Genomic DNA, 56,471 nt, shown 5'->3' with positions numbered 1-56,471 from the left:
GACTTCCCGGTCGGCACCGGCACCCCGGTGAAGGCCATCACCGACGGTGAGGTCGTCACGGCCGGCTCCGGCGGCGCGTACGGCAACGAGGTCGTCATCCGCCACGCCGACGGGCACTACAGCCAGTACGCCCACCTGTCGTCGATCTCCGTCAGCGTCGGCCAGACCGTGGGCACCGGCGACCAGATCGGCCTGTCCGGCTCCACCGGCAACAGCACCGGCCCGCACCTGCACTTCGAGGTGCGCACCGGTCCCGACTACGGCTCGGACGTGGACCCGCTGGCCTACCTGCGGGCCAACGGCGTCACCATCTGACCCGTCCCCACGAGACGACCGGGCCCCGCGCACACCGCGCGGGGCCCGGCCGCGTTCCGCCGCGCGGTGCCTCAGCGGCTGAGCCGCTGGTAGTGCCGCACCGACAGCGGCGCGAAGACCGCCGTCAGCACCACCGGCCAGAGCACGGCCAGCAGCAGGGCGTGGTCGGTGGCCCAGGTCCCGCTCTCCAGGCCCGGGTTGCCGAACAGCTCGCGGATCGCCGCCACGGTGGCGGACAGCGGGTTCCACTCGGCGATCGTCCCCAGCCAGCCCGGCATCAGCCCGGGCGCGGTGAAGACGTTGGACACGGCGGTCAGGGGGAAGGCCAGCGGGAAGACGATCGTGCCGACCGTGTCCGGGTTCTTCACGACGAGGCCCAGATAGATCCCGATCCAGGTGATCGCCACCCGCAGCGCCAGCACCAGCGCCACCGCGATCAGCGCCCGGCCGAGCCCCCGGTGCCACTCCCAGCCGACCAGCAGCCCGCACACCACGAGCACCGACATCTCCAGCGCCGCCCGCAGCAGGTCCGCCGCGCTGCGCCCGGTGAGCAGCGCGGAACGGGCCACCGGCATCGAACGGAACCGGTCCACCACGCCGCGCCCCGCGTCCATGGCGACGGCGGTGCCGGTGGCGCCCATGCCGTAGAGCATGGTCATCGCGAAAACGCCGGGCAGCAGGAACTCCCGGTACTCGCCCCCGCCCGGAACCGCCATGCCGCTGCCGAAGACATAGCCGAAGACCAGCACGAACATGATCGGCAGCGTGAAGTAGAGGGCCATCTCCTCGGGGGTGCGGACGAGATGGGACATGTTCCGCCTGGTCATGACCCAGCCGTCCGCCAGGGCCCAGCGCGCGCGCCTCATGCCGCCACCTCCGGCGCCGCGCGCCGCTCGTCCGCCCCGGCCCGGTGGCCGGTGAGATACAGGAACGCCTCGTCCAGCGTGGGCCGCCGGGTGCCGATGTCCTCCACGCCGATCCCGGCGTCGTGCAGCGCGCGGACCACCTCGGTCAGCGCGGTGACCCGGTCGGCCACCGGCGCGCCCACCCGCCGGGTGTCCCGGTCGGTCTCCGGCGCGCTGCCGCACACGCGGCCGACGATGGCGGCCACCGCGTCCAGCTCGGCGGTGTGCCGGACGACGACCTCGACCCGGTCGCCGCCGATCAGCGCCTTCAGCTCGTCGGCGGTGCCCTCGGCGACCACCCGCCCGGCGTCCATGACCGAGATGCGGCCGGCGAGCTGGTCGGCCTCCTCCAGGTACTGGGTGGTCAGCAGCACGGTGGTGCCCGCCGCGACGAGTGAACGGACCGCGTCCCAGACCTGGTTGCGGCTGCGCGGGTCCAGCCCGGTGGTCGGCTCGTCCAGGAACAGCACGCGCGGGACGCGGATCATGCTGGCCGCCAGGTCCAGCCGGCGGCGCATGCCGCCCGAGTACTGCCCGGCGTTCCGCCCGGCGGCCTCGGTCAGCCCGAACCGCTCCAGCAGCTCGTCGGCCCGGCGCCGGGCGGCGCGCGGCCGGAGCTTGTAGAGCCGGCCGAACATCACCAGGTTCTGCCGGCCGCTGAGCTGCTCGTCGACGGCCGCGTACTGGCCGGTCAGGCCGATCACCGACCGCACCTGGGCGGGCTGCCGCGCCACGTCGTGCCCGCAGATTTCGGCGCGTCCGGCGTCGTAGCGCACGAGCGTGGTCAGCGCCCGCACCGCCGTCGTCTTCCCCGCGCCGTTGGGTCCCAGCAGCCCGTGCACCGTGCCGGCGGGCACGGCCAGGTCGAACCCGTCGAGCGCCTGCTTGTCGCCGTATCGCTTGCGCAGCGCCTCGGCCGTTATCGCGTGGTCAGCCATCTCCGCATCCGTTCCCCGAAAAACTGTGTACACCGTAGACTTGGGTATACACCATACACAGTTTTAAGATTCGGTCAATCGGTGATCGGATCGGACGAGGAGCGGGATGGCTGCCGAACGCGGCGGACTGCGGGACCTGGAGGTCATGGTCGACCTGCTGTGGCGCACCCATCGGCCGGGCACCCGGGGCCCGCGCGGCAGCCTCAGCGTGGACCGCATCGTGGCGGCGGCCATCGAGATCGCCGACGCCGAGGGCCTGGGCGGGGTGTCGATGCGCAAGGTCGCCGAGCGGCTGGGCGTCACCACGATGTCCCTGTACCGCTACGTCCCCCGCAAGGACGATCTGCTCGACCTGATGTTCGAGGCGGCGTCGGGCCAGCCGGACACCACCGACTGGCCGGACGACTGGCGCGGCCGGCTCACCGCCTACGCCAGCGGCTGCCGGAAGCTGTTCCTGCGGCGCCCCTGGATGCTGGACATCGGCATCAGCGGCCCGCCGATGGGGCCCAACAACCTGATGTGGATGGAGGTCGTGCTCGCCTCGCTCGTCGACACGGGGCTGGACGAGGGCGACATGGTGGGGGTGCTGATGATCCTCAGCGGCTACGCCATGAACGAGGCGCGCCAGGAGGTGTCCATGCGGCGGGCCGCCCCGCTCACCGGCGTCACCTACGAGGAGTGGGGCGAGGTGTACGGCAAGATGCTGGCCCGCGTGGTGGACGACGGCCGTTACCCCACGGTGGCGCGCGTCGTCCGCTCCGGGGCCTTCGACGCCGGGAGCGGCAACGCGGACGAGGACTTCGCCTACGGCGTCGGCTTCATCCTCGACGGCGTGGCGGCCCTCATCCGCGAGCGCGGCGGATCAGACACTGCTCAGGCGGTCAGAGATCCTCAGGGAGCAGGCGAAAGGCCGGCTGGCCGGTGAGCGGCCGCATCATGCGGAAGTGACCGTCCGTGGTCAACAGGTCGGCCGTCCGGAAGGCCGCCGCGAGGGCCACGTTCATGGCGTCCGTGAGCCCCACCCCAGTGCCGCCGTCGGCATCGGCGTAGCCGCGCATCACCGCCATGGCGCTCCTGAGGTGTGGTGTGGTGTCGGGGATCTCGAAACGGCGGGCCTCCGTCTGCGCGGCGATGAAGTCGAGGGCGTTCATCGCCGCTGACGAACCGACCTTGGACGTGAGCAGGTAGTCCAACTCGGTGAGGACCATGGGCGACACCACGACGTGGCCCGTCCGCGCGAGCGCTTTCCGGTGGGCCGAGTGGCGAGGATCTTTCGGGGAGAACAGCCGGTACAGCGCGTTGGTGCCGGCGATCGCGACCGGGATGTCAGCCATCGGCGTCCCTGCTTGCGGCGGCGTCGCCCATGCCTCGCAGTGTCGCCTCGATCTCGTCGTCGTCGAGAGCGGGGCCACCCAGGTCCGGAAGATCCAAATCCCCCATGGGATCCGTACGGAACGGATACGCGGGCCGACCCGACAGTGCACCCCGGGGCACGATGTCCCCTATGGGAACGCCGTCCTTGGTGATGGTCACCGTCTCTCCGGCAGCCACCCGGGCCAGGACACGGGATGTCTGTTGATTCAGCTCCCTCAGCGGGACCTCTGTGCCGTCACTCATATCAGCAGCGTACTACTTGTTCTACGTCGCCGCGGGTGCTGATTGGCCAATGGGTGTACGCCCCGGTAGGGAATTCGACACCAGTCGGAAACGGCAACGTCTTCCGCTACGCCGTCGCCCAGGACATCGGCGACGCCGACAGTTCCAACCAGTTCCTCTCCGGCACCAACGGCTCCCGCTGCTCCACCCACGGCTGTCACGACCTGCCCGATCGTCGCCACGCCGGAAGCCGGGCCGCTCCACCACTCCTCCGATGTCGTCCGGTGGTCCCAGCGGAGCGTTTCCCAGGCCGCGTTGGCCAGGTACGCGCCCAGACAGTGACCGCGATCCGCCCGCCGGGATGGGTGACCCGGCGCAACTCCGTCAGGGCGGCCCGGGGGCGACCGGCGTGGTTGAGTACGAAATTGGCGAGCACGGCGTCGAACTTCCCATCGGCGAAGGGAAGACCCGGCAGGGCCGCGAGCCGGACCTCGGCCGCGGGTCCGCCCGCGCGGCGAGCGCCACCATGCCGGGCTCCGGGTCCACCGCGGTCACCCTCGCGCCCCGTTCGCACGCGGCCACGGTGGCGGCCCTGGTCCCCTCAGCGATTCGCGGAGCGGCTGACAGACGCGAATCCGCTCTCCGCGTTGAGTCGTGAGCTCGTGATCATGAACGCCATCGGTTGGACCAAACACCGGCGTGTGCCACAGTCTCTGATTCTGGCCATGGCCGGTGGCATGCTGGTGGCCGCCGTGGCGTTGGGATGAGTGCCGGACGGGAAGAAGGTGCTTCATGGCTGCCGGGCGCGTTCACCGCGAGGCCCTCCCGCAGTCGCCGTACCGCGTGTGCGGCCGACCCGTATGCGGTCATCAGTCATCACGAACGGCACCACCGCCAGGCACGGACGCAGCGTTATGACGACGAAGACCGTGCGGCACGGTCCCACGCGAAAGCGTTCGGGCAGGCCTGAACAGAAGCGTTCAGGCCTGCCCGAACAGTGTTCGGCGCCGCTGCGCCCCGGGAGCTACTTGGCGTACATCAGGGTGCCGAAGCCCAGTTGGTCGTAGCCTCCGCTGGTCGAGCCGTAGTCGCCGCCGCCGCCCTCGGGGCGGACGCTCTCCGCCATGGCGGTGATGTACGGGACCGAGAGGCGGCGCCGGCGGGCGTAGTGGTAGTGGATCAGGTCCCACACCGGCCGGACCTGTCCGCGGCTGGCCGAGGAGATCGCCGTGTGCTCCCGGTACGCGCAGTTCTGTCCGGTGCCCCAGGAGTACGTGGTGAAGGGGACGGACTGGCCCAGGTTGTACTTGGCGACGTACTGGGCGGCCTTCATGAACCGGTTGCCGTCGTGGCCGTACAGGTCGTCGCCCTGGTTCCACGCCATCTCGCAGAAGGCGCCCATCTGGCCCATGCCCATCATGGTGTGGCCCTGGTCGCGGCCCGACTCCTGCCACTGGCCGAGGTCGTGGCCGTCGACGTTGGTGTGGATGAACGGGACGGCGTGCCGGATCGAGCCGTTGCCCGCGCCGTTCTTGAAGTAGTTGACGGCCTGGTCGTACTTGGCGCCGTCGTCGCACAGGATGGCGATGGCCAGGATCGAGTTCATGTTGCACAGATCCCAGTTCGCCCAGTAGTTGGTGACGCAGGCGTCGTTGTGCTCGTTGAGGAACCGGTTGTTGAGCGGGTAGAAGACGTTGAGCATCATCGTGCGGAAGCGGTCCAGGTCGAACCCGCTGTAGCCGCGCATCAGTTCACCGACGTTCGCGAACTGATAGCCGTAGAGCCCGGCGGCCAGGTACCGGTCGGCGTTGCCGGTGATCGTGGTGAGCGTCGCCGACCAGGCGTTGAGGATCTCCACGGCCTTGTCGCCGTTGGCCCTCGTCCCGGCGATCTGCCAGCGCAGGGCGTTCTGGTACGCGGCGTGGATGTCGTTGTAGAGCTGCGGGTAGTTCTGGCCGTCGCCGCCGCGGATGATCGTGTCGGTCGGGCGGGGGGTCCAGGTGCTGGCGGAGTGCGGGTTGGCGGTCAGGCGGTTCCAGCCCGACAGCCACGGCTCGTCGCCCGCGGCGACCCGCACCTTGGCGCGGTTGAGCTCGCCATAGGCGTGCAGCGCGCCGGGGTGGGTGAACGTCGCGGGCGCGGCGGCGGCGCTGCCGCCGCCGGTGAGCCCGGCCGTCGCGGCGGCGACGGCGCCGGCGGCCGCCACGCCGCCGGCGGACCGCAGGAGGTTCCGGCGGGTCAGTGTCGCTCGATGGTTGCCCTTCTCGGTGTCGCGGCTCATGGAGTGCATGTGGGGGGTGTCTCCATTTCTGTGAGTGGGGGCTTACATTTCGACGAGCGTCACCTCGTCGAAGTCGGCGGTGGTGAGCCGGCCCGGGTCGCGGGAGCAGACGACGAGCCCGGCGTAGCAGGGCGCGTCGCCGAAGCCCGGGACCGTGTCCTGGGCGACGTCGGTCCACGTGGTGCCGTCGGTGGAGACGGCCGCGGTGAAGGTGGTGCCGGTGCGGGTCAGCCGCAGCCAGACGGGGAGTCGCACGGCGGCGCCGCCGGTGAACCGGCTGACGCCGGCCACCACGGTGCGCCGCATGAGCTGCGCCGTGGTCCCGCCGGTCACGATCACGCTGGCCGCCTGGTCGAACGGGGACAGGGACTTGGCGATCAGCAGGCCGACCCGGTCGGCGGCCGTCGCACCCGCGCGGGAGACCAGGCGGGCCGTCAACCGGCAGTCCCCGCTCACCGGCAGGCGCGCGAACTGGCCGGTCATGCCCTGGTTGTTGACGTTCAGGTCGGTCCCGGCGCCGCGCACCGTGAAGCGTTCCGCCGCGGCGTCGTGCGAGGTGCTGCCGGGCGTGCGCACCGCGACCACGCCGTAGGTGCCGAGCTGCCGTTCGTCGAGGACGACGTCGCCGAGGTCGCCGTGCGTCCAGGGCGCGGGCGGCGGGGCGCCGACGGTGAGCGTGAGCGGGGCGTCGGCGGTCGCGGTCGCGTTGGCCGCCGCGATGGTCACCGTGAACTCGCCCGTATCGGTGGGCGTTCCGGAGATCAGGCCGGTGCGGCTGTCGAGCCGCAGCCCCTCGGGCAGCCCGTCGGCGCGGAACCGCACCGGCTCGTGCGAGGCCATGATCAGGTGCCGGAACGGCACGCCGCGGTTGGCGTACGCGACGCCGGGGCCGGTGATCCCGGGGGCCGCCGGCGTCGGCATCTCCGCGCTCGCCGGGTCCGAACGGGGGCCGCGGCCGGTGGAGTTGGTCTTCTCGACGGCGTAGTGGTACGTCCTGCCGGGCGTCCCGGTCGCGTCCGTGTACCGGATGCGGGCGCCGAAGCCGACGGGCCCGACGTCCGTGGCGATTTCCCGGTATCTGCCGTCCGCCCGGTCGGCGCGCAGCACCGCGTACCGCGCGGACAGGTCCGGGTCGCTCCAGGTGAGTTCGACCGCGTCGGCCCCGGCCGCGGCCACCAGGCCGGTGGCGGTGGGCGCGGGAACGGGCGCGCGCCACAGGGTGCCCGCGGCGCGGCTGGTGACGCTGACGTTGTCGAACGCGGCCGTCCCGGTCTCGGCGTAGAACTCCTCGACTCCCAGGCAGGAGCTCAGGACGAGCCCGGCATGCACGGTGCCGCCCAGTTCGAGGTCGGCCGAGCCGACCTCGGTCCACTCGGCGCCGTCCGGGGAGATCCAGCCGGTGAACCGGTTCTGCCGCCGCTCCAGGCGCACCCAGTACGGCATCCGCATCCGGTAGCCGTCGCCCGCCGCCTCCACGTGGGGCGCGGTCAGCGGCGTCGCGGACTCGGGGAGGGTGCCCAGGTCGGAGATGGGGAACCCGGCGGCCGTCGTGATCGCCTGCTGCTGGGTCGGCGGCACCGCCGTGCTCCCGGTGCCGGAGGTGGGGGAGCCGGCCGCCGCGCGCGTGGTCCACACCCCGCTCCAGGTGTGCAGGGGGAGGCCCTGGATCAGCATCGAGGCGTGCGGCGCGTCGGCGTCCAGCGAACCGCGCATGCCGATGCCGACCTTGGCGTACTGGGAGCTGAGCGGGTGGACCACGCGCGCGGTGATCTCTCCGTCGCCGCGCAGCGGCAGGTGGACGAAGTGGCACGCGTCGGCCGTGCCGCCGATGTCCGCGCCGCCCGCCTCCACGACGAACCGTTCACCGTCGAACGCGGCGGCCCCGGCGGTGCGCACCTCGCCGATGTCCCGTGCCGCCCACGGGCCGGGGAGTCCGGCGGTGGCGGCGACGGCGGTGGAGTCGGGGCCGGTGCCGGAGGCGTTGGTGGCGGCGGCCGCGTAGTAGTAGGTGCGGCCCGCGCGGGCGGTCGTGTCGGTGTACGTGGGCTCGGCGAGGGCGTCGGCGAGGGTTTCGTACGGTCCGTCGGGGGCGGTGGCGCGGTGCAGCGCGTAGGTGTCCGCCCCGGCGGCGGGGAGCCAGGAGATGGTGACCGCCCGGCCCTCGGCGGGGGCGGCGTGGAGCCCGGCGGGGGCCGCGGGCGGGGCGGTCACCGGCAGGGGCCCGGCACCGGCGTAGGCGAGGGTTCCCCAGGAGGGCAGGTCGTCGTTGCTGCCCTCGACCGCGCGGGCACCGTCGGTGCCGCGGAACACGACCCGTTCGGTGTACGGCGCGGGCAGGCCCCGCACGCCGGCGTAGTGGGCGAGGACCATCTCGTAGATGGGCGGGAGGTTGCCGCGGGCCCGGTCGGAGACGGTGAGCTTGATGTACTTGCCGGTCCGGTCCAGGTCGGGGGTGAAGGGCACGTCGGAGCCGAGGTTGTAGCGGGCGGCGTACTCGGCGTTGGCCAGGATCCGGCTGTCGAGGTGGCCCCACAGGTCCACGCCCTGGTTCCACGCGACCTGGGCGGCGTCGGCCAGCAGCCCCACGGCGAGCTGTTCGTGGCCCTGGTCCCGGCCGGACTCCTGGCCCTGGCCCGCGTCGGTGACGATGCGGTGCGCCACGCTGCCGTTGCCGGCTCCGGCGGCGGCGAAGCGCAGCGCGTCCTCGAACAGGGTGCGGTCCTCGCAGAAGACGGCGATGGCGAGGATGGTCTGGACGGCGGTGAGGTCCCAGTTGCCGTTGGCGTAGAGCATGTAGCCGGAGACGGCCGGGTACCACACGCGCAGGAACGAGTCCTCGCACCGGGCGATGTCCGCGTCGGTCCAGCCGTCGTAGCCGGTGTGGCGCAGCAGTTCGGCCGCGTTGGCGAACTTGAAGCCCTGGAGGCCGGCGCCGAGCGGCCCGTCGGCTCCGGTGACCGCCGTCAGCGAGGCGGACCAGGCGCCCAGGATGTCGCGCGCCTTGTCGGCGTGTTCGCGCCGTCCGGTGACGCACCACATGAGGGCGTTCTGGTAGGCGGCGGCCGAGTCGGCGACGGCCTGGCCCATGTAGTTGCTCGGGCCGCGGCCCCAGGAGGTGATCTGGCCGGTGTTGGCCACCGGGTAGGTGGCCGAGGAGCGCGGGTGCGCGGCCAGCGCCAGGTAGCCGTCGTACTGCGGGGCGGCCTGGGCGGCGACCGCGTCCCGCATCCGGGCGAGGTCGTCCGCGCTGTGCAGCAGGCCCGGGTGGGCGAAGCGGAAGCCGTCGTCGGCGGGCCCGGCGGATGCCCGGGCCCGCGCGGCGGCGGGCGACGGCAGGACGCCGGCGCCCGACGCGAGCAGCAGCGAGGTCGCGCCGAGGAAGCCCCGGCGGCTGGGTGCGAAGCGTCCCTCGGTCACTGGGCCGCTGCCTCTTCGGTGGTGAGGAACCGCAGGTTGTGGACGTGGTCGTTGGCGAACATCGGCACACCGTCGGAGGCCAGGTACCAGTTGGGCTTGCCTCCGCTGTCGCGGATCACCCTGCCGTTGATGACGAGGTTCTCGAAGGTGATGTCCTTGATGAGGTGGTCCGCGTCGTAGCCGATGAGGAGCGAGGTGTCGGCGTGGGTGCCGGCGTAGGTGAGGTCCTTGATGTAGATGTCCTCGATGCCGCGCCCGGCCGAGGTGTTCCACTTCGGGTTGAAGGTGACCCGCATGTGGATGAGCTGGCCCCAGCGGAAGTCCTCCACGCGCATGCCGTCGACCTTGACGTTCCGCACGAGGTTGCCGTCGCCCGGGTTGATGGCGATGCAGCCCTGATAGAGCATCTGCGGCTCGCGGTGGTCGAGGATGTCGATGTTGGTGAAGTTCAGGTTCTCCAGCACCTCGGGGTTGTCGGGGTCCGGGTTGCCGTGGGTGCCGATGTTGATCGGGTGGGCGACGTCGGCCCAGAGGGTGGAGTTCTTGACGGTGATGTTGCGGGTGTCGCCGTAGTAGTCCCAGCGGTGGGTGTAGATGGCGATGCAGTCGTCGGAGTTGCGCATGAAGACGCCGTCGATGGTGACGTTCTCGGAGCAGAAGATGTCGATGCCGTCGCCCCAGCCCAGGTGGCTGAAGGAGCGCATGCCGCGAATGGTGACGTTCTCCGACTCGGCCACCGTGATCGAGTTGTACCGCGGGTTGAGCACCGTGACGTTCTCGACCTCGACGTTCTGGGAGTCGTGGACGTAGATCGCGCCGCCGGTGGCGTTGTAGATCACGCCGCGGCCGACCAGCCGGCTGTTCTCCACACCCTCGAAGATCACGTTGGAGGTGAGCACGGCGCCGGCGGCGAGGTAGACGGTGGTGTTGCTGGGGACGGTCAGCGTGCGGTCGGGGTGGGTGTGCAGGCCGGGCCCGAAGTACATGACGTTCCGGTCGCCCTCGGCGGGCGGGTTCTGCTCGATCGGGCCGGCCAGCAGGTGCAGGCAGTCGAAGATCTTGTCGTCGACCTGGACGACGACGTTGCGGGGCCGGTCCAGGGTGAAGCGCGTGGTGCTGCCCAGCACCTCGGGGGTGATGCCATAGGAGTCGGGGCGGACGCGGACCTTCTCGAAGCCGCCCGGGTTGTAGGTGACCTCCACCTCGACGGTGCCGGAGAAGTCGAAGGCGGCCACGGAGGAGTTCTGGGCCCGGTTGCTGCCGCTGGCGGGGTCGATGAGGGGGAGCCTCGCCAGGTGGACGGACAGGGTCTGCCAGTTTCCGCCGGCGGGGCGGACCTTGACGGTGAAGGAGTTGTTCGCGGGCACGCTCGGCAGGGCCGGGTGGACGACCACTCTGTCCACCGGTTCCTCCTCCGCGCTCGCGGTGGCGTGCGCGCTGCTGCCGGCGAGTCCGGTGACATAGGCGCCGGCCACGGCGGCGCCGGCGGCCTGGAGGGTGGTGCGACGGGTCGGGGACGGGCTCATCGTTACTCCTTGGCGATGCGGCGAACGCGCGGGGTGGGCGGTCACTTGAGTCCGGAGGTGGAGATGCCGGCGACGAAGCCGCGCTGCGCCACCAGGAAGAGGAGGAGGGGCGGCAGGACGTACATGACGGCGCCGGCGGCGACGAGGTTGTTGAGCGGGTTGCCGGCCGCGTCGCGGTAGGCGGTGGTCAGGATGACGGCCAGCGTGGTCTTGTCCTGGCTCAGCAGCAGGGTCGGCGCGATGAAGTCGCCCCAGGTCCAGCCGAAGGAGATCACCAGGCTCGCGGCGATGGCCGGCCAGGACTGCGGCAGGAAGATCCTGAAGAAGATGCCGGTGTAGGAGCAGCCGTCGACGATCGCCGCCTCCTCGAGCTCGCGGGGCATGCCGACGAAGAACTGCCGGAACAGGAAGATCAGGAACGGCGCGCCGCTCAGGCCCCACAGCACCCAGGGCCAGTAGGTGTTGACCATGCCCAGCCGGGCGAACACCAGGTAGGTGGGGATGAGCGTGATGATCTGCGGGAGCATCATCGTGCTCAGCAGCAGCCCGAACATCGGGCGCTTGCCGGGGGCGGACAGCCGGGCGAAGCCGAAGCCCACCCAGGCCGAGGCGATGGTGACCGTGACCGCGTAGATGGTGGCGATGATCAGTGAGTTGCGGGCGTAGCCGAGGTAGTTGATGAAGTCCCAGGCGTCGCCGAAGTTGTGCCACTGGAAGTTCTCGGGCAGCCAGCGGATGGGGAGGGCGGCCAGTTCGTCGGGCGCCTTGAGCGCGGTGAGAATCAGCCAGCCGAAGGGGCCGAGCAGCAGTCCGGTGATGAGGACCAGGGCGGTGTACAGGGCGAGTCGGGGGGTGTTGATCTTCACTTCTTCGCCTCCGGGTCGACGTTGTAGAACACCGCGCCGCTGGTGGCCTTGAAGATCAGGGCGGTGAAGGCGATGATCACCGCGAAGAGGATCCACAGCAGGGCGGAGGCGTATCCGAAGCGCCCGTACGCGAAGTACTGCGCGAACACGTTGATCATGTACATGTAGTTGTCTTGCGGAACGGACGTGGTCCCGGCCGGGCTGCTGTCGGCCGCGAGCAGCAGCGGCATGAACGTCTGGAGCGCGCCGATGACGCCGGTCACGCCCTGGAACAGCAGCACCGGGGAGAGCAGCGGCAGGGTGATGCTGCGGAACGACCGCCAGGCGCTGGCGCCGTCGATGCGGGAGGCTTCCTGGAGTTCGCGCGGGATGTCCTGGAGGCCCGCCAGCGAGATGATCATGGTGTTGCCGAGCGCCCACAGGACACTCATCAGGATCACGTAACGGGCGTACGGGTCGGCCAGCCAGGTCACGGCGTTCATGCCGAAGGCGTCCAGAACGCCGTTGGCCGCGCCCGCGTTGGTGTCGAAGACCAGCTTGAACGTGAGCGCCGTCCCCACCGGCGGGACGACCGCGGGCAGGTACAGCAGGGTGCGGAACAGGCCCCGGGCGCGCAGCGGGCGGTTGACGAGGACCGCGAGTATGAGGCCGCCGATCATCGTCATGGGCACGGAGATCAGCGTGAACAGCAGGGTGCGCCCCAGAGACTGACGGGTCAGCGGGTCGCTGAGCGCCTCGCGGTAGTTCTCCAGGCCGACGAAGTGCCAGTGCGGCGAGACGGCGTCGAAGTTGGTGAAGCTCAGCCACAGGGCGTAGCCCATCGGGAACGCCGTCAGCAGGACGAAGCCCACCAGCCAGGGGGCGGTGAACATGTAGAACGCCCGGTGCCGCTTGGTGGTCATCCTGCTGGTGCGCGGGGCCGCCGCCGCGCCGGACGCTCGCCGCGCCCGCGCGGGGCGGTCGGAGGCCACCCGTATCTCTTCGACGGTCATGGCACGAGCTCCTTGCCGAGGTCCATCTGGTGGTTCATGTCGTCGTTCAGCCGGCCGATCGCGGCGTCCAGGGACATGTCGCCGCGCATCGCGGCGGGCATCACCTGGTTGAACACGGCGTCGAGGGCGGTGGAGCGGACGTAGGGGGTGAACGAGAGGACCGAGAAGTACTCAAGCTCCGCGTTCTGCACCCGCAGCGACTGCTCCTGGAAGGGCTGTTCGCCGGGCATCAGCGAGCGCAGGGACTTCAGGGTGGGGATGCCCCAGCCGCCCGAGGCGCGGCCCTGGGCGGGGCCTTCGCCCATGTACCACTCGAACAGGCGCCACGCGGTGTCCTTGTGCGGCGCCTTCCTCGGCATCCAGAAACCGGTCCCCGCCTGGCAGGTGCTGACCCGCGGCTTGCCGGCGAACACCGGGGCCGGGGCGAGCCGCGAGGCGGTGGCGATCTCCGGGGACGAGCCGCCGACCATGCCGCCGAACCAGTAGCCGTTGCCCGACATCGCCATCCGGTTCGCCTGGTACGTCGGGCCGTCCCAGACGTTGGGGTCGGGGTCGATGAGGCTGGGGCCGACGCGGGCCTGGACGTACTCGAGATACCAGCTCAGGGCCTGCCGGGCCTCCGGGGTGGAGAAGTCCACCCGGCCCAGGTCCTCGCTGAACAGCGATCCGCCCGCGGCCGCGGTGATGGCCATGAGGTTGCCGACCGGGCTCAGGCCGTTGCAGCTCATGCCGTACACGGTGGTGCGGCCGCCGTCCTGCTGGACCACTCGCTTGCCCAGGTCCAGCCACTCCTCGTAGGTCAGCGGCTCGTCGTCCGGCGGGTAGTCGTCGACCCCCGCCTGCTCGAACAGCGCGCGATTGTACCAGAACATGGAGTCCTGGGAGAAGTCCTTGGCCATGCCGTAACGCGGTCCCGCGCCCTGCCGTTGGCCGTCGAACCGCCAGAGGTCGTTGACCGGGTCCAGGTCGTCGGCCTTGAGGATCGAACTGCCGGCGAAGTACGGGTCCAGATCCTCCGCGACATCGCGTGCGACCAGGTAGGGGGTGTCCAGCGCCCCCAGGCCCCGGACCAGGTCCGGCGGTTGCCCGCTGGCCAGCATCGCCGTCAACCGGGTCGGGTCGTACTTGACGAGGTCGATCCGGATGTCCAGTTCCTCGGCGGCCTGCTGGACCATCTCCGGCGGGAAGTCGCCGTCCGAGGCCATCACCGTGACCGGATCGCGGCCGGCGCCGTTGGCGACCGACAGCGCGCAGCCGGAGACGGCCGCGGCGCCCAGGGCGCCGGCCGAGAGCCCGAGGAACCGGCGGCGGTCCATCGGGGCGAGGGAGCGTGCGTGCATGAGCACATCACCTTTTTCTCAGGAGTGTGCGACTTGAGTGGGGCAGAGCTTGAACCGTGGAGGAGAAGTTCGTCAAGAGTCTTGACGTGCTTTCGAAATACATGGGTAATCTGAGCGCCATGAGCCAGAAGTCCGGAGGATCACTGCGTGAGTTGCGGCGTTCCAATCAGCAGCAGGTGCTGGCCCTCCTGCTCGCCGACGGGCCGCTGCACCGCGCCGCGCTGGCCCGGCGGGCCGGGGTCTCCCGCACCACGGTCTCGACGATCGTCAGCGATCTGATGGACCGCGGCCTGGTGGTCCAGTCCGACGAGGAGCCCGCGGACGGCCACGACGGCCGGGCCCGCGACCTGCTGTCGGTCAACCCGGGCGCGGCCGTCGTGGTGGGCATGAACCACACTTTCGATGGCGTCTGGGTCCACCTCGCCGACCTCTCCGGACGCGAGGTCGCCGCCCGGGGCGTTCCCCTGGACCCGGCCTGCGGCCCCGGCGAACGCATCGCGGTGGCCCGCGACATCCTGCGGCGGCTGCTCGACGCGCACTGGCCGGACGGTGACCCGGTCATCGGCGTCGGCGCCGGCGTGCCGGGGCCCATCGACCACACCACCGGGGTCGTCGGCGTGTCGCTGCCGGGCCAGCCCTGGTCGCATGTGCACGCCGCCGAGGAGTTCGAGCGCGCGTTCAATCTGCCGGTCGCCGTCGAGAACAACACCCGTCTGGAGGCCGTCGCTGAGGCCCGCTGGGGCGCCGGCCGCGGCGTGCGGGACCTGTTGTACGTCGGCCTGTCCAGCGGCATCGCCTCGGGACTGATCCTCGACGGCCGGCTCCACCGCGGCACGGTCGGCGCCGCGGGCGAGCTCGGGCACGTGTCGGTGAGCATGGACGGACCCACCTGCCGCTGCGGCAACCGCGGCTGCCTCGTCCTGCACGCCGGGATCCCGGCCGTCCTGGCCCAGTTGCGCCCGGCGTTCGGGACCGAGGTGGGGCTGGAGGAGATGCTGGCCCGCACCGCGGCGGGGGACCGGGCCGGCGAGAGCGTGTTCGCCGACGTCGGCACCGTGGTCGGCCAGGTGCTGGCCAACCTGTGCAATCTGCTCAACCCCGAACGCATCGTCGTCGGCGGCGAACTCGCCCTGGCCGGCGAGGTACTGTTCGCTCCGCTGCGGACGGCCATCCGCCGGTACGCGCTGTCCCTGGTCCGCGACGTGGACGTGGTGCCGGCCGAACTGGGCGTGGGCGGCCGGGTCGGCGCGCTCGGCGGCGCCGCGCTCGTCCTCGGCGAAACCACGGCCCTGCCCGCGGCGCTCAACCGCATCACCGCGCGGCAGGCCACGGCATGAGGTGGCTGCCCACGGCGCGCGGCCGGGCCGTCGCGGCGGACCGTGGCGTGACAGGGCGGGCGTGCCGTCCCCGGCCGGTCGTTCCCGACTCCCAGGAGACCGCATGACCGACGACCGTACGATCCAAGCCCCCGCGCGCCGCTTCACCGGCAAAGTCGCGGTCGTCACCGGCGGCGGCAGCGGGATCGGCGCCGCCTGCGCCCGCCGTCTCGCCGCGGAGGGCGCGGCCGTCGTCATCGCCGACATCGCCGCCGAGGCCGGCGAACAGGTCGCCGAGGCACTGCGCGCCGACGGCCACCAGGCCGCCCACATCCCCTGCGACGTGGCCCTGGCCGCCGACTGGCAGCGGCTGGCCGACACCGTGCGCGCCACCCACGGCCGGGTCGACGTCGTGGTCTCGAACGCCTACGCGATGGCCATCGCGCCCACGCACGAGCTGGCCGAGCCGGACTGGCACCGCGTCCTCGATGTCATCCTCAAGGCCGCCTACCTCGCGGTCCGCCACCTGCACGGGCTCCTTCCCGCCGCCGGTGGCAGCCTCGTCGCGGTGTCCTCGGTACACGCCCTCCGGGGCCGGGCGGGCTTTGCCCCCTACGCCGCCGCCAAGGGCGGACTCGAAGCGCTGGTACGGCAGTTGGCCGTGGAGTACGGCCCGGCGCTGCGCGTCAACGCCGTCACCCCGGGACCGATCGCCACCCCGCAGTGGCGGTTCACCTCCGAGCCGGACCTGCGCGCCGAGGCCGAACGCACCGTCCTGGGCCGCTTCGGCACCCCGGAGGAGGTCGCCGCCGCCGTGGCGTTCCTCGCCTCCGGGGAAGCCGCGTTCATCACCGGCGCCACCCTGCCCATCGACGGCGGCATGACCATCCGGCTGTAGCCACGCGCCCCGTGCCCCACCTACTCCGAGAGACGCAGAGATTCCCATGAAGATCGTCAGGATCGAGACCTTCCTCGTACCGCCGCGCTGGCTCTTCCTGCGTGTCGAGACCGACGACGGCGTCGTCGGCTGGGGCGAGCCCATCGTCGAGGGCCGCGCAGAGACGGTCGCCACCGCCATCGACGAACTCTCCGGCCTGCTGATCGGCGCCGATCCCCGGCCGATCGAGGACCACTGGCAGGTCCTGGCCAAGGGCGGGTTCTACCGCGGCGGCCCGGTGCTCTCCAGCGCGCTGGCCGGCATCGACCAGGCGCTGTGGGACATCAAGGGCAGATACCTCGGCGTTCCCGTGCACGAACTGCTCGGCGGACCGGTCCGGGACAAGGCCCGCGTCTACCGCTGGATCGGCGGTGCCAGCGGCGCCGAACTGGCCGAGGCGGGGCTGCGGGCCGTCGCCGAGGGCTACGACGCCGTCAAGTACAACGCGACCGAGCAGTTGCGGCACATCGACTCGCCCGCGGTGGTGCGCGGCGTGGTGGAACGGCTGACCGCGCTGCGCGAGGCGGTCGGCTGGGGCGTGGACATCGCCGTCGACCTCCACGGCCGCTTCTCCGTCGCGATGGCCCGCCGGGTCCTGCCGCTTCTCGAACCGCTGCTGCCGATGTTCGTCGAGGAGCCGGTCCTGCCCGAGTTCTCCCGCGACTTGGCCCCCGTAGCGGCGGGCACCGCCGTTCCGCTGGCCGTGGGCGAACGGCTCTACTCCCGCTGGGACTTCCGCGACGTGCTGCCCACCGGGATCGCCGTGGCGCAGCCGGACCTGTGCCACGCGGGCGGCATCTCCGAGGTGCGGCGCATCGCGGCGATGGCCGAGGCGCACGACGTGGCGCTCGCGCCGCACTGCCCGCTCGGCCCGATAGCCCTGGCCGCCAGCCTCCAGATCGACTTCGCCACGCCCAACTTCCTCATCCAGGAGCAGAGCCTGGGCATCCACGCGCCCGAGGACAACGACCTGCTCGCCTACCTCGCCGACCCCGGCTGCTTCCGCTTCGCCGAGGGCCACGTGGCGCGGCCGACCGGCCCCGGACTCGGGATCGAGATCGACGAGGCCGCGGTGCGCCGCGCCGCGGCCGACGGCCACCGGTGGCGCAACCAGATCTGGCGGCACCGGGACGGCTCGTTCGCCGAGTGGTGAGCGCCGCCGGCCGGCAGGGGAACGGCCCTCCCCTCGTTGCGAAAGGGAGGGCCGCGCGAAAACCCCGCTAGGGAAGGTTCCTTGCCATCACGATCCGCTGCACCTGATTCGTACCCTCATAAATCTGCGTGATCTTGGCGTCCCGCATCATCCGCTCCACCGGGTAGTCCCGCGTGTAGCCGTAGCCGCCCAGGAGCTGGACCGCGTCCGTGGTGATCTCCATCGCCGCGTCCGACGCGTAGCACTTGGCCGCCGCGCCGAAGAACGTCAGATCGCCGTCGTTCCGCTGGGACTTGGCCGCCGCCGCGTAGGTCAACTGCCGGGCCGCCTCCAGCTTCATCGCCATGTCGGCCAGCATGAACTGCACGCCCTGGAAGTCGCCCACCGGCTTGCCGAACTGCTTGCGCTCCCGGACATACCCCTTGGCGTAGTCCAGCGCGCCCTGCGCGATCCCCAGCGCCTGGGCGGCGATGGTGATGCGCGTGTGGTCCAGCGTCCGCATCGCGGTCGCGAAACCGGTGCCCTCCTCGCCGATCATCCGCGAGGCCGGGATCCGCACGTTGTCCAGGTAGACCTCGCGCGTCGGCGACCCCTTGATGCCGAGCTTCTTCTCCGGCGCCCCGAACGACACGCCCTCGTCGTCCTTTTCCACCACGAACGCCGAGATCCCGCCGCGCGTCCGCTTCTCCGGGTCGGTCACGGCCATCACCGTGTAGTACTCGCTGACCCCGGCGTTGGTGATCCACCGCTTCACGCCGTTGAGCACATAGGAGTCGCCGTCCCGCACCGCGCGGGTCTTCATGCCGCCCGCGTCCGAGCCCGCGTCGGGCTCCGACAGGCAGTAGGAGAACATCGCCTCGCCCCGGGCCAGCGGCGCCAGGTACCGCGCCTGCAACTCCTTGGACCCGGACAGCATCACGGGCAGCGAACCGAGCTTGTTCACCGCGGGGATCAGCGACGAGGACGCGCACACCCGCGCGACCTCCTCGATCACGATCACCGTCGCCAGCGCGTCCGCGCCCGCCCCGCCGAACTCCTCGGGCACGTGCACGGCGTGCAGGTCGTTGCTCACGAGCGCGTCCAGGGCCTCCTGCGGGAAACGGCCCTCCTCGTCCACCTCGGCCGCGTGCGGGGCGATCTTCGCCTCGGCCAGCGCGCGTACCGACTCCCGGAGCATGTCGTGCTCCTCCGCCGGGCGGTAGAGGTCGAAGTCTGCGGCTCCTGCCACGTGTCTCACTCCCTGCGAGCGACGATGCTAACGACTGTTAAGTAACACGTAATCCTAGGCCGGTGAACGGGTTACGGGTACGTGAGCTTCCCGACAGGCCCCGGGTTTATGCTCGGAGGCATGTCCCCGAAGATCACGGTGATCGGCCTCGGCTACCTCGGCGCCACCCACGCGGCGGCCATGGCGGAGCTCGGCTTCGAGGTGCTCGGCCTCGATGTGCTCCCCGAGAAGACCGAGCTGCTGGCCCGCGGCGAGACGCCCATGTACGAGCCCGGCCTGGAGGACATCCTCCGCCGGCACGTCGCCGGCCTGCCCGGCTCCTCCGGCCGTCTGTCCTTCACCACGTCCTACGCCGAGGCCGCCGAGTTCGGCGACATCCACTTCATCTGCGTCAACACCCCGCAGAAGCCGGGCGAGTACGCCTGCGACATGTCCTATGTGGACAGCGCGATCGAGTCCCTCGCCCCGCACCTCACCCGCCCCGCCCTCATCGCGGGCAAGTCGACCGTCCCCGTCGGCTCCGCCGCCCGCCTCGCCCGCCGCGTTGCCGAGCTCGCCCCCGCGGGCGATGCCGCCGAGCTCGCGTGGAACCCGGAGTTCCTCCGCGAGGGCTTCGCCGTCGAGGACACCCTCCACCCCGACCGCATCGTCGTCGGCGTCACCAGCGAGCGCGCCGAGACCCTGCTCCGCGAGGTCTACGCGACCCCGCTCGCCGAGGGCACGCCGTTCATCGCCACCGACCTGCCCACCGCCGAGCTGGTGAAGACCGCGGCCAACGCGTTCCTGTCCACCAAGATCTCCTTCATCAACGCCATGGCCGAGATCTGCGAGGCCAGCGGCGGCGACGTCGTGCGGCTGGCCGAGGCCCTGGGCCACGACGACCGCATCGGCCGCAAGTTCCTGCGGGCCGGCATTGGCTTCGGCGGCGGCTGCCTGCCCAAGGACATCCGCGCCTTCATGGCCCGCGCCGGCGAGCTGGGCGCCGCCGAGGCCGTGGCGTTCCTGCGCGAGATCGACGCCATCAACATGCGCCGCCGCGTCGACATGGTCGAGCTGACCCGGGAGACCCTGGACGGCTCCCTCCTCGGCAAGCGCGTCGCCGTCCTGGGCGCCGCGTTCAAGCCGGACTCCGACGACGTGCGCGACTCGCCCGCCCTCAACATCGCGGGCCAGCTCCACCTCCAGGGCGCCGAGGTCACCGTCTACGACCCCAAGGCCATGGAGAACGCCAAGCGCGTCTTCCCCACTCTCCGCTACGCCGACTCCGCCGTCGAGGCCGTGCAGGGCGCGCACGCCGTGCTCCACCTCACCGAATGGCGCGAGTTCCGCGAGCTCGACCCCGCCGCGCTGGCCGAGACCGTCTCCACCCGCCACATCCTCGACGGGCGGAACACCCTGGACCCCGCCCTGTGGCGGAAGGCCGGCTGGACCTACCGCGCGCTGGGCCGTCCCACGGCCTGAACGGACGTACGCCGGTTTTGATCGTTCGCTTTCCGGTAACCGTTCTCGCATGCCGGACAGCACACGCTCCGAGGAAAACCGCGCGCACAGTGCCCAGCCCACCGAGCTCAAACGGGTCATCGGGCCGGGGCTGCTCCTGCTGTTCATCGTGGGAGACATCCTCGGCACCGGTGTCTACGCGCTGACCGGCAAGGTCGCCGCCGATGTGGGCGGCGCCGTCTGGCTGCCCTTCCTGCTCGCCTTCGTCGTGGCGATGCTGACCGCGACCAGCTATCTGGAACTGGTCACCAAATATCCCCGGGCCGGCGGCGCCGCCGCCTACACGAACCGGGCCTTCGGCATCCACTTCCTGACCTTCCTCGTCACCTTCGCGGTGATGTGCTCCGGCCTCACCTCCGCGTCCAGCGCCTCCAAGGCGTTCGCCGCCAACCTGCTGTCCGCCCTCGACGCCGACGGCGACCACGGCCGGGCGGCCATGGCCATCGCCCTGGGCTTCATGGCGCTCATCAGTCTGATCAACCTGCGCGGCGTCGGCGAGAGCGTCAAGGCCAACGTCGTGCTCACCATCGTCGAGCTGTCCGGCCTGCTCATCGTCATCGGCATCGGCGCCTGGGCCCTGCTCCAGGGCGAGGGCACGTTCTCCCGGGTCACCGAGTTCAACACCCCCGGCGACGAGACCGCGTTCTCCGCCGTCACCGCCGCCACCGCGCTGGCGTTCTTCGCCATGGTCGGCTTCGAGGACTCGGTGAACATGGCCGAGGAGACCAAGGACCCCGTCCGCATCTTCCCCAGGATCATGCTGACCGGCCTGTGCATCACCGGCGTCATCTACGTCCTCGTCGCCATCGCCAGCGTCACCCTGGTGGCCCCGGCCGATCTGGGCGAGGGCGAGACGCCGCTGCTGAAGGTCGTGGAGGCCGGCGCCCCCGGCTTCCCGCTCGACCTCTTCGCCTGGATCACGATGTTCGCGGTGTCGAACTCCGCGCTGATCAACATGCTCATGGCCAGCCGGCTGCTCTACGGCATGTCGCGCGAACGGGCCCTGCCCGCCCCGCTGTCCCGGCTGCTGCCCCACCGCCGCACCCCCTGGGTCGCCATCGTCTTCACCACGCTGCTGGCGTTCCTGCTCATCGGCTACGCCGACCTCGGCTCGCTCGGCGGCACCACCTCGCTGCTCCTGCTCTGCGTCTTCGCCATCGTGAACATCGCGGTGCTGGTGCTGCGCCGCCATCCGGTCGAGCACCGGCACTTCCGCGCCCCCACCGCGCTGCCCGTTCTCGGCGCGATCCTGTGCGCCTACCTCGCCGGCCCGCTGGCCGGCCGCCCCGGCGACGACTACCGCATCGCGGGCTGGCTGATGCTCATCGGCGTCGTCCTGTGGGCCTGCGTCTGGCTCGTCAACCGCCTCCTGGCCCGGCGCCAGTCTGTCGAATGAGCGTCGAATACGAGTCGAACGCAAGCCTTGCCAGCGGTTCCGGATGCCCCTAGAGTCCGCCGAGGCAGAGTCATGGGAGCGCTCCCCTCATCCCCACATCTGAGAGGAGCAGCATGAAAACGCGGCTTCGCGCGATCCTGACCGCGCTGGCGGTCGCCGTGGGCTCGGTGACCGCCCTGGTCACCACCGGCCCGGCGGCGCAGGCGGACGTGCAGATCTGCGATCAGTACGGCAGCACGACGCAGGGACCGTACGTGGTGCAGAACAACCGCTGGGGCACCAGCGCCACTCAGTGCATCAGCGTCGGCGGCTCCGGCTTCCGGATCACCCAGGCGGACGGCAGCGTTCCGACGAACGGCGCGCCCAAGTCGTACCCCTCGATCTTCATCGGGTGTCACTACAGCAACTGTTCACCGGGCACCAATCTGCCCCGCCAGATCAGCTCGATCGGCAGCGCGCAGAGCAGCATCTCGTACACCTATGTGTCCAACGCGGTGTACAACGCGTCTTACGACATCTGGCTCGACCCGACGCCCAAGACCAACGGGGTGAACCAGACCGAGATCATGATCTGGTTCAACCGGGTCGGCCCCATCCAGCCCATCGGCTCCCGCGTCGGCACCGCCACCGTCGGCGGCCGGAGCTGGGAGGTGTGGACGGGCAACAACGGGTCCAACAACGTCATCTCGTTCGTCGCGCCCTCCGCCATCAGCGGTTGGGGCTTCGACGTCATGGACTTCGTCGATGAGACGGTCCGCCGCGGCATGGCCGGCAACAACTGGTATCTGACCAGTGTCCAGGCCGGCTTCGAACCGTGGCAGGGAGGTGCCGGCCTCGGCGTCGGCTCGTTCTCCGCGAGCGTGAACTGACGCCCCTCCACCCGGCCCCGGCCGGGTGCCGCGCGGTCGCGGCGCGCCGAAAACGAGATGCCGCGACCGCGCGTCCGACGGAAAATTACGCATGCTGCTCGACCACTGGCCCCTCGCGGGCCTGCGCGTGACCACTCCCCGTCTCGAACTGCGCCTGCCGGACGGCGAGGAGCTCGCCGCCCTCGCCGACGAGGCGGCCGGAGGCATCCATCCGCCGGAGGAGATGCCGTTCTTCGTCCCCTGGACGGACGTCGCCCCGGCCGAGCGCGCCCGCTCCGTGGTGCAGCACCACTGGCTGCGCCTGGGCGACTGGACCCCGGGGGACTGGTCGCTCAACCTGACCGTGTTCCACGCCGGCCGGCCCGTCGGCGTCCAGTCGGTCGGCGCGCGCGACTTCGCCGTGCTGCGCGAGGTCGTTTCCGGCTCGTGGCTCGGCGCCGGGCGCCAGGGCCAGGGCATCGGCACCGAGATGCGGGCGGCGATGCTGCATCTGGCGTTCGCGGGGCTGGGCGCCACCCACGCGGTCTCGGGCGCGTTCGACCACAACGCCGCGTCGCTGCGCGTCTCCGAGAAGCTGGGCTATGAGCGGGACGGCGTCCGGCGGCACGTCATCCGGGGCCGCGCGACGACCGAGATCCGCGTCCGGCTGCCCCGCGCCCGCTGGGAGGCGGTCACCGCGGGCCGCGTGCCGGTGACGGTCACCGGGCTGGAGCCGTGCCTGCCGCTGTTCGGGGCGTCGGCTCCGGCGGTCTGACCACGGGTTCTGTGCGACTGGTCGGTGGGCTCCCGGCGTTGACGGGCGGACGGACCGGCGTCTACGGTGCGACGCATCGAGGCCGCGCGCCTCGCAGACAACGGGGAGTACGGCTCCCGGGTGGGAGGGCTGCCTTCGGAAGGCTGCCGTGGTTCCACCGTTTTGTCCCCATGGGCCCGGGCGCTTCGGGCCGCGGGGGCGGTGCCGGGGGCGGGGCGGCGTTCCGGCGGCGGCTCAGCGCGGTGCTGCCGCGGGCGGCCGGGGCCGTGCCTGTGGTGGGGGGCCGGTGATGACCGCGGTGACGCGGGTGCCGCGGGGGAGGGCGCCGCCGGTGGCGAGGTCGTGGACGCAGTGCAGCATCTTCGCGACGTAGCGGCGCTCTATCGGGATGCCGTGGCGCGCCTCGAAGGCCGTGGCGAACGCGGTGAGCGCGGCGGGCAGCTTGGCGTAGCCGCCGCCGTGGTGCGTGTGGGCTATGTGCCAGTTGTCGAACGTCCGGTCCCAGCCCTCCCGGTGGAGGCGGCCGACCTCCTCCTCCAGATAGCCGGCGGCCCCCTTGAGCACGGCGACGCCCAGGGCGCGCGCGCCCGGCGGGAGCGCGGCGGCGATGCCGGCCAGGGTGCCGCCGGTGCCGACGGGGCAGCAGACGACGTCGTGGGCGCCCAGGTCGGCCAGCTCGGCCGCGGTCCTCGCCGAGCCCCGGGCGGCCAGGGCGTTGCTGCCGCCCTCGGGCAGCACATAGCAACGGCCGAAGCGCCGTTCGAGGTCGCGCCGCGTGGCCGGGGTGGCGAGGGTGCGCAGCGTCTCGCGGTAGGTGGCGCGGTCCACGAAGGCCAGCCGCATGCCGTTGCCCTCGGCCTCGGCGAGCGACCAGTTGCGCGGGGCGCGGGCCAGCTCCTCGCCGCGGATGACGCCGACGCTGGCCAGGCCGGCGGCCGCCGCGGCGGCGGCCACGGCGTGGATGTGGTGGGAGTAGGCCCCGCCGAACGTGAGCAGCCGGGTGTGGCCCGCCCCGGTGGCGGCGCGCAGGTTCGGGGTGAGCTTCCGCCACTTGTTGCCGGGGACGACGGGGTGGATCAGGTCGTCGCGCTTCAGCCGCAGCTCGACGCCCGCCCGGGCCAGGTCGGGGTCGGACACGGGCATGACGGGGGAGGGCAGGGCCACCGGGAGCAACATCAGCACAAGTGTATGAATGCGGCCCGGTTCGCGCCCTTACTCCGCCTGGCGCTTGGCGCGGTAGGCACGCATCTTCGCGCGCGCCCCGCACGTCTGCATCGAGCACCAGCGGCGGCGCCCGGCCGGGCTGTGGTCGTAGTACGCCCAGTGGCAGGTCTCCGCCTCGCAGGCCTTGAGCCGCCGCCAGGTGCCGTTCGCCTCGGCGGTGGCGACGACGGCGGCGACACGTGCGGTGAACGCGGGCAGCCCGGGGCGCGCGCCCGGCGCGGGCCGCAGCTCGGTGGCGCCGGTGACGCCGTCGAGGTGCAGCACCAGCGGGGCGTCGGCGAACAGGCCGGCCAGGACCTCCGCCCGGTCGGGTGGCAGCGGGCGGTGCCCGGCGTGGGCGAGGCAGACGGCGCGCAGCGCCTCGCGCAGCCGCCGCAGCCCGGGCACATCGGCGGCCGTCAGGGGTGCGCCGGCCCGGCGGGAGAGCGCGGCCAGTTCGTCGGGCCGGGCCAGGGAGTCGCGCCCGGCCTCCACATCAAGGGTGTTGATCAGCTCCTCGATGAGGGCCAGCCCATCGGGCGCCCTTCGCTCTCCCACGTTGCAACGTTACCGGTGCTCCGCCATCATGAGGTAACCGTTACCGGTTGTCGCGTTGCACGGGTAACGCGCCTCGGAGGGAGATGACGCGCCATGGCCATTGCCACGATGGGGGTAACCGTTCTCGACTGCCCCAATCCCCGGGAGCTCGCCGCGTTCTACGCGGCCGTGCTGGACTGGCGGATCGACAGCGGCTACGACGAGGGCGACGGGGACTGGGTCGAGCTCATCGGCCCCCATGGGCGGCAGCTCGCGTTCCAGCGGTCCCCGGGATATCAGCCGCCGCGCTGGCCCGGCACGGAGATGCCGCAGCAGTTCCACCTGGACCTGAACGTCCCCAGGGACCAGCTCGACGCGGCCGAGCGGGAGGTGCTGCGGCTGGGCGCCACGCTGCTGGAGGGCGACAACGGCGGCAAGCGCGACTGGCGCGTCTACGCCGACCCCGCGGGGCACCCTTTCTGTTTCTGCGCCTGCTGAGGGCGTATCCCAAACGCCGCCGCCTGCTCCTCGTCCCACAGCACCGCCGAGCCGGCCGGCGTGGAGTAGCCGGGGTCGGCGACCGGGATGTTCATGCGCTCCGCGCCGCGCATCGCCCAGAACATGCCGCGCAGGTCCCACAGCGTCATGTCCTTGTCGACGATCAGCGCGTCCAGGCTGGCGTTCATCACCGGGAACAGCCGGAACGGGTTCAGCAGGGTGGACGGCGAGGCGGCCTGGTCGGCCAGCGTGCCAAGGAACTCCTGCTGGTTCTTCGTCCGGCCCAGGTCGCCCTCGGCCTCCTGGTAGCGCTGCCGGTTGAACGCCAGCGCCTCCGCGCCGTCGAGCTGCTGGCAGCCCGCCTCGAAGTCGGCGCCCGAGTTCTCGTCCTGGATCGGCTCGTCGAAGCACATCTCGACGCCGCCCAGCGCGTCCACCACATTGGCGAAGCCGCCGAAGCCGATCTCGACGTAGTGGTCGATGCGCAGCCCGGTGTTGTGCTCGACCGTGCGCACCAGCAGCTCGGGGCCCTCGATCGAGAACGCCGCGTTGAGCTTCTGCTCCTGCGCCGGGATGCGGTTGCCGGAGACCGAGCCGGTGAACTCGGGGATCGTCACCCACGAGTCGCGCGGCAGGCTGACCATCGTGCTGCCGTTGTCGCCGACGTGCAGGATCATGATCGTGTCGGTGCGGTGGCCCTCGACGCTGCCGGTGTGCAGCTCCTGCTGCTCCTCCTCGGACAAGCCCTCGCGGCTGTCCGAGCCGACTATCAGGTAGTTCGTTCCCCGGCCGGCCTCCGGGCGGCTCTCGACCGAGGCCAGGTCCACGTCGCGGTTGAGCTTGCTGTCCGCCCAGAAGTAGGTGGCCACGGAGGTGATCAGCAGGAGCACGACGAGGGACAGCGCGGTCCAGCCGACGCGGCGGCGCCAGTTGCGTGGGCGGCACGGGCGGTCGTCGTCGTGCCGGAAGCCGTCGTCCGGCGGCGGGGGCGGCGGCTGGACGGGCCGCCGGCCGACGGCGTTGCCCCGGTAAATCTGGCCCTCGTTGTAGCCTGAGTCGTACCCGGCGCCCGGACCGGGAGGCGCGCCGTCGTGGTGGGGCGCCCGGGGGCGCGGCGGTCTCTGGACGTGCGGCATGACCCGGGCGCCTTCCGGGCGGGGGCTGCCGCTGCCCTGTCCGTAGCGGTCCCGGTTCCGGGCCTGGTCGTCGTCGGTCCAACCGTCGGGCCAGTCGCTCATAACACGCCAGTGTGCCTGCCGGGGGGCGGCGGCGGGTCGGCGGGTCCGCGACTGTGGCAGACCTGATGCAATCCGCCGGCGCGCGCGACCACGCTTACGCTGGCCCCATGGCCGAAGCCCCCGATGCCCGCGATGCCACCGAGACCGCAGCCGCCGACGGGTCCCGTGATGTGCCCCACACCACCGATGACCTCGAACTGCCCGGCAAGCCGACCGCCGCGTCCCGCACGACGCTGTCGCACATCATGACCCAGCAGGACGTCAACCTGCTGGGCACCGTGCACGGCGGCGTGATCATGAAGCTGGTCGACGACGCGGCGGGCGCGGTGGCCGGCCGGCACTCGGGCGGGCCCGCGGTGACGGCCTCCATGGACGAGATGGTGTTCCTGGAGCCGGTCAAGGTCGGCGATCTGGTCCACGTCCGCGCGCAGGTCAACTGGACCGGCCGCACCTCCATGGAGATCGGCGCCAAGGTGCTGGCCGAGCGGTGGAACGAGTCGACGCCGCCGACCCGCGTCGGCACCGCCTACCTCGTCTTCGCCGCGGTGGACGAGCACGGCAAGCCCCGCCGGGTGCCGCCGGTCATCCCGGGCAGCGAACGGGACCGCCGCCGTTTCCAGGAGGCGCAGATCCGCCGCACGCACCGGCTGGCCCGCCGCCGGGAGATCCTGGAGCTGCGGAAACGCGCCCTGTGACGGGCCGGGACAGAGTTACTCGCGCGCGTCGCGCCGCGCCTGCTCGGCCCGCCGCGCCCGCTCGTCCCGCCGGTCGGCCAGCACCTGGTCGATGTCGAAGGGCGCCAGGTTCAGCGGGGGGCCCTCGAGCGGGTGGCGGATCGCCTCGCGGATCTTCTCGTTGACGCCGGTGAGGATGCGCCGGGCCGCGGCCTCGCTCGGCGCCGCCTTCGCCGCGGCGAGCGCGTCCTCGGCCTCCTTGCGCAGGGCCAGGGACGGCGGCAGGTACGACAACTGCTCGCGCTCCATCTTCTCCCGGACCCACCACAGCTCGTCATAGGGCCCGTCGAGGCCCCGCAGCGGCTTCCCGGCCCCCGGCAGCTTGGCGAATTCGCCGCGCTCCTCGGCCTCCCGGATCTGCTTGTCGACCCACGACTCGAAGTTCACGCCGGGCGGCTTGCGTTCGGTCATCGTCCTGGACTCCCCTCGGGCGACGGCACGGCCTCGGTGTCCAGGGTACGGAAGAGGCCGGACGGGCCGGGGAGCAGGCCCTGTCCGGCCGGTCTGGCCGGGCCCACGACGCCATACACGGCACCTCGCTGCTCCCCCAGCTAACGCTGGGAGGTGCCCCCATTCGTACGAGCTGCGATACTCCGTTTTGTTGGGGGTACCTCCCAGGCCCCCGAGGGCCTGGGGGAGCCAAGGGCTGATCCTCCCCCAGACTTCGTCCGGGGGGACCCCCATCGACCGACCGGACAGGACCTAAAGGCGGGCGATGTTGGCGTGCCGCTGGCGCGGCGCCCGGCGCGCGGGGGCGACGCCGGTGAGCAGGATCAGCCGGGCGGCGCGGTACCGCTGCCCGGCGTAGGGGGCGAGCAGCTCCAGCATCCGTTCGTCGTCCGCGCCGCGCACGCCGCCCAGCGCGTAGCCGATGATGCCCGGCAGGTGCAGGTCCCCCACGGTGATCGCGTCGGCGGCGCCGTTGGTCCGCTGCAGCGTCTCGGCCGCGGTCCACGGCCCGATGCCGGGCACGGCCCGCAACCGGGCCAGGGCGTCCGGCAGTTCCATCCCGGCCGCCTCCTCCATGCGCCGGGCGAGCCGGACCGCGCGCACCACGGCCGCCGAGCGCTTGCCGTCCACGCCCGCCCGGTGCCAGTCCCAGGAGGGGATGCGGGCGAACGTCACCGCGTCCGGCATCACATACATGCCGAGCTCGGCGCCGGGCCCGGGCGCGGGCTCGCCGAACCACTTCAGCAGCCGCCGCCAGGCGCGGTAGGCGTCCTCCGTGGTGACCCGCTGTTCGAGGATCGAGGGGATCAGGGACTCCAGCACCAGACCGGTGCGGATCAGGCGCAGCCCGCGGTGGCGGCGCAGCGACTCGGCGACCAGCCGGTGGTGCGGCACGAACGCCTCCGGCTCGTCGTCCGCGCCGAGCAGCGCGGGCAGCCGGTCCAGCGCCCAGTCGGCGCCGGGCCCCCACGCGGTGGCCAGCACGCGCGGCCCCGGGACGAAGCGCAGCGTCGCCGGGCCCTCGGGGGTGCGGGTGGCGCGCCAGATCACGCCGTCGTGGCCCGCGCGGAACGCGGGGTCGTACGGCCCGCGCCGCAGCACGAGCAGGCTGCGGCGCAGGTCGTAGGGGTCGGGCGGGGCCCAGCTCCGTTCCGGCATGACCGGCAGGCTACTGGCCGGGCCGGTGCCGTCCGCCACCCGGCCCGGCGGGCGGCGGTCACCTGCCCTGGAGCTTCGCGGCGGTGCTGCGCACGGTCGGCAGGTCGGCGTACAGCTCGTCGCCGGGGCAGGCGGTGGCATAACCGTCGCGGTGGCCCGAGATGTTGTTCAGCTTCACCGTGGTGCCGGCGGGCCACTTGCCGCCGCCGGAGGTGCGGTTGCTGGAGGCCGCCGGGTCGCGGCCGTGCAGGCCGAGCTTCCAGGCCGTCAGCAGCGAGAGGGCGTCGCGCACGTCGCGGCCGGGGTCGGTGCTCGTGTAGGTGCCGAGGACGGCCACGCCCGTGCTGTTGTGGTTGAAGCCGTACGTGTGGGCGCCCTGGACCGGCTCGGCGACGCCCCCGGCCCGGCCCTCGTAGATCGTGCCGCACTTGTCGACGAAGAAGTTGTAGCCGACGTCCCGCCAGCCCTGGCTCTCCACGTGGTACCGGTAGATGCCGCGCAGCAGGGCGGGCGCCTCCTCGCATTCGTAGGCGTTGGTGCCCGCGGTGTGGTGCACGAAGGCGGTCCTGATGGTGTCGGTGTAGACGAAGCCGCTCTCCCGCAGGCTCTCGTCGGCGCCCCAGCCGGAGCGGATGACGATGGGCGGGCGGGGGCCCTCGTGCTCGCCGGCCGTCACTCCCGCGCGGGGCTCGGTCGCGACGGCGGGGGCCGTCTCGCCGGTGCCGTTCTCCTCGCCGGGGTCGACGAGTTCGAGGCTGAGGCCCTCGGGCAGGCCGGGCGCCGGCGGGCCCTCGTCGGGGACCACGCGGACGCGCACCCCGTCCGAGGGGCCGACCCACAGCGGAACGGTGCCGCCGCGCGCCTCGCTCCGGCCCGCCTCGGCAGTGCCGGGGTCGGGGGCGTGCGCGTCCTGCGCGTCGAGTTCCACCCACTCCGACCACTCGTCGGTGCCGGCGGCGCGGGTGGTGACCTGGACCTGGCCGTGGAGCTCGGCCGCGGGGTCGGTCCACACGACGCCGAGGAGGGAGAACGGGCCGGTGTCGGTGGACGGCAGGCCCTGGGTGCCGGCCGGCTCGGCGGGTTCGGCCGGTTCGCCGCCCGCGCGGGGGCCGGCGTCCAGTGGCTGCAACGGCAGGGACTGGACACCGCCGGTCCGCCGGGCCTCGGCCGCGGTGGTGCCGTCGTTGGGCGGTCCGGCGGCCCGGGCCGCCGCGGGATGGGCGAGGAGCAGAGGGGCGACGAGCACCGCGGTGGCGACGGCGCCGAGCCTGGTGGCGAGAAATGAACGCATGTCAGGATCTTGGGCATATCGTCACACATGTGTCTATTCGTGCTGTGACTCCCGGGTGACGATCCGTGAGGCCGGGTGTCCGCCGGCCGGTCCCGCTCCCCGGCGTACCCTGACGGCGATGAACATCCATGACCGCATCCCCGCCGACCTGCTGCGTTCCGAGCTGGCCGCGGACGGCACCCGACCGCTGGTGACGTTCTACGACGACGCCACGGGGGAACGGGTCGAGCTCTCCGTCGCCACCCTCGCCAACTGGGTGGCGAAGACGGCCAACCTGCTCCAGGACGAGCTGGCCGCCCAGCGGGGCGACCGGGCCGCGCTGCTGCTGCCCGCCCACTGGCAGACCGCGGTATGGCTGCTGGCCTGCTCCGCCACCGGGGTGGTCGCCGACCTCGGCGGCGACCCGGGCGACGCGGATCTCGTCGTCAGCGGCCCGGACGGGCTGGAGGCGGCGCGCGCCTGCGCGGGGGAGCGCGTCGCGCTCAGCCTGCGCCCGCTGGGCGCGCGTTTCCCCGAGCCGCCGGAGGGGTTCACCGACTACGCGGTGGCCGTGCCCGGCCAGCCCGACACGTTCGCGGCCTATGACCCGCCCGGCCCGGACGACGCGGCGCTCGTTGTGGAGGGTGCCACCCTGACCGGCGCCGACGTGCTGGAACGGGCCCGCGCCGACGCCGCCGCGCGCGGTCTTGGCCCCGGCTGTCGGCTCATGTCCCTGGTGGGATACGACAGTTGGGCCGGGGTCTCGGCCGGCCTGTTCGCGCCGCTGGCCGTCGGCGCCTCGGTCGTGCTGTGCCCCGGCGCGCGCGGCCTGGCCGCCGCCGACCTCGCCGCGCGCCGGGAGAGTGAGCGCGTCACCCACTTCGCCGACTGACGGTGGCCGGGGCCGCGCGGCGGCCCCAGGATCGTGTCCATGAGGGTGCCGCGACAGCCCGCCTATCACCTGCTCATCGCCCCGCCGGAGCCGGCCCCGGCGGCCCGCCGCCGCTGGCCGCGCTGGGTGGCGCTCGCCGCGGCGACGGCCGTGCTGGCGACCGCCGCGGTCGGCTGGACGCTGACGCGCCGGGCCGACGCCCCGGGCCCCGGCCGCGGCGTCGGCGTGCTGACGCCGGGCGCCGCCCCGTACTCCGGCGCCCCGGTCTGACGCCGCGCCCGCCGCTGGCGGAAGAGCTCCCACCGGCGCGTTCCCCGCTCCGGAGTCCGCCGGGAAAACCCATGGGTAAGTAAAGAGCAACGCGCGGAAAACCCCAGAAAGGGGTACGACCCGGAGGATTGGTCCCGGAGCCGGGGGTGGAATGCGTCACCGCGATCGCGACCCGAGGAACCTGGCAGCTAGTGTGTGCCGTCTGATCCTCTAGTAGGCACACGGAGGGCGCACGGTTACGTGGAAGCACAGGGACGCGGGGGCGGTATGGATCCCGCGGATCAGTGGGTGTTGAACCCGGAGACCGGTCAATACGAGCTCCGGCTGCCCGGCTCGCGACGGCCCGCACCGGGCGAGCGGCCCGGACAGGCGCCGTCCCCCCAGCAGCCGCCCACCGCCCGTAACAGACCGCCACGGCGGCGTAGCGCCCCGTCGCCCACGCCCGACGGCCCGGCGGCCCCGCCGGACGGCGACCGCGCGAGCTCGCCGGACGGGCCGGTGCCGCCGCAGCGCGACCGCCGCGCCAGGGGCGGCGGCCGCAGCCGCCGCAAGGCCAGGAAGAAGAGCCGGGCCAAGAAGGCGTTCATGTGGATAGGCGGCTCGCTCGCCATGCTGCTGATCGTCGGCTGCGCCGGCGCCTGGTATCTCTACAACCGGCTGAACAACAACATCGAGAAGGTCGATGTCGGCATAGAGAACAACTATCAGTCGGACGAGGCCATCAACATCCTCATCATCGGCACCGACACCCGGGACGGCGAGGGCAACGACTCCTACGGCGGCGAGGCCAGCGAGGGCGCGGACACCACGGTCCTGATGCATGTCTCCCAGGACCGCACCCACGCCACCGGGCTGTCCATCCCGCGTGACCTCATCACCGACATCCCCGACTGCGAGGTCACCCAGGAGGACGGCAGCACCGAGATCATCCCCGGCTCCGAGGGCGTCCGCTTCAACCAGAGCATGGGCGCCAACGGCCGCGACCCGGGCTGCGTCTGGCGGACGGTGGAGGAGCTGACCGGCGTGAAGATCAACCACTTCATGATGGCCGACTTCAACGCCGTGAAGGACCTGTCCACCGCCGTCGGCGGCGTCGAGGTCTGCCTGGAGGAGCCCATCGACGACCCCAAGTCCGGGCTTCAGCTCCCGGCCGGCCGGCAGGAGATCCAGGGCGAGGACGCCCTGGCCTTCGTCCGCACCCGCAGCACGGTCGGCACCGGCAGCGACCTGAGCCGGATCGAGCTCCAGCAGCAGTTCCTCGCGTCCATGGCCCGGACGATCACCGAAGGGAACATGCTCACCAGCCTCGACAACTTCTGGAACCTGGCGGACACCGCCACCAAGGCCCTGACCGTCGACACCGGCATCGGCAGCATCGACAAGCTCTACGGGCTGGCCTCCGAGGTCCGGGAGGTCCCGATGGAGGACCTGAGCTTCGTCACCCTGCCCGTTCTGGACAACCCGGACGAGCCCGAGGACGCCAAGGCCACCGTCATCGTCGACGAGGCCAAGGCCGAGCCGATATTCCGGATGCTCCAGGAGGACATCTCCATGACGGAGTCCGAGGAGGAGTCCGGAGCCGAGGACGCGGGGAACGGCGAGGAGGCACCGGAGATGGCCCCGGCCGAGGAGGTCCGGGTCGACATCTACAACGGCGGCCAGGTGTTCGGCGCCGCCCAGGACACCCTGGACTGGCTCCAGAACGACCAGGGCGTCCTCCTCTCGACCAACAAGGGCAACGCGCCGCAGCCGCAGGAGACCACCACGCTGGAGTACGGCCCCGACCAGGCCGGCCAGGCGGCGCGGCTGGCCGAGATGATGGGACTGCCGGACTCGGCCCTGAAGGAGCAGTCGGCGGACGCCGGCGAGGAGCCCATGGTCCTCGTCCTCGGCGACGACTTCGAGGCCGCGGGCGAGCCGATCGAGGTCCCGGCGGAGCGGCCCGCGGACGTGGACAGCATCACGGCGGATGACGAAGACGTCTGCGCCTCGTGACCGGGACCGCCCCGCGCGGGCGGATGAGCGGAAGTAACGAGTGGGGGGTTCCCGTGCGGAGGACCGGCATACGCGGTGAGGACGATGGCGGTCCCCCGCGCGGTGACACCAGAGCCGAGCAGTTGGGCTGGGACGACAGCCTGTACGACGACGGCTCCGGCCGGGGCCCCGGCGTCCCCGCTCCCCGCCGGGCCGGCGACGGACCCCCGGGCGAGCCGCCGAGGCGGCAGCGTGCCCGGAAGAAACCGAAGCCGCGGTGGCGCCGCATCCTCGTCTGGAGCGCCGGCTCGCTCGCCGTCCTCATCGCCGGCGTCGCCGTCGCCGGCTGGCTCTACATCGAGCACCTGAACGACAACATCACCAAGCGGGACCGGAGCAACGGCGGCAGCGACCTCCAGCCGCCGGAGCCCAACGCCAACGGCGAGACCCCGTTGAACATCCTGCTGCTCGGCTCCGACTCCCGGGAGGGCGAGGAGAACCAGGAGCTCGGCGGCGCCACCGACCTCGCCGGCGGCCCGGTGCGCGCGGATGTGCAGATGCTGCTCCACGCGTCCGCCGACCGCAGCAACATGACCCTCATCTCGATCCCGCGTGACACCCAGGTCGCGATCCCGGAGTGCACCGACCCCGAGACCGGCGAGGTCTACCCGGCCGACGACTCCGACTCCATCAACAACGCTCTCTCGCACGGCGGCCCCGGCTGCGTGGTGGACACCTGGCAGAACCTGACCGGCGTCTACATCGACCACTTCATGATGGTCGACTTCGCCGGCGTGGTGGACATGGCCGACGCGGTGGGCGGCGTTCCCGTCTGCGTCGAGGACAACATCCACGACCCCAAGTCCGGGCTGCGGCTCGAGGCGGGCGAGAGCGTCGTCGAGGGCGAGGAGGCCCTCCAGTGGCTGCGCACCCGCAAGGCGTTCGGTAACGGAAGCGACGTCGGCCGCACCCGCGCCCAGCAGATGTATCTGAGCAACATGGTCGACGAGCTCCAGAACAGCACCTCGCTGACCAACACCTCCGAGCTGATGAACCTGGCCGAGGCCGCCACCAACGCCCTCACCGTGAACCACGAGATCGGCACCGTCCAGGACCTCTACAACCTCGGCGGCGACCTGCGGCAGGTCCCCAACGACCGCATCAACATGGTCACCCTGCCCTGGCTGCCCGACCCGGCGAACCCGGACGTCACGATCATCCCGGACCCGGAGAAGTCCGAGGACCTGTTCTCCATGGTCCGCGACGACATCCCGCTGGACGACCCGGACGCCCGGCCCGCCGATCCGGAGGAGAGCGAGGACGGGGCATCCGCCTCCCCCGAGGAGACCGCCGACCCCGCCGACCAGATCGGCATCGCCGTCCGCAACGGCACGGACGACGGCATCCAGGGACCCGTCGAGGGCCGGGCCGGCGACATCACCGACGAGCTGCACCGTCTCGGCTTCACCGCCGCCGCCACCGACACCACGCCGGCGGCCGAGCAATCCACGATCCTGTACTACTCGGACATAGCGGACCAGGCCAACGCGGAGGCCGTCGCCGAGGCCCTCGGCCTGCCGCACAGCGCCATCCGTACCTCGTCGGACGTGGAGGGCCTCACTCTGGTCATCGGCGCCGACTGGCGCGAGGGCACCGCCTACCCGGAGGCGGCGCCCGACGAGTCCGGCTCGCCGGAGGAGGACGAGCCCGCCGTGGACAGCGAGGACATCATCTCCGGCTCGAACGGCGACGACTGTATGCCGGTCAATCCCGACTACGTGTGGTGACCGGCTCCCGGCGGCTGGCGATGACCTTCCTCGCCAGCCGCCGCGGGCTGGTCAGGAAGCCCCAGCCCCACGACAGGTGCATCGTCGCCAGGGCCAGCGGTATCCGCACGCGCGCCCCGGCCGTCAGCCCCTTGCCCGCGGGCAGCGAGCCGAGCGTGATCGCGGCCAGATAGCCGCCCGGCACGATCAGCCCCCACGGCGTGAGCACCGCGCCCACCACGGTCCCCGCGGCGATGGCCAGCAGCGCCACGGGCGGCGCCAGATAGCGCGGGTTGATCGAGCCGGAGTGGTAACGGGCCACCACGTGCCGCCAACGCCCGTAGTTCCGGTACTGCTTGGCCAGCTCCCGCACCGAGGGCCGGGGCCGGTAGGACACCAGCAGCTCCGGCGAGAACCAGATGAGCCCGCCGGCCTGCCGGATGCGGTAGTTCAGCTCCCAGTCCTGCGCCCGGATGAACTCCTCGTTGTAGCCGCCCTGCTGCTCCAGCACCTCCCGGCGGAACACCCCGAGATAGACGGTCTCGGCCTCGCCCGCCTCGCCCCCGGTGTGGAAGGCGGCGTTCCCCACGCCGATGCGCGAGGTCATCGCGGCGGCCACGGCCCGTTCCCAGTCGTTCTCGCCCTCGGCGTGCATGATGCCGCCCACGTTCGCCGCGCCCTTCTCGTGCAGCAGGCGCACCGCGGTGGCGATGTAGTCCGGCGAGAGCATGCCGTGCCCGTCCACCCGCACGACCACGGGGTGCCGGGACGCCTTGATCGCGGCGTTGAGCCCGGCCGGGGTCCGGCCGGTCGGGTTCGGCACGGTCTTCACGCGGGCGTCGGCCGCCACCAGCTCGGCCGCGATCTCGTCCGTCCGGTCGGTGGACGGGCCGAGCGCGATCACCACTTCGAGCTCGCCGGGGTAGTCCTGCTCCAGGATGTGCCGTACCGCGCTGCGCAGATGCCGCTCCTCGTTGAGCACCGGCATGATCACGGACACGGCGGGGGTCGGGATGCTGGTCACCGGCTCACGTTACCGCGATCGGGGGACCCGGGCGCGCGCCACCCCAGGCCGTAGATCGTATGGCCATACGTTGATCTCGGGAGGTGCCCGATGCCTGTCCGACGCGCCCGCCGCCGCTGGGGTCTGCGAATCGCCGCCGTCCTGGCCGCCGTTGTCCTGATCACCAGCGGAGCCGGCCACGCGCTGGTCGCCACCGCCGAGCACGGCGTGCGCCGCGTCGATCCGTTCGCCGGCCTGCGCGACCGCCCGGAGGCCGGCCGGGGCCTCAACATCCTGATGATCGGCACCGATTCGCGCGACGGCCTGACCGCCGCCGAGCGCGACCGCTACCACGTGGGCGACGCCTCCTGCCGCTGCGCGGACGCGGTGCTGCTGCTGCACGTCTCGGCGAACCGCGACCGCGCCACCGTCGTCAGCCTGCCCCGCGACTCCTACGCCGAGCTGCCCGCGCACGACTTCGCCGCCGGCGGCGGCCGCCACGACGCCCACCCCGACAAGCTCAACGCGGCCCTCTCGCACGGCGGTCCGTCCCTCATGGTGCGCACCGTGGAGGACCTGACCGGCCTGCGCGTCGACCACTACCTGGAGGTCAGCTTCACCGGCTTCATGCGCGCGGTGGACGGCATCGGCGGCGTCGAGGTGTGCACCCCCCGCCCGTTGACCGACAGCTACTCCGGGCTCGACCTGCCCGCCGGCACCAGCCTGCTGGACGGCCCCACGGCCCTGTCCTACGTCCGCGCCCGCCACCTGGAGGGCAGCTCCGACTTCGCCCGCATGGAACGCCAGCAGCGTTTCCTCGCGGCGTTCCTCGACCAGGCGGTCAGCAGCGGCGTGCTGCTGGACCCGGGCAAGATCCGGATCACGGCGGAGGCGTTGCTCGACTCGGTCCGCGCCGACCCCGGCTTCGGCGCCGAGGAAATGCTCGAACTGGCCGGGCTGCTGCGCCACTTCACGACCTCGGCGGCCCAGTTCACCTCGGTCCCCGTCGACGACACGGCCCGCGACGTGCCCGGCCTGGGCTCCACCGTGACCTGGGACCGCGCCGGGGCCGAGCGCCTCTTTGCGGCCCTGCGCGAGGACGCGGCCCTGCCGAAGCCGGCGAAGACCCCGTCCCCCGCCGGCGCCACGGCCCCGGCGACCGAGCGGGCGGACGAGATCACCTGCTAGTCCGGGTCAGCGCACCTCGATGAACGCCGCCGCGTCGCGGGGCGGGCGGGGGCGGGGCGGGGCCGCCGCGTGGCCGACGGCGACCGTTCCCATGGGGTCCCAGTTCGCCGGGAGGTCCAGCTCGGCGCGCACCACGTCACGGCAGAACATCGTGGACGACACCCAGGCCGAGCCCAGGCCCTCGCCGGCCAGGGCCACCAGCAGGTTCTGCACGCCGGCGCCCGTCGCGACCACGAACATCTCCCGTTCGGCCGTCGCGCGCCGCTCGTCGGGGTAGGCGTGCGCGCCGTCCGCGACCAGGCAGGGCACGACCAGATACGGCGCCGCGCGCAGGACGTCGCCGCGCCGCAGCCGGCGCGCGATGCTCTCCTCGGACTTGCCGTCCCGCCGCAGGTCGGCCGTCCACGCCTCGCGCATCGCGTCCAGCAGCCGGGTCCGGGCCCCCGCCGACTCCAGCAGCACGAACCGCCAGGGCGTCGTGTGGTGCGGGGCCGGAGCGGTCACGGCGGCGGCCACCGCGCGGCGAACCGCCTCGGGGTCCACGGGCGCGTCGGTGAACTCGCGGACCGTGCGGCGCAGCGTCACGGCCTCGCGAACGGCCTCGGACGTGCCCAGCCGGAACATGTCGTTGGCGGCGTCCCGGATCAGGTCCCGGGCGGTGCCGCGACCCGGGCCGACGCGGTGGCCCAGACCCCGGACGACGGCGACCGGCAGGCCGTCGGTCTTCCCCTTGACCAGCTCGCCCGCCCCGGCCAGCTCGTCGGCCACGGCGGTGACGGTCACGCCCAGCGGGTTGCCGTAGGGGTCGGTGGTGCCGCGGAAGTCGTCCAGCACCTCGATCCCGGCCGCGCCGATCGCCACGTCCGTCTGGCCCTCCCGCCAGGGGCGGCCGAAGGTGTCGGTGACGACCACGCCGACGTTCACGGAGAGCAGGTCGCGCAGCGCGCGCCGGATGCGCTCGGCCGAGGCGTCCGGGTCCTCGGGCAGCAACAGCACGGTGCCGGGCGGGGTGTTGGAGGCGTCCACGCCCGCCGCCGCCATCACGAAGCCGTGCCGGGACTCGACGATCCGGGCCGGACCGCGGCGCGCGACGACGCGGACGGTCTCCTCCTCGATGGCGTCCTGCCGGTCGTCGGCCTGCCGCACGCGGCCCTCGGCCTTGCTGACGATCTTGGAGGTGACGACGAGGATGTCGCCGTCCGCCAGCCCGGGCAGCCCGGGCGCGGTGGCCGACTCGGCGATGAGCTTGGCGAGCTCGTCCCCGGGCTTCACCTCGGGGATGCCCGGCACCGCCCACACCTGGTACGCGGAGGAGTCCGTCATGCGGCCCTGACCTCCTCGGCGAGCGCCAGCGCCTCGCGCGCCATCGCGGCGGTGGTGTCGAGGTCGGTCATCAGCAGCGGCACGGCCAGGCAGCGAATGCCGTCCGCCTCCACGGACTTGACCGCGTCCGCGTCCACCGTGTCCACCAGCCAGCCGTCCAGCAGCCCGGAGCCGTAATGCTGGGCGACGGCCGCCGCGGTGGCCTCCACGCCCACGGCCGCCAGCACCTTGTCGGCCATGCCGCGCACCGGCGCGTCGCCGACGATGGGCGACAGGCCGATGACGGGCACCCCGGCGCCGGCGATGGCGTCCCGCATGCCGGGCACGGCCAGGATGGTGCCCACGCTCACCACGGGGTTGGAGGGCGGGAAGAGAATGACGTCGGCCGCCGCGATCGCCTCCAGCACGCCGGGCGCGGGCCGGGCGGTGTCCGCGCCGACCGGTACCACCGCGTGCGCGGGGACGGCGGCGCGCAGGCGCACCCAGTACTCCTGGAAGTGCACCGCCTTGCGGCCGCCGTCCCCGTCGTCGATGAGCACGTGCGTCTCCACGCGGTCGTCCGTCATCGGCAGCAGCGTGACCCCCGGCTGCCAGCGCCGGCACAGCGCCTCGGTGACGGCGCTGAGCGGGTACCCGGCGCCGATCATCTGGGTGCGGACAATGTGGGTGGCGAAGTCCCGGTCGCCCAGCCCGAACCACTCGGGGCCGACGCCGTACGCCGCCAGTTCCTCCTTGACGGTGAACGTCTCGTCCGCCCGGCCCCAGCCCTGCTCCTCGTGGATGCCGCCGCCCAGCGTGTACATCACCGTGTCGAGGTCGGGACAGACCTTCAGGCCGAACAGATGAATGTCGTCACCGGTGTTGCCGATGACGGTGATGTCCGCGTCCGGGGCGGCGCGCCGCAACCCGCGCAGGAAGCGGGCGCCGCCGATACCGCCGGAGAGAACCACGATGCGTTGCATGCGGCCCAGTCTGTCAGCAGGCCAGGACGTCCCGGGGCACGGGTTCGGCATGCGAACGGGGGTGCATGCGCATCTCGGTGAGGCCGGGGAAGTAGACGTGCAGGCTGACGGCGGGCCCGAGGGCGGCGTTGACCACCTCGTGGACATAGCCGGGGGCGAACACCCGCAGCGAACCGGGCGTCAGGACCCGGCTGCCGCGGCCCACCGCGTGCTCCGTCAGCGCGCCGTCCAGCACGGTGTACAGCCCGTTGGACGGGCCGTGGTCGTGCCGCCCGCTGCCCTGGCCGGGTACCCAGCTCAACAGCCACGCCTCGTACCCCGGACCCGTGCGCAGCCGGTGGTACCAGCGGCTCGCCGGGTCGTACCGCACCAGGGGCGCCCAACACTCGCGATCACCCGCGAGCGCGGTGGCCAGGGCGGCGAACTGCGCGATCGTGGACGGGTGCTCGGGAGCGGGCGGCAGCAGATGCGGGATCGCCAGCGGATCGCCGGCGATTTCGTTGTCGTTGTCCATGAGGTGTGAGGTGTCGCCATCGGTTGTCGTGGATGGGATGCCCTGGCGGAGCGGCAGGCGCGCGCGCCTGTCAACCGAGCGCGCGGCCGCGACCATTGTTTCATCACATCCGGTCGCCGTGTCCGCGGAAAGGTTTATGCACCCCGTCACGCGGACAGACGCGACACCATCGATGGCCTCGGGAGGCCGTTGCGCATCCGTGATCCGGCTGTGATCCTCATCGCTGCCGACCGCGGGGCGAAACATATCCGGATGCTCGTTCGTCTCTTACTTGTACAAGGCCTGTACCGAGTGCGAAGTGGGAGGAGAACGACCGGATTACGCGGCGGGAGCCGTGCGAGCAAGCATGAGTTTGTGCCGATTTGAACACTTTCCGTGCGCTTGTGGTGCCACAGGGTGAATCATCGGGTGAATAGCAGATCGTGGCTTGACTGCCAGTGAGCAGCCCACTTGTAATTTCACTCGTGTCGTTCGAGCGGTATCGATAACGGCGACATCACGGGGACGCAAAGAAGACGAGGGGCGCGCATATGACCGAGCTGTTCCAACAACTGCTGGTCGACCAGGCGGACGAGGAGCTCGGCTGGCAGGAGCGCGCACTGTGCGCCCAGACCGATCCCGAGTCGTTCTTCCCCGAGAAGGGCGGTTCCACACGCGAGGCCAAGAAGGTATGCCTCGCCTGCGAGGTCCGCTCCGAATGTCTCGAATACGCCCTGGCCAACGACGAACGTTTCGGAATCTGGGGCGGATTGTCCGAGCGTGAACGCCGCCGCCTGAAGAAGGCCGCTGTCTGATCCCCCCTTGACCTCCCCCGACCGAACCGACATCGGTCCGGCGGGTTTCGACGGCCCCAGCCGCTAGTGTGGTGCGCTGTCCGAGACGTAGCGCCGCCACCGCAGGGCGGCAGCGTCCACACCGTCCAGCGAACCGGGGCCAGCACCTCGATGTCCGTGCACAGCCAGCCGGCGGCGCCGCAGCAGCCCGCCCATCCCGAATTCCCGCGGCACGTCGTCACCGCCGTGCTCGTCTCGCACGACGGCGAACGCTGGCTTCCCGACGTCCTCACCGGGCTGTTCGGGCAGGACCGGCCGGTCCAGGACGTCATCGCCGCCGACACCGGGAGCGCCGACTCCTCCGCCACCCTCGTCACCGAGGCGTTCGGCGCGGAGCGCGTCCTCCATCTCGCCCGCCGCACCGGCTTCGGCACCGCCGTCGCGGAGGCCGCCCGCACCGCGCCGGTGCTCACCCCCGACGACCTGCCCTACCTCAAGCGGCCCAGCGCCTGGGACCCCGTCACCCGCACGTGGGACACGAGCACCTACGACCTCCCCGAACTGCCCTTCGGCGAGCCCGTTCACTGGCTCTGGCTGCTCCACGACGACGCCGCCCCCGAGCCCGACGCCCTCCGCGAGCTGCTGCGCCAGGCCGACGCCAGCCCCTCGGCCGCCGTCATCGGCGCCAAGCTGCGCGGCTGGTACGACCGCCGGCAGCTCCTGGAGGTCGGCGTCTCCATCGCCAACAGCGGCCGCCGCTGGACCGGTCTGGACCGCCGCGAACAGGACCAGGGCCAGCACGACCAGGTGCGCCCCGTCCTGTCGGTCTCCACCGCAGGCATGCTCATCCGCCGCGACGTCTTCGAACAACTCGGCGGCTTCGACCGGCGGCTGCCCCTGATGCGCGACGACGTGGACCTGTGCTGGCGCGCCCAGGCCGCCGGCCACCGCGTCCTCGTCGCCCCGGCCGCCGTGCTCCGGCACGCCGAGGCCGCTTCCCGCGAACGCCGTTCCATCGACTGCGCCGGCCGCCTCGGCGGCAGCCCGCACCGCGTCGACAAGGCCGCCGCCTGCTACGCCCTCCTCGTCAACGCGCGCGCCCGCGCGCTGCCCTGGGTGATGTTCCGCCTCGTCCTCGGCACCCTGCTGCGCGTGCTGGCCTACCTCGTCGGCAAGCTGCCCGGCCGCGCGCTGGACGAGGCCGCCGGGCTGCTGACCACCCTGCTGCGCCCGGGCCGCGTGCTCGGGGCCCGGCGCCGCCGCGCCCGCGCCACCGACCCCAACACCGACCCCGCCGAGCTGCGCCCCCTCTTCCCGCCCCCGCTGGCCACCATCCGCACCACCGTCGAACAGGTCGTCAGCAACTTCGGCGGACGTTCCGAGCCCGCCGGCGCCTCCGGCGGCCGGCACGGCGCCGTCGAGTCGGGCCCCACCGACGAGGACGCCGACGCGCTGGACGTCGAGCAGTTCGCCCGCGTCCGTCGGCTGGCCCGCCGCCCGGGCCCCATGCTCTTCCTCGGCCTCCTGCTGGCCGCGCTCCTCGCCTGCCGGGACCTCATCGGCGCCGGCGCGCTCACCGGCGGCGCCCTGCTGCCCGCCCCCGCCGAGGCCGGCACCCTGTGGGACCGCTTCCTGGAGACCTGGCAGCCCGTCGGCACCGGCGGCACCGAGTCCGGCCCGCCCTATCTGGCGCTGCTCGCCCTGCTGTCCACCGTGCTGCTCGGCAGCACCGGGCTCGCCATGACCGTGCTGCTCGTGGCCTCCGTGCCGCTGGCCGGCGCCAGCGCCTACTTCACGTCCCGGCCGCTGGTCATGTCCCGCCTGCTGCGCGCCTGGGGCAGCATCGCCTACGCCTTGCTGCCCGCCGTCACCGGCGCGCTCGCCGGCGGCCGGGTCGGCACCGTCGTGCTCGCCGTGCTGCTGCCCCCGCTCGCCCGCACCGCCGTCCTGGCCGCCGGATACACGAGCCCCACCGGCCGCGGCTCCTGGCGCGCGGTGTGGGCGTGCGCGCTGCTGCTCACCGTGGGCACCGCGTTCACGCCCGTCATCTGGCCGATGGCCGTGCTGCTCGCCATCTGCGCCGTCGCCTTCCCGCTGCGGACCGAGCCCGGCGTCGTTCCGGCCAAGGCCCTGCGGCTCGGCGCGCTCCTGCTCACCCCGGTCGTGCTGGTCGGCCCCTGGTCCTGGTCGGTGCTGCTCAGCCCCTCCGACTTCCTGCGCGAGGTCGGCATGCCCTTCGAAACAGGCCGGGCCACCCCGTTCCAGCTCCTCAACATGAACCCCGGCGGCCCCGGCACGCCCGGCACCTGGCTGCTGATCGGCCTGCTGCTGGCCGCCCTCGGCGCCCTGCTGCGCCGCGAGCGGCGGCTGGCCATTCTCACCGCCTGGGCCACCGCCCTGGTCGCGCTGGTCTTCGCCGTCTGGTCCGACAACGACGGCTGGGCCGGGCCCGCCACCCTCGTCTACGGCCTGGCGCTGCTGTGCGCGGCCGTGCTCGGCGCGGACGGCGCCCGCTACCGGGTCGCCGCGCAGAACTTCGGCTGGCGCCAGCCCGTCGCCGTCGCCATCGCGGGCGCCGCCGCGGCCGGCCCGGTGCTGGTCGCCGCCGGCTGGGTGCTGGGTGGCGCGGACGGCCCGCTGGAGCGCGCCAACCCCGTTCAGGTGCCCGCGTTCGTGGCCGAGGAGAGCACCGCGCAGGACCAGGCCCGCACCCTGGTGCTCGCCGGCCGCGGCGAGAGCGCGGACGGCCCCGCCGACACCGTCGAGTACAGCCTGGTGCGCGGATCCGGCGCCCGCCTCGGCGACGCCGACCTGGCCGCCATGCTCGGCGAGGACTCCGCGCTGAGCCAGGCGGTCGGCGACCTCGCCGCCGGTTCCGGCGCCGACCAGACCGCCGTGCTGGCCGAATACGCCGTGCGCTACGTCCTCGTCCAGGACGGCTCGCCCCGCGAGCTGCACCGGATCCTGGACACCACCCCCGGCCTCCAGCGGCTCAGCCAGGAGGACGGCGGCGCGCTGTGGCGGGTGGACCGCGACGTGTCGCGCGCGATGATCCTGCCCGCCGAGGAGGAGGGCGCCGACGCCCCGCAGGTGCCCGTCGCGGCCGGCGCCGTCGAGGTGCACACCGACATCCCCGACGGCCCGGCCGGGCGCACGCTGCGCCTGGCCGACGCCGCGGCGGCGGGCTGGGGCGCCACGCTGAACGGCGAGCCGCTGACCCCCGTCACCCTCGGCGGCTGGGCCCAGGGCTTCGAACTGCCCGCCGGGGGCGGGCGCCTGGACATCGTCCACGAGACCCCCGGCGGTCACACGCTGTGGGTGTGGGCGCAGGGCTTCGGGCTGCTCGTCCTCGCCGTGCTCGCGCTGCCCGGCCGGCGCCGCGAGCTCGACGACGACCTGCCCGACGAGCCGGCGCCCGTGGTGGCCGCGGCCGGCCGCCGGGCCCGCCGCGAGGCGGCCGCCGCCGCTGCCGCCGCCCCGCCGCCCCCGCCCGCGCCGCCGGCGCCGCCGCTGGCCGACCCGGAACCCGAGCCGGCCGCCGCCGCCGAGCAGCAGCAGCCCCACCCGGGTTACCAGGAGCCGTATCAGGACCCCTACCAGGGCCAGTACCAGGACGCCGGCACCTACTACCCGGGCGGCCGGCCCGTTCCGCAGCAGCCCTACCCCGAGTGGGACGAGCAGGGCTACGACCAGAACCACGTCGCGCCGTACGACTACCCGGCCGACTACGGCGACGGGAGCAACCAGCGGTGAACCGCACCACCATGTCCCTGTTGGCGGCCCTCGTGGCGCTCGCCGCCGTGACCGGCTTCGCCGCGATCCGCCCGGACGACACCGACATCAGCACCCTGGAGCAACGGCTCCCGCGCCCGGTCGAACGCACCGCCCTGACCTGCCCGCGGCCCACCGCCGCCGAGTCGGCGACCACCTGGTACACCGCGTTCACGCCCGGCCCGGCCGGGGCCGAGGAGGACTACACCAGCAGCGAGGAGCCCGGCAGCGCGGCCCTGCTGCCCGCCGCCGAGTACGAGCCGGGCACCGAGGGCGAGGAGACGGAGGAGTCCGGGGAGACCGAGGAGTCGGAGGACCCGGCGGAGGCCGAGCCGGTCGTTCCGCTGGAGGAGCCCGGCGTCCCCGCCGCCGCCCGGGTCACGGACGCCGACGCCCCGGCGCTCACCGGCACGGCCGAGGCGCGGCTCGCCCCCGGCTGGACCGTGCAGCAGACCACGAGCGTCACCGTCGGCACGGGAGCGGGCCTGCTCGGCACGTCGTGCCAGACGCCCGACACGGAGTTCTGGTTCACGGGCGCGAGCACCGCCGAGTCCCGCGCCGACTACGTCCACATCACCAACCCCGACGAGGCCGCCACCGTCGTGGACATCGGCCTGTACGGCCCCGAGGGCCGGCTGGAGACGGACCTCGGCCAGGGCATCACCGTGCCCGGCGGCGCCACCGTGCCGATCCGCCTCTCCACGCTCACCGACGAGCCGCAGACCAACCTCGCCGTCCAGGTGACCGCCCGCACCGGCCGCGTCGGCGCCCTCATCGAGGCCGTCGACGAACAGCTCGGCGCCGACTGGCTGCCGCCCGCCGACGCGCCCCCCGGCCCCCTGGTCATCCCCGGCATCCCGGCGGACGCCGGCACCGTGCGGCTGACGGTCTTCGCCCCGGGCGACGAGGACGTCACCTTCGACGTCGGCCTGGCCGGGGCCAACGGCACGATCGCGCCCGCCGGTTACGAGACGGTGTCCGTGCACGCCGGCACCCTCACCGCCATCGACCTGGAGAACCTGACCCGCGGCGAGGCCGGCTCGCTCGTCCTGACCCCCGCCTCCGGCTCGGGCGGCGGAGCGGTCGTCGCCGCGGCCCGCGTCACCCTCGGCGAGGACGGCGAGCAGGACATGGCGTTCATCCCGGCCACCGCCCCGGTCGACCGGCGCGCCACCGTCTCCGGCAACACCACCTCGGGCACCGAGCTGTCGCTCGTCGCCCCGAGCGAGGCCGTGGAGGTCGACGTCACCGTCTCGCCCGGCACCGAGGGCGGCGAGAGCGTCACCGAGACCTACACCGTGGACGGCCGGACCACGCTCACCTTCGCCCCCGAGCTGCCCGAGTCCACCGACGGCACCTACGCGGTGACGCTGCGGACGAACGGCGGCCCGCTGTACGCGTCGCGGGCCCTGACGGGTGACGAGGACGCCCCCGGGCTGACGATCCAGACGCTCCCCGACGACCGCTCCACGGTCACCGTTCCCGAGACCCGCCCCGAGCTGGCCGTTCTCATGGACTAGGGCCTGTATCGAGTTCCCGCCCGGGCCCGCGACGCCAGTCACGGCACCTCGCCGCTCCCCCAGACTCCGTCTGGGAGGTGCCCCCAGCCGAATCGCGCGAATACGGCCGGGTATGAGCTGCGATCCGGTGCCTTGCTGGGGGTACCTCCCAGGCCCCAAGGGCCTGGGAGGGCACCGCGTCTGACGCCGCGGGCTGATCCGACCGGGAACTCGATACAGGCCCTAGGCGCCTGCGTCGTCAGTCCTGTCCGTACCTCGGGTCCACCGACTCCGGGGCCAGGCCCAGCAGCTCCGCCGCCTGCTCCACGACCACCTCATGCACGAGCTGTGCGCACTCGTCCCGGTCCCGGGCGCGCAGCTCCACCGGGCGGCGGAAGACGACGACCCGGTCCGGCTGGCCGCCCCGGGCCCTGATCACGCCGCCCAGCGGCACGGAGTCCGACCCCGACATCTCCCCGGCGCCGTCCCGCGGCAGCCAGGGCACCTCCTGCACGCCGAAGTCCACGCCGGCGAGCTGCGGCAGCCGGCGCCGCAGCCGCTCGGCCGATTCGTGCACCAGGGAGTCGAACGTGTCCGCCCGGCTGATCGCGAGCGGCACCTGGGGCGGTGCGACGGGTCCGCGCATGCCGCGGCCATGCCGGTCCCGATGCCGATGACGGTTGGCCGGGCCGGATGGGACGGGGGGGGACGCTGCTGGAATTGTCCATCGCCTCCGACCATAGAGGACAAGACGCCGCCGGGAGAGGCGGCGCCGTCCCCTCTCGGCCGCCCCGCCGCCCCCGGACGCGGGACAACACCGAACCTCCGGGCGAATCCGTACAGCGCGGGCGCAGCCGGGACGACACGGCACCCATACGCCCGGCGCGTCGTCGCCCCCCGCTCAGGAGTGCGGTACGGTCCAACATCGTGAGCCCCGTACGTCGCTGTTCGCGCACCGCGTGCGCCCGCCCCGCCGTCGCGACGCTTACGTATGTCTACGCGGACTCCACGGCCGTTCTCGGCCCGCTCGCCACCTACGCCGAGCCGCACTGCTACGACCTGTGCGCCGACCACTCGGAACGGCTGACCGCGCCCCGGGGCTGGGAGGTCGTCCGGCTGGCCGTCGACGCCACCGCCGCCCGGCACACCGCGGACGACCTGGAGGCGCTGGCCGACGCCGTGCGCGAGGCGGCCCGCACCCCGCCCCGCCAGGACCCCCCGCCCGGGCCGGGCCCGAGCGGCGACCCCATGGAGGTGGCCCGCCGGGGCCACCTGCGCATCCTGCGTTCCCCCGAGGCCTGATCCGAGGGCGGTGACCAGGGGCGTAACGTCCGGTCGGTACATTGGGCGGGGAGCGCTCCCCGACAGCACCGCCCATCCTCCGACCTCAAGACAAGGGGTTAGCCGTGCCGGATCTGTCACAGCTCGTGAAGGCCTACGACGTGCGCGGGGTGGTCCCGGACCAGTGGGACGAACGCCTCGCCGAGCTGTTCGGCGCCGCCTTCGCGGAGATCACCAGTGCCAGCGCGATCGTCATCGGCCACGACATGCGCCCGTCGTCCCCCGGCCTGGCCGCCGCCTTCGGCCGCGGCGCCGCCGCCCGCGGCGCGGACGTCACCGAGATCGGCCTGTGCTCCACCGACCAGCTCTACTACGCCAGCGGCGCCCTCGACCTCCCCGGCGCGATGTTCACCGCCAGCCACAACCCGGCCCAGTACAACGGCATCAAGATGTGCCGCGCCGGGGCCGCGCCCATCGGCCAGGACAGCGGGCTCGCCGACATCCGCGCCCTCGTCGAGCGCTGGGCCGAGGAGGGCGCGCCCGCCCCGGTCGACCGGCCCGGCGGTGTCACCCGGCGCGAGACGCTGGAGGACTACGCCGCGCACCTGCGGTCCCTGGTCCCGCTGGCGGGCATCCGCCCGCTGAAGGTGGTCGTCGACGCGGGCAACGGCATGGGCGGCCACACCGTTCCCACCGTGTTCGCCGGGCTGCCCATCGAACTCGATCCCCTGTACTTCGAGCTGGACGGCACCTTCCCCAACCACGAGGCGAACCCGCTCGACCCCGCCAACATCGTCGACCTCCAGGCCCGGGTGCGGGAGACCGGCGCGGACATCGGCATCGCGTTCGACGGCGACGCCGACCGGTGCTTCGTCGTCGACGAACGCGGCGAGCCCGTCCCGCCGTCCGCGATCACCGCCCTGGTCGCCGCCCGTGAGCTGGCCAAGGCGCCCGGCTCCACGGTCATTCACAACCTGATCACGTCCTGGACGGTCCCCGAGGTGGTCCGCGAGAACGGCGGCACGCCGGTCCGCACCCGCGTCGGCCACTCGTTCATCAAGGCCGAAATGGCCCGCACCGGCGCCATCTTCGGCGGCGAGCACTCCGCCCACTACTACTTCCGCGACTTCTGGAACGCGGACACCGGCATGCTCGCCGCCCTGCACGTCCTGGCGGCGCTGGGCGGCCAGGACGGCCCGCTGTCCCAACTCGTCGCGGCCTACGACCGGTACGCGGCCTCCGGCGAGATCAACAGCGTCGTCGACGACCAGGCCGGCCGCGCCGCCGCCGTCCGGGCCGCCTACGCCGACCGGCCCGGCGTCACCCTTGACGAGCTCGACGGGCTGACGGTCACGGCCGCCGACTGGTGGTTCAACATCCGGCCCTCCAACACCGAGCCGCTGCTGCGCCTCAACATCGAGGCGCGGGACGCCACCACCGTCGAGAAGATCCGCGACGAGGTCCTCGCCATCGTCCGCGCCTGACCCCGTCGGGCTCGCGTGCCGCCATGGTGTCCCTCCGGGTAGGGTGACTGCCACAGCCACACACCGCAGGAGGGACGCCATGCCGCTCGTCGAGGCCGCTCTGCTCGACATCCTCGCCTGCCCGGTCTGCCACGCGCCGCTGCGCGAGGACACCGATGAGCTGTTGTGCACCGGAGAAGGCTGCGGGCTGGCGTACCCCGTCCGGGACGGCATCCCCGTCCTCCTGGAGGACGAGGCCCGCCGGACCGGCTGAGCCACCACGTCGGGCCACCGGAGTCCTCATGATCGACGAATCGCTGCTCGACACACCGGACGCGCTGGTCCGCGCCGACTCGCACGGCCTGCTGCGCGCCGTCGCCGCCGGGGGCGCCCACGTTCGCACCGCCGCCCGTTCCGCCGAGGAGTCCGGACTGGGTCAACTGGCCCCCGAGGGACGCCCCGGCACCGTTCTCGTCGCCGGGGGCGGCCCCGAGAGCGCGCTGATCGCCGACCTCCTGGGCGCGCTCGCCGGGGACGGCGTCCGCGTCGCCCGGCTGCACCCCGCCGGCGCCCTGGCCGCGCCCGGCGCGCTGACCTGGTCGCTGCCGCGCTGGGCCGGCCCGCTCGACCTGCTGCTCATCGCCACCGCCGACGGCTCCGAGCCCGGCCTCGGCATGCTGCTCGAGTCGGCCTACCGCCGTGGCTGCACCGCCGTCACCGTGTCACCCGCGGGCTCCCCGCTGGCCGAGGTCACCCGCCACCGGCGCAGCATGGCCCTGCCGTTCACGCCGGCCCCGTTCCAGGACACCACCGGCCACCCGGCGGCGCCGGGACCGGTCTGGGCGCTGCTCACCCCACTGCTGCTGCTCGGCGGCCGGCTCGGCCTGTTCGCCGCCGACGACGCCGATGTCTCGGCCATGGCCGACCGGCTGGACGCCGTCGCCGAGCGCTGCGGCCCCACCACCAGGACGCACGCCAACGCGGCCAAGGCGCTCGCCGCCGAGTTCGCCGCCGCCCTGCCGCTGCTGTGGAGCGAGGGCCCGGTCGCCGGTGCGGTGGCCCGGCACGCCACCGCCGTTCTCACCGCCCTGCCCGGCCGCCCCGCGCTCACCGCCGAGCTGCCCGGGGCCATGACCGCGCACGCCGCGCTGCTCAACGGGGCGCTCGCGCCCGGCACCGACACCGACGACTTCTTCCGGGACCGCGTCGAGGAGCCCGCGCCGCTGCACCCCCGGGTCGTCCTGCTGCGCAGCGCGTCGGCACAGCCCGGCGAGGGCGCCGCCGCGGCGGCCCGCGACCTCGCGTTCGAGCACGGCGTGACCTTCAGCGAGCTGGACGCGGCCGAGGACAGCGGGCCGCTCCAGACCGCCGCCGAGCTCATCTCCCAGCTCGACTTCGCCGCCGTCTACCTGGCGCTCGCCTCCGGGGCCCGCCCCTAGGCCCCGCCCGGCCACGACGCACAGCCCAGCCACCACGAGAAAGAATCCGCCGCGCGATGGACCTCCTCGACAACACCATCAGGCCGTACTCCTGGGGCTCGACCACCGCCCTGCCCGAGCTGCTCGGCACCGAGCCCACGGGCAAGCCGCAGGCCGAGCTGTGGATGGGCGCCCACCCCGGCGCGCCCTCCCGCGTCGACCGCGGCGCCGGCCCGGTCTCCCTCGCCGACGTCATCGCCGCCGACCCGCGCGGCGAGCTCGGGGACGCCGCCGTCGACGCCTTCGGACCCCGGCTGCCGTTCCTGTTCAAGGTCCTGGCCGCCGACGCCCCGCTGTCCCTCCAGGTCCACCCCGATCTCGACCAGGCCCGGGCCGGGTTCGCGGACGAGGAGGCGCGCGGCGTTCCCGTGGGCGCCCCCCACCGCAACTACAAGGACGCCAACCACAAGCCCGAACTGATCTGCGCCCTCACCCCGTTCGACGGGCTGTGCGGCTTCCGCCCCGCCACCGAGGCCGCCGACCTCCTCGACGGGCTGGGCGTCGACCAGCTCAAGCCGTATGCGGACCTGCTGCGCGCCCACCCGGAGACCGGCGCGCTGCGCGAGGTCCTCACCGCCGTCCTGACCGCCGACTCCGAGGCCATGGCCGACACCGTGACCCGGGCCGCCGAGGCGGCCGACCGCCTCGGCCACGCCGCCTACGCCGGCATCGCCCGCCACTTCCCCGGCGACCCCGGCGTCATCGCCGCCATGCTCCTCAACTACGTCCGCCTGCAACCGGGCGAGGCCCTCTACCTCGGCGCCGGCGTGCCGCACGCCTATCTGAACGGCCTCGGCGTGGAGCTCATGGCCAACTCGGACAACGTGCTGCGCTGCGGCCTCACCCCCAAGCACGTCGACGTTCCCGAGCTGCTGCGCATCGTCCGTTTCGAGGCCACCGACCCCGGCGTGCTGCACCCCGCGCCGGTGCCGGACGGCTCGGGCGAGGAGGTGTACGCGACGCCGATCGACGAGTTCCGCCTCTCCCGCCTCGTGCTCGCCGAGGGCTCGGCCGCCCGCGCGCTGCCCGACGGCACCGCCCAGATCCTGCTGTGCACCGCCGGCCGCGCCGTCCTGACCTCGGCCGACGGCGAAAGCCTCACCCTCGCCCCCGGCCGGTCGGCCTGGGTGCGCGCGGGCGAGCGCGTCGAGGTCACCGGCCCGGGCACCGTCTTCCGCGCCACCGTCGCGTTGTGACGGAATCTGACCGGGATTCATCCGGCCGTCTTGAGGCCCCCCGGGGGCCCCGGTGTAGATTCGGCTCCAGAAGTCGACGTCGCTGCTGATGGCAGTCGGGCGGCCCATGGGCCCAGCCCGGCCGAGGGGTAAGAAGGCCCTCCGACGGATTCGAGGCCCGGACGCGCGCTGCCCAAGCGCGCTGCGCCCGCGGCCGTATCGTGTCCGCCAACGCTCAGCTATTGAGGAGCAGTCGTCATGACATCGAGCGTCACCACCGCTCAGGACTTCAAGGTCGCCGACCTGTCGCTGGCCGAGTTCGGCCGCAAGGAGATCACCCTCGCCGAGCACGAGATGCCCGGCCTGATGGCGATCCGCAAGGAGTACGCCGATGCCCAGCCGCTGGCCGGCGCCCGGGTCACCGGCTCACTGCACATGACCGTTCAGACGGCCGTGCTCATCGAGACCCTGGTCGCCCTCGGCGCCCGCGTCCGCTGGGCCTCGTGCAACATCTTCTCCACCCAGGACCACGCCGCCGCCGCGATCGCCGCCGCGGGCATCCCGGTCTTCGCCTGGAAGGGCGAGACGCTCGAAGAGTACTGGTGGTGCACCGAGCAGGCCCTGACCTGGGCCGACAGCCCGACCGGCGGGCCGAACATGATCCTGGACGACGGCGGCGACGCCACGCTCCTGGTGCACAGGGGCGTCGAGTACGAGAAGGCCGGCCGGGTGCCGGACGTGTCCACGGCGGAGAGCGACGAGCACCGCGTCATCCTCGAACTGCTGACGCGCACCGTCGCCGAGACCCCGCAGAAGTGGACGCAGGCCGCCTCCGAGATCCGCGGCGTGACGGAGGAGACCACCACCGGCGTGCACCGCCTGTACGAGATGTTCCGGGACGGCACGCTCCTCTTCCCCGCGATCAACGTGAACGACGCCGTCACCAAGTCGAAGTTCGACAACAAGTACGGCTGCCGCCACTCCCTGATCGACGGCATCAACCGCGCCACCGACGTGCTGATCGGCGGCAAGGTCGCGGTCGTCTGCGGCTACGGCGACGTCGGCAAGGGCTGCGCGGAGTCGCTGCGCGGCCAGGGCGCCCGCGTGATCGTCACCGAGATCGACCCGATCTGCGCGCTCCAGGCCGCGATGGACGGCTACCAGGTGGCCCGCCTGGAGGACGTCGTCGGGACCGCAGACATCTTCATCACCTGCACCGGCAACAAGGACATCATCCTCGCCGCCGACATGGAGAAGATGAAGCACCAGGCGATCGTCGGCAACATCGGCCACTTCGACAACGAGATCGACATGGCCGGCCTCGCCCGCATCCCGGGCGTCGTGAAGGACGAGATCAAGCCCCAGGTGCACACCTGGACGTTCCCCGACGGGCACAACATCATCGTCCTGTCCGAGGGCCGCCTGCTGAACCTGGGCAACGCCACCGGCCACCCCTCGTTCGTCATGTCCAACAGCTTCGCGAACCAGACCATCGCCCAGATCGAGCTGTTCACGAAGACGAACGAGTACCCGACCGGCGTCTACACCATCCCGAAGCACTTGGACGAGAAGGTCGCCCGGCTGCACCTGGACGCCCTCGGCGCCCGGCTCACCGAGCTCCGCCCGGAGCAGGCGTCGTACATCGGCGTCCCGGTCGAGGGCCCGTACAAGCCCGATCACTACCGCTACTGATCGCCACTGATCGCGACTGACGCGAACGGCGGCCCGGCCACGGCCGGGCCGCCCCCGTCTCCCCGCCCATGCCACGCGGCCGCTACAGCTTCCACGACCCCCAGGACGGCACCCCCCTGGGCGAGGAGCGCTTCCAGTGCGCGCCCGGCCCCACCGGCTGGCGCTATGTGTCCCGGTCGTTCGCGCCCGACGGCACGGCCACCGGCTCGCTCGACCTCACCCTGGACGCGCTCGGCCGCCCGCTCCGCCTTGAACTGGCCGCCGCCGGCTGGCAGGTGCGCGGCGCCGCGCTGGACGGCGTCACCTGGGTCCGGATGGCCGCCACCGGCGAGGAGGCCCAGGAGGGCAACGCGCCCGCCCGCGCGTTCACCGGCCGCTCCCCGGCGTTCCTGATCGCCACCGCCCGGCTGCTGCGGCTCACCGAGCCGGGAACCGGCGCCCGGCTGCGGCTGGTCGACCTCGCCCCGCCCGTGCTGGCCCCCCGCACCCGCGACGAGCAGTGGACCCTCACCGGCAGCGAGGCGCACACCGTGGACGGCGCGACGCTCACCGTGGACACCTACCGCGTCGACGACCTGGAGACCGGAGAGCGCCGCACCGCGCACCTCACCGGCGACGTCGTGCTCGCCGCCCCCGGCATCGAGCTGGAGGAACTGGACTCCCCGCCCTCGCCGCCCGCCGACATCACGACGGAGGAGTGAACCCGGCCCCGCGCGGCGCCGGCCGCTCCTCGCGCGGCACCGGAGGAGGCTCCGGCGCCCGCTCCGGCCGCTCGGCGACGGGCGGGCCCGGTGGCACGGGCGGCGCGGGCGACACGGGTATGGACGGCGCCGGGGGAGCGGCGGCCGCCGGCCCCGGGCCGAATGCCCGCTCCGCCTCCCGCCGCTGCCGTTCACCCGCCACCGCGCTCAGATACGCGGCCGGATGCATGCCCGGCGGCGCCGGCGTGCCCACCCGGGCCACCACGTCATCGGCCAGCCGCACCGCCATCGACCAGGCGACCTGCGGATCGAGCTGGCCCATTCGCGTCAGGTACTGCCGCACCGCCAGCCACAGCGGGTCCGGCACCCGCGACAGGTCCAGCCCCGTGAACTGTCCGGCCGCCTCCGGCGGCGGCACCGGCAGGGGCCTGGCCCGGCCGCCCGGAATCCGCTCCCGCACCACGAGCGTCCCCGCGAAGATGTCCCCGAGCCGCCGCCCCTCGGCCGAGACCAGCGAGGCGATACAGGCCACCGACCCCGCGGTCAGGAAGATCTCGACGAAGCCCACCGCCCCGCGCACCAGCGCGTGCCGGAACCGGATCGGCCCGCCGTCGTTCCGCACGACACGCAGCCCGAACGCCAGCTTCCCCAGCGAACGGCCCCGGCTGAGTGTCTCCACCGCGATGGGCCCGCCCACCAGGACCAGCACCAGCAACGCCACCTGAACGGCCCCCGCCGCGGCCGAACCCAGCGGCAGCACAGTGCTCAGCAGCACCACGGAGAGCAGCAGATAGACGCCGACGACGACCACCAGGTCCACCGCGATGGCCATCGCCCGGCTCGGCAGCCGCGCGGGCTGGAGCCCGAGCACCACGGCATCGCCCGTCACCAACTGGCTCATCCGGCCGCGCCCCCTTCGCACACTCCCTTGGACCGCCCTCCGGCGCCCAGTCTGTCACTGTCGTCTGACAAGCTCTGAACCATGGATCTCGACGTGTTCGTCGCCGCGCACCGGGCGGAGTGGGCCCGGCTGGAGGCCCTGCTGCGCCGTCGCCGCCGTCGGCTCACCGGCGCGGAGACGGACGAGCTCGTCGCCCTCTACCAGCGCACGGCCACCCATCTCTCGGTGGTGCGGTCCTCCGCGCCCGACCCGGCCCTGATCAGCAGGCTCACCACCCTGGTCGCCCGCGCCCGCAGCGTGGTGATCGGCACCCGCCGTGCCACCTGGCGGGACGCCCTGACGTTCTTCACGGCCGGGTTCCCCGCCGCCTGCTATCGCACACGGCACTGGTGGGTCCCCACCGCGCTGGTCTTCACCGGGCTCGTCGCCGCCCTCGGCTGGTGGATCGCCGACAACCCCGGAGTCCAGGCGTCGATCGCGGCCCCCGCCGAGCTGCGCGAGATGACCCGCCCCGGCGGCGCCTACGAGACGTACTACTCCAGCAGCCCCGCCGCGGCGTTCTCCGCCCAGGTCTGGACGAACAACGCCCAGGTGGCCGGCATGTCCCTGGCCTTCGGCGCGCTGCTCGGCCTCCCAGTGCTGTGGGTCCTCCTCCAGAACGCGGTGAACGTGGCGACCGGCGTCGGTCTCATGGCCGCCGCGGACCGGCTCGACGTGTTCCTGGGGCTGATCCTGCCGCACGGCCTGCTGGAGCTGACCGCCGTGTTCGTCGCCGCCGGGGTGGGCCTGCGGCTGGGGTGGTGCGTCATCGACCCCGGGCCGCGCACCCGGCTGACCGCGCTGGGCCAGGAGGGCCGGGCGGCGCTCGGCATGGCCGTCGGCCTCGCCGTCGTGCTGCTGGTCTCGGGCCTGATCGAGGGGTTCGTGACCCCGTCCGGCCTGCCCACCTGGGCCCGGATCGCCATCGGCGTCGCCGCCGAACTGGCCTTCCTCGCCTATGTGTTCATCCTGGGCCGACGCGCCGTGGCGGCCGGCGAGACGGGCGACATCGCCGAACCGGACCGCCAGACGGAGGTCCCGGTCGCGGCGTGACCGCGACCACATCCATCTCGGCTTGACGCAGTCGCCACACGCACGTAGCGTTGTCCGAGCTGCCACTGAGCCGCCGGTCGTCACCGGCTGGTGGGTGGGAGCAGCCCCCATCACCAGTTTCACTCCGAACCCGCGAGGGTCTATTTCGGCTTGCCCGAAATAGGTGCTCCGGAGCCGGATTTGGAATTCGGCGGGGATTGCTTCTAGAGTGGTGGACACAGCGAAGGGAACGCCCGGAGGGTCCCGGTGAGGGATTCGATGGAAGCGTCCGTTCCTTGAGAACTCAACAGCGTGCCAAAAGTCAACGCCAGATTTTTTTGGTAACTATTCAGCGAG

Annotated in this window: 50 protein-coding genes and 1 pseudogene (1 of these 51 running past the window's edge); 27 read left to right on the top strand and 24 right to left on the bottom strand. The window is 72.8% G+C overall.

The features are described 5' to 3' along the window. On the top strand, positions 1-315 hold the final stretch of the coding sequence (locus RM590_RS30240; RefSeq protein WP_311707952.1) for a M23 family metallopeptidase. Its footprint begins 549 nt before the window's first position; only the last 315 of its 864 coding nucleotides appear in the window; its start codon lies off the left edge, out of view; it ends in the stop codon at positions 313-315. Between the two features lie 71 nt (positions 316-386). On the opposite strand, the gene RM590_RS30235 is transcribed toward RM590_RS30240, so the two are convergent. Together RM590_RS30235 and RM590_RS30230 are read right to left on the bottom strand one after the other, a co-directional pair. Next, positions 387-1,181, bottom strand: coding sequence for an ABC transporter permease (locus RM590_RS30235; RefSeq protein ID WP_311707951.1), 795 nt, complete (start codon positions 1,179-1,181; stop codon positions 387-389). After that, positions 1,178-2,158 (bottom strand): ATP-binding cassette domain-containing protein, encoded by a 981-nt coding sequence (locus RM590_RS30230; protein WP_311707950.1) that lies wholly within the window; start codon positions 2,156-2,158, stop codon positions 1,178-1,180. Before RM590_RS30230 ends, RM590_RS30235 begins: the two co-directional genes overlap by 4 nt. A gap of 106 nt (positions 2,159-2,264) precedes the next feature. Here RM590_RS30230 and RM590_RS30225 point away from each other — a divergent pair, with 106 nt between their 5' ends. Next, positions 2,265-3,083 (top strand): TetR/AcrR family transcriptional regulator, encoded by an 819-nt coding sequence (locus RM590_RS30225; RefSeq protein ID WP_311707949.1) that lies wholly within the window; start codon positions 2,265-2,267, stop codon positions 3,081-3,083. Here RM590_RS30225 and RM590_RS30220 read toward each other — a convergent pair. The 9 genes from RM590_RS30220 to RM590_RS30180 all read right to left on the bottom strand — a co-directional run bounded on the left by RM590_RS30220 (position 3,040) and on the right by RM590_RS30180 (position 14,176). Next, on the bottom strand, positions 3,040-3,492 hold the full coding sequence (locus RM590_RS30220) for a PIN domain-containing protein (RefSeq protein ID WP_311707948.1): 453 nt from the start codon (positions 3,490-3,492) through the stop codon (positions 3,040-3,042). The two genes, RM590_RS30225 and RM590_RS30220, sit on opposite strands and share 44 nt — an antisense overlap. Beyond that, positions 3,485-3,775: a type II toxin-antitoxin system Phd/YefM family antitoxin gene (locus RM590_RS30215; RefSeq protein WP_311707947.1), complete on the bottom strand. Its 291-nt coding sequence runs from the start codon at positions 3,773-3,775 to the stop codon at positions 3,485-3,487. Before RM590_RS30215 ends, RM590_RS30220 begins: the two co-directional genes overlap by 8 nt. 196 nt (positions 3,776-3,971) lie before the next feature. Further along, positions 3,972-4,328, bottom strand: coding sequence for a class I SAM-dependent methyltransferase (locus tag RM590_RS30210; RefSeq protein WP_311707946.1), 357 nt, complete (start codon positions 4,326-4,328; stop codon positions 3,972-3,974). A gap of 450 nt (positions 4,329-4,778) precedes the next feature. Next, positions 4,779-6,035 carry an alginate lyase family protein gene (locus tag RM590_RS30205; RefSeq protein ID WP_311707993.1) on the bottom strand — a complete coding sequence of 419 codons (1,257 nt, stop codon included), beginning with the start codon at positions 6,033-6,035 and terminating at the stop codon, positions 4,779-4,781. A gap of 42 nt (positions 6,036-6,077) precedes the next feature. Then, positions 6,078-9,452 carry an alginate lyase family protein gene (locus tag RM590_RS30200; RefSeq protein WP_311707945.1) on the bottom strand — a complete coding sequence of 1,125 codons (3,375 nt, stop codon included), beginning with the start codon at positions 9,450-9,452 and terminating at the stop codon, positions 6,078-6,080. After that, positions 9,449-10,978 carry a glycosyl hydrolase family 28 protein gene (locus tag RM590_RS30195; RefSeq protein WP_311707944.1) on the bottom strand — a complete coding sequence of 510 codons (1,530 nt, stop codon included), beginning with the start codon at positions 10,976-10,978 and terminating at the stop codon, positions 9,449-9,451. The genes RM590_RS30200 and RM590_RS30195 overlap by 4 nt, the downstream gene beginning before the upstream one ends. A 41-nt stretch (positions 10,979-11,019) precedes the next feature. Next, on the bottom strand, positions 11,020-11,844 hold the full coding sequence (locus RM590_RS30190) for a carbohydrate ABC transporter permease (protein WP_311707943.1): 825 nt from the start codon (positions 11,842-11,844) through the stop codon (positions 11,020-11,022). Beyond that, entirely contained in the window at positions 11,841-12,836 is a 996-nt protein-coding gene (locus RM590_RS30185) for a carbohydrate ABC transporter permease (RefSeq protein WP_311707942.1), read from the bottom strand. The genes RM590_RS30190 and RM590_RS30185 overlap by 4 nt, the downstream gene beginning before the upstream one ends. After that, the gene (locus RM590_RS30180) at positions 12,833-14,176 is read right to left on the bottom strand and encodes an extracellular solute-binding protein (RefSeq protein ID WP_311707941.1); all 1,344 of its coding nucleotides are present in this window, start codon (positions 14,174-14,176) and stop codon (positions 12,833-12,835) included. Before RM590_RS30180 ends, RM590_RS30185 begins: the two co-directional genes overlap by 4 nt. A gap of 119 nt (positions 14,177-14,295) precedes the next feature. On the opposite strand from RM590_RS30180, the gene RM590_RS30175 reads away from it, so the two are divergent. The 3 genes from RM590_RS30175 to dgoD all read left to right on the top strand — a co-directional run bounded on the left by RM590_RS30175 (position 14,296) and on the right by dgoD (position 17,582). Then, positions 14,296-15,513, top strand: a complete 1,218-nt coding sequence (locus RM590_RS30175; RefSeq protein WP_311707940.1) for an ROK family transcriptional regulator — start codon at positions 14,296-14,298, stop codon at positions 15,511-15,513. Positions 15,514-15,616: 103 nt separating this feature from the next. After that, complete coding sequence (locus tag RM590_RS30170) at positions 15,617-16,390, top strand: SDR family NAD(P)-dependent oxidoreductase (RefSeq protein WP_311707939.1); 774 nt, start codon at positions 15,617-15,619, stop codon at positions 16,388-16,390. A gap of 46 nt (positions 16,391-16,436) precedes the next feature. Continuing rightward, entirely contained in the window at positions 16,437-17,582 is a 1,146-nt protein-coding gene (gene dgoD / locus RM590_RS30165; RefSeq protein WP_311707938.1) for a galactonate dehydratase, read from the top strand. Positions 17,583-17,649: 67 nt separating this feature from the next. On the opposite strand, the gene RM590_RS30160 is transcribed toward dgoD, so the two are convergent. Then, a complete protein-coding gene (locus RM590_RS30160; protein WP_311707937.1) occupies positions 17,650-18,810 on the bottom strand; it encodes an acyl-CoA dehydrogenase family protein in 1,161 nt (386 codons plus the stop codon). Between the two features lie 120 nt (positions 18,811-18,930). Between RM590_RS30160 and RM590_RS30155 the strand changes: the two genes are divergently transcribed. The 4 genes and pseudogenes from RM590_RS30155 (at position 18,931) to RM590_RS30140 (ending at position 23,329) form a co-directional block, all read left to right on the top strand. Then, positions 18,931-20,271 carry a UDP-glucose dehydrogenase family protein gene (locus tag RM590_RS30155; RefSeq protein WP_311707936.1) on the top strand — a complete coding sequence of 447 codons (1,341 nt, stop codon included), beginning with the start codon at positions 18,931-18,933 and terminating at the stop codon, positions 20,269-20,271. 49 nt (positions 20,272-20,320) lie between these two features. Beyond that, positions 20,321-21,706, top strand: coding sequence for an APC family permease (locus RM590_RS30150; RefSeq protein ID WP_311707935.1), 1,386 nt, complete (start codon positions 20,321-20,323; stop codon positions 21,704-21,706). Positions 21,707-21,819: 113 nt separating this feature from the next. Beyond that, positions 21,820-22,572 (top strand): annotated as a pseudogene (locus RM590_RS30145) (GH12 family glycosyl hydrolase domain-containing protein); the annotation flags it as partial. A gap of 94 nt (positions 22,573-22,666) precedes the next feature. Continuing rightward, positions 22,667-23,329, top strand: a complete 663-nt coding sequence (locus RM590_RS30140) for a GNAT family N-acetyltransferase (protein ID WP_311707934.1) — start codon at positions 22,667-22,669, stop codon at positions 23,327-23,329. 234 nt (positions 23,330-23,563) lie between these two features. On the opposite strand, the gene RM590_RS30135 is transcribed toward RM590_RS30140, so the two are convergent. Both RM590_RS30135 and RM590_RS30130 read right to left on the bottom strand, forming a co-directional pair. Beyond that, the gene (locus RM590_RS30135) at positions 23,564-24,505 is read right to left on the bottom strand and encodes a 1-aminocyclopropane-1-carboxylate deaminase/D-cysteine desulfhydrase (protein ID WP_311707933.1); all 942 of its coding nucleotides are present in this window, start codon (positions 24,503-24,505) and stop codon (positions 23,564-23,566) included. Between the two features lie 36 nt (positions 24,506-24,541). Further along, positions 24,542-25,090: a CGNR zinc finger domain-containing protein gene (locus RM590_RS30130; protein ID WP_311707932.1), complete on the bottom strand. Its 549-nt coding sequence runs from the start codon at positions 25,088-25,090 to the stop codon at positions 24,542-24,544. A gap of 93 nt (positions 25,091-25,183) precedes the next feature. On the opposite strand from RM590_RS30130, the gene RM590_RS30125 reads away from it, so the two are divergent. Next, positions 25,184-25,567, top strand: a complete 384-nt coding sequence (locus tag RM590_RS30125; protein ID WP_311707931.1) for a VOC family protein — start codon at positions 25,184-25,186, stop codon at positions 25,565-25,567. Here the strand turns inward: RM590_RS30125 and RM590_RS30120 are convergent. Continuing rightward, positions 25,522-26,805 (bottom strand): LCP family protein, encoded by a 1,284-nt coding sequence (locus RM590_RS30120; RefSeq protein ID WP_311707930.1) that lies wholly within the window; start codon positions 26,803-26,805, stop codon positions 25,522-25,524. The two genes, RM590_RS30125 and RM590_RS30120, sit on opposite strands and share 46 nt — an antisense overlap. Before the next feature lie 107 nt (positions 26,806-26,912). On the opposite strand from RM590_RS30120, the gene RM590_RS30115 reads away from it, so the two are divergent. Beyond that, complete coding sequence (locus tag RM590_RS30115) at positions 26,913-27,500, top strand: acyl-CoA thioesterase (RefSeq protein WP_311707929.1); 588 nt, start codon at positions 26,913-26,915, stop codon at positions 27,498-27,500. A 15-nt stretch (positions 27,501-27,515) separates the two neighbouring features. Here the strand turns inward: RM590_RS30115 and RM590_RS30110 are convergent, their stop codons facing one another. The 3 genes from RM590_RS30110 to RM590_RS30100 all read right to left on the bottom strand — a co-directional run bounded on the left by RM590_RS30110 (position 27,516) and on the right by RM590_RS30100 (position 30,438). Then, entirely contained in the window at positions 27,516-27,950 is a 435-nt protein-coding gene (locus RM590_RS30110; RefSeq protein ID WP_311707928.1) for a DnaJ family domain-containing protein, read from the bottom strand. Between the two features lie 291 nt (positions 27,951-28,241). Then, the gene (locus RM590_RS30105; RefSeq protein ID WP_311707927.1) at positions 28,242-29,147 is read right to left on the bottom strand and encodes a DNA-3-methyladenine glycosylase family protein; all 906 of its coding nucleotides are present in this window, start codon (positions 29,145-29,147) and stop codon (positions 28,242-28,244) included. Positions 29,148-29,205: 58 nt separating this feature from the next. Continuing rightward, entirely contained in the window at positions 29,206-30,438 is a 1,233-nt protein-coding gene (locus tag RM590_RS30100; protein ID WP_311707926.1) for an N-acetylmuramoyl-L-alanine amidase, read from the bottom strand. A 118-nt stretch (positions 30,439-30,556) separates the two neighbouring features. Here RM590_RS30100 and RM590_RS30095 point away from each other — a divergent pair, with 118 nt between their 5' ends. The 4 genes from RM590_RS30095 (at position 30,557) to RM590_RS30080 (ending at position 35,340) form a co-directional block, all read left to right on the top strand. Next, on the top strand, positions 30,557-31,309 hold the full coding sequence (locus tag RM590_RS30095) for a TIGR03089 family protein (RefSeq protein ID WP_311707925.1): 753 nt from the start codon (positions 30,557-30,559) through the stop codon (positions 31,307-31,309). A 39-nt stretch (positions 31,310-31,348) separates the two neighbouring features. Beyond that, on the top strand, positions 31,349-31,579 hold the full coding sequence (locus RM590_RS30090; RefSeq protein WP_311707924.1) for a hypothetical protein: 231 nt from the start codon (positions 31,349-31,351) through the stop codon (positions 31,577-31,579). Positions 31,580-31,846: 267 nt separating this feature from the next. After that, positions 31,847-33,574: an LCP family protein gene (locus RM590_RS30085; RefSeq protein WP_311707923.1), complete on the top strand. Its 1,728-nt coding sequence runs from the start codon at positions 31,847-31,849 to the stop codon at positions 33,572-33,574. A 53-nt stretch (positions 33,575-33,627) separates the two neighbouring features. Beyond that, the gene (locus RM590_RS30080) at positions 33,628-35,340 is read left to right on the top strand and encodes an LCP family protein (RefSeq protein WP_311707922.1); all 1,713 of its coding nucleotides are present in this window, start codon (positions 33,628-33,630) and stop codon (positions 35,338-35,340) included. Here RM590_RS30080 and RM590_RS30075 read toward each other — a convergent pair. Further along, positions 35,318-36,343 carry a glycosyltransferase family 2 protein gene (locus tag RM590_RS30075; RefSeq protein WP_311707921.1) on the bottom strand — a complete coding sequence of 342 codons (1,026 nt, stop codon included), beginning with the start codon at positions 36,341-36,343 and terminating at the stop codon, positions 35,318-35,320. The two genes, RM590_RS30080 and RM590_RS30075, sit on opposite strands and share 23 nt — an antisense overlap. Before the next feature lie 90 nt (positions 36,344-36,433). On the opposite strand from RM590_RS30075, the gene RM590_RS30070 reads away from it, so the two are divergent. Beyond that, a complete protein-coding gene (locus tag RM590_RS30070; protein ID WP_311707920.1) occupies positions 36,434-37,510 on the top strand; it encodes an LCP family protein in 1,077 nt (358 codons plus the stop codon). Positions 37,511-37,516: 6 nt separating this feature from the next. Here the strand turns inward: RM590_RS30070 and RM590_RS30065 are convergent, their stop codons facing one another. Genes RM590_RS30065 through RM590_RS30055 form a run of 3 tightly spaced genes read right to left on the bottom strand, consistent with a single transcriptional unit; the run spans position 37,517 to position 40,309 of the window. After that, entirely contained in the window at positions 37,517-38,833 is a 1,317-nt protein-coding gene (locus tag RM590_RS30065) for a coenzyme F420-0:L-glutamate ligase (RefSeq protein WP_311707919.1), read from the bottom strand. Continuing rightward, entirely contained in the window at positions 38,830-39,795 is a 966-nt protein-coding gene (gene cofD / locus RM590_RS30060) for a 2-phospho-L-lactate transferase (protein WP_311707918.1), read from the bottom strand. The genes RM590_RS30065 and cofD overlap by 4 nt, the downstream gene beginning before the upstream one ends. Positions 39,796-39,808: 13 nt before the next feature. After that, positions 39,809-40,309 (bottom strand): cysteine dioxygenase, encoded by a 501-nt coding sequence (locus RM590_RS30055; RefSeq protein WP_311707917.1) that lies wholly within the window; start codon positions 40,307-40,309, stop codon positions 39,809-39,811. A gap of 530 nt (positions 40,310-40,839) precedes the next feature. Here RM590_RS30055 and RM590_RS30050 point away from each other — a divergent pair. The 3 genes from RM590_RS30050 to RM590_RS30040 all read left to right on the top strand — a co-directional run bounded on the left by RM590_RS30050 (position 40,840) and on the right by RM590_RS30040 (position 46,373). Continuing rightward, the gene (locus RM590_RS30050) at positions 40,840-41,103 is read left to right on the top strand and encodes a WhiB family transcriptional regulator (RefSeq protein WP_049578918.1); all 264 of its coding nucleotides are present in this window, start codon (positions 40,840-40,842) and stop codon (positions 41,101-41,103) included. A 150-nt stretch (positions 41,104-41,253) separates the two neighbouring features. Beyond that, positions 41,254-44,835: a glycosyltransferase gene (locus tag RM590_RS30045; RefSeq protein WP_311707916.1), complete on the top strand. Its 3,582-nt coding sequence runs from the start codon at positions 41,254-41,256 to the stop codon at positions 44,833-44,835. After that, complete coding sequence (locus RM590_RS30040) at positions 44,832-46,373, top strand: DUF5719 family protein (RefSeq protein WP_311707915.1); 1,542 nt, start codon at positions 44,832-44,834, stop codon at positions 46,371-46,373. Before RM590_RS30045 ends, RM590_RS30040 begins: the two co-directional genes overlap by 4 nt. 238 nt (positions 46,374-46,611) lie before the next feature. Here RM590_RS30040 and RM590_RS30035 read toward each other — a convergent pair whose 3' ends face one another. Beyond that, positions 46,612-47,073, bottom strand: a complete 462-nt coding sequence (locus tag RM590_RS30035) for a metallopeptidase family protein (protein ID WP_394814006.1) — start codon at positions 47,071-47,073, stop codon at positions 46,612-46,614. 206 nt (positions 47,074-47,279) lie between these two features. On the opposite strand from RM590_RS30035, the gene RM590_RS30030 reads away from it, so the two are divergent. The 7 genes from RM590_RS30030 to RM590_RS30000 all read left to right on the top strand — a co-directional run bounded on the left by RM590_RS30030 (position 47,280) and on the right by RM590_RS30000 (position 54,142). Continuing rightward, positions 47,280-47,654: a DUF3499 domain-containing protein gene (locus tag RM590_RS30030; RefSeq protein WP_311707913.1), complete on the top strand. Its 375-nt coding sequence runs from the start codon at positions 47,280-47,282 to the stop codon at positions 47,652-47,654. A 104-nt stretch (positions 47,655-47,758) separates the two neighbouring features. Further along, on the top strand, positions 47,759-49,117 hold the full coding sequence (locus RM590_RS30025; protein ID WP_311707912.1) for a phosphomannomutase/phosphoglucomutase: 1,359 nt from the start codon (positions 47,759-47,761) through the stop codon (positions 49,115-49,117). A 79-nt stretch (positions 49,118-49,196) separates the two neighbouring features. Beyond that, the gene (locus RM590_RS30020; RefSeq protein WP_311707911.1) at positions 49,197-49,370 is read left to right on the top strand and encodes a Trm112 family protein; all 174 of its coding nucleotides are present in this window, start codon (positions 49,197-49,199) and stop codon (positions 49,368-49,370) included. Between the two features lie 28 nt (positions 49,371-49,398). After that, a complete protein-coding gene (locus RM590_RS30015; RefSeq protein ID WP_311707910.1) occupies positions 49,399-50,535 on the top strand; it encodes an SIS domain-containing protein in 1,137 nt (378 codons plus the stop codon). 56 nt (positions 50,536-50,591) lie between these two features. Beyond that, positions 50,592-51,770 (top strand): mannose-6-phosphate isomerase, class I, encoded by a 1,179-nt coding sequence (manA, locus tag RM590_RS30010; RefSeq protein ID WP_311707909.1) that lies wholly within the window; start codon positions 50,592-50,594, stop codon positions 51,768-51,770. Positions 51,771-52,007: 237 nt separating this feature from the next. Beyond that, positions 52,008-53,441, top strand: a complete 1,434-nt coding sequence (ahcY, locus tag RM590_RS30005) for an adenosylhomocysteinase (RefSeq protein ID WP_311707908.1) — start codon at positions 52,008-52,010, stop codon at positions 53,439-53,441. Positions 53,442-53,509: 68 nt separating this feature from the next. Next, on the top strand, positions 53,510-54,142 hold the full coding sequence (locus RM590_RS30000) for a hypothetical protein (protein ID WP_311707907.1): 633 nt from the start codon (positions 53,510-53,512) through the stop codon (positions 54,140-54,142). On the opposite strand, the gene RM590_RS29995 is transcribed toward RM590_RS30000, so the two are convergent. After that, positions 54,126-55,043 carry an RDD family protein gene (locus RM590_RS29995; protein ID WP_311707906.1) on the bottom strand — a complete coding sequence of 306 codons (918 nt, stop codon included), beginning with the start codon at positions 55,041-55,043 and terminating at the stop codon, positions 54,126-54,128. The genes RM590_RS30000 and RM590_RS29995 overlap by 17 nt on opposite strands. Positions 55,044-55,124: 81 nt before the next feature. On the opposite strand from RM590_RS29995, the gene RM590_RS29990 reads away from it, so the two are divergent. After that, complete coding sequence (locus RM590_RS29990) at positions 55,125-56,135, top strand: stage II sporulation protein M (protein ID WP_311707905.1); 1,011 nt, start codon at positions 55,125-55,127, stop codon at positions 56,133-56,135. Positions 56,136-56,471: the final 336 nt, after the last annotated feature.

Source organism: Streptomyces litchfieldiae, assembly GCF_031845365.1.
Taxonomy (GTDB): Bacteria; Actinomycetota; Actinomycetes; order Streptomycetales; family Streptomycetaceae; genus Streptomyces; species Streptomyces litchfieldiae.
Note: the sequence above shows the minus strand (reverse complement) of the source record. Positions and strands in the feature narration are given on the sequence as shown.

Excerpts from the sequence above, each read along its gene's own strand:
- RM590_RS30155 (WP_311707936.1), top strand. The coding sequence starts at position 18,931 with ATGTCCCCGAAGATCACGGTGATCGGCCTCGGCTACCTCGGCGCCACC.
- RM590_RS30120 (WP_311707930.1), bottom strand. The coding sequence starts at position 26,805 with ATGAGCGACTGGCCCGACGGTTGGACCGACGACGACCAGGCCCGGAAC.
- RM590_RS30235 (WP_311707951.1), bottom strand. The coding sequence starts at position 1,181 with ATGAGGCGCGCGCGCTGGGCCCTGGCGGACGGCTGGGTCATGACCAGG.
- RM590_RS29990 (WP_311707905.1), top strand. The coding sequence starts at position 55,125 with ATGGATCTCGACGTGTTCGTCGCCGCGCACCGGGCGGAGTGGGCCCGG.
- RM590_RS30065 (WP_311707919.1), bottom strand. The coding sequence starts at position 38,833 with ATGACGGACTCCTCCGCGTACCAGGTGTGGGCGGTGCCGGGCATCCCC.
- RM590_RS30180 (WP_311707941.1), bottom strand. The coding sequence starts at position 14,176 with ATGCACGCACGCTCCCTCGCCCCGATGGACCGCCGCCGGTTCCTCGGG.
- RM590_RS30095 (WP_311707925.1), top strand. The coding sequence starts at position 30,557 with ATGAACATCCATGACCGCATCCCCGCCGACCTGCTGCGTTCCGAGCTG.
- RM590_RS30015 (WP_311707910.1), top strand. The coding sequence starts at position 49,399 with ATGATCGACGAATCGCTGCTCGACACACCGGACGCGCTGGTCCGCGCC.
- RM590_RS30055 (WP_311707917.1), bottom strand. The coding sequence starts at position 40,309 with ATGGACAACGACAACGAAATCGCCGGCGATCCGCTGGCGATCCCGCAT.
- RM590_RS29995 (WP_311707906.1), bottom strand. The coding sequence starts at position 55,043 with ATGAGCCAGTTGGTGACGGGCGATGCCGTGGTGCTCGGGCTCCAGCCC.
- RM590_RS30125 (WP_311707931.1), top strand. The coding sequence starts at position 25,184 with ATGGCCATTGCCACGATGGGGGTAACCGTTCTCGACTGCCCCAATCCC.
- RM590_RS30050 (WP_049578918.1), top strand. The coding sequence starts at position 40,840 with ATGACCGAGCTGTTCCAACAACTGCTGGTCGACCAGGCGGACGAGGAG.
- RM590_RS30150 (WP_311707935.1), top strand. The coding sequence starts at position 20,321 with ATGCCGGACAGCACACGCTCCGAGGAAAACCGCGCGCACAGTGCCCAG.
- RM590_RS30175 (WP_311707940.1), top strand. The coding sequence starts at position 14,296 with ATGAGCCAGAAGTCCGGAGGATCACTGCGTGAGTTGCGGCGTTCCAAT.
- RM590_RS30170 (WP_311707939.1), top strand. The coding sequence starts at position 15,617 with ATGACCGACGACCGTACGATCCAAGCCCCCGCGCGCCGCTTCACCGGC.
- ahcY (WP_311707908.1), top strand. The coding sequence starts at position 52,008 with ATGACATCGAGCGTCACCACCGCTCAGGACTTCAAGGTCGCCGACCTG.
- RM590_RS30185 (WP_311707942.1), bottom strand. The coding sequence starts at position 12,836 with ATGACCGTCGAAGAGATACGGGTGGCCTCCGACCGCCCCGCGCGGGCG.
- RM590_RS30045 (WP_311707916.1), top strand. The coding sequence starts at position 41,254 with ATGTCCGTGCACAGCCAGCCGGCGGCGCCGCAGCAGCCCGCCCATCCC.
- RM590_RS30135 (WP_311707933.1), bottom strand. The coding sequence starts at position 24,505 with ATGTTGCTCCCGGTGGCCCTGCCCTCCCCCGTCATGCCCGTGTCCGAC.
- RM590_RS30090 (WP_311707924.1), top strand. The coding sequence starts at position 31,349 with ATGAGGGTGCCGCGACAGCCCGCCTATCACCTGCTCATCGCCCCGCCG.
- RM590_RS30020 (WP_311707911.1), top strand. The coding sequence starts at position 49,197 with ATGCCGCTCGTCGAGGCCGCTCTGCTCGACATCCTCGCCTGCCCGGTC.
- RM590_RS30220 (WP_311707948.1), bottom strand. The coding sequence starts at position 3,492 with ATGGCTGACATCCCGGTCGCGATCGCCGGCACCAACGCGCTGTACCGG.
- RM590_RS30215 (WP_311707947.1), bottom strand. The coding sequence starts at position 3,775 with ATGAGTGACGGCACAGAGGTCCCGCTGAGGGAGCTGAATCAACAGACA.
- RM590_RS30110 (WP_311707928.1), bottom strand. The coding sequence starts at position 27,950 with ATGACCGAACGCAAGCCGCCCGGCGTGAACTTCGAGTCGTGGGTCGAC.
- RM590_RS30100 (WP_311707926.1), bottom strand. The coding sequence starts at position 30,438 with ATGCGTTCATTTCTCGCCACCAGGCTCGGCGCCGTCGCCACCGCGGTG.
- manA (WP_311707909.1), top strand. The coding sequence starts at position 50,592 with ATGGACCTCCTCGACAACACCATCAGGCCGTACTCCTGGGGCTCGACC.
- RM590_RS30085 (WP_311707923.1), top strand. The coding sequence starts at position 31,847 with ATGGATCCCGCGGATCAGTGGGTGTTGAACCCGGAGACCGGTCAATAC.
- RM590_RS30230 (WP_311707950.1), bottom strand. The coding sequence starts at position 2,158 with ATGGCTGACCACGCGATAACGGCCGAGGCGCTGCGCAAGCGATACGGC.
- cofD (WP_311707918.1), bottom strand. The coding sequence starts at position 39,795 with ATGCAACGCATCGTGGTTCTCTCCGGCGGTATCGGCGGCGCCCGCTTC.
- RM590_RS30070 (WP_311707920.1), top strand. The coding sequence starts at position 36,434 with ATGCCTGTCCGACGCGCCCGCCGCCGCTGGGGTCTGCGAATCGCCGCC.
- RM590_RS30115 (WP_311707929.1), top strand. The coding sequence starts at position 26,913 with ATGGCCGAAGCCCCCGATGCCCGCGATGCCACCGAGACCGCAGCCGCC.
- dgoD (WP_311707938.1), top strand. The coding sequence starts at position 16,437 with ATGAAGATCGTCAGGATCGAGACCTTCCTCGTACCGCCGCGCTGGCTC.
- RM590_RS30105 (WP_311707927.1), bottom strand. The coding sequence starts at position 29,147 with ATGCCGGAACGGAGCTGGGCCCCGCCCGACCCCTACGACCTGCGCCGC.
- RM590_RS30225 (WP_311707949.1), top strand. The coding sequence starts at position 2,265 with ATGGCTGCCGAACGCGGCGGACTGCGGGACCTGGAGGTCATGGTCGAC.
- RM590_RS30205 (WP_311707993.1), bottom strand. The coding sequence starts at position 6,035 with ATGAGCCGCGACACCGAGAAGGGCAACCATCGAGCGACACTGACCCGC.
- RM590_RS30195 (WP_311707944.1), bottom strand. The coding sequence starts at position 10,978 with ATGAGCCCGTCCCCGACCCGTCGCACCACCCTCCAGGCCGCCGGCGCC.
- RM590_RS30000 (WP_311707907.1), top strand. The coding sequence starts at position 53,510 with ATGCCACGCGGCCGCTACAGCTTCCACGACCCCCAGGACGGCACCCCC.
- RM590_RS30140 (WP_311707934.1), top strand. The coding sequence starts at position 22,667 with ATGCTGCTCGACCACTGGCCCCTCGCGGGCCTGCGCGTGACCACTCCC.